This window comes from Aquirufa sp. OSTEICH-129A (genome assembly GCF_054558355.1).
On sequence record NZ_JBPXKC010000002.1, the window covers coordinates 519,044 to 576,714 of the forward strand.

Below are 57,671 nucleotides of genomic sequence, written 5' to 3' on the forward strand. Positions count from 1 at the left end.
TCCTTGCTGTTCGCCAACAATTGATCCTCTTTCAGCCAAAGCTTTTCTTTCTCCTCTCGAAATGCTTGAATTTTGGCATGTAGGGAGTGGTAATCCGTCAATGCCTTTCGATGAATTTTCTCCCATTGCCACCAATAGGAATCATCTAGATGCGAAGATGCTTGAGGGAAATTTTCAACGTCTAAGGTTATTGTTCCAAAATAAAATGGCTTAAATATGGATAAACAGGGAGCCGATGAACCCGTCAGCCAAACGCTAGATTGAGCATCTTTTCTCAATTCAACTACCAAACTACCTGTGGTTTGTGAGGGAGTCAATAATCCTTGGGCATGCAAACAAATGTTGCCCATATCTCCTCGACAAGGCTCAAAATTCTCTCTAATTCGATGACTTCTCAAAATATCAAAGGCATCTTGAAGCTCAAAATCCCTATTTTTAGAAAAAGGTCCTTGCCATTCGCATTGTTGTTTTCTGGAGGCACCGCGACCCATAAAGGTCATAAATGGCTCTGAAAATGCTTGTTGAAAATCAAATGGCACATCTCGTTTTATCCAAGATTTTTGATAAGCATAGGCTTGGGCATCAGGATGAATTTGGTCAAAATCCGTTCCAAGAGTCAACAGATTGGAAATAGCATAAAAGGATTCAATATGCTTAAATGCCCAAAATGGCCCAGCCGTTTCTAAGACATAGGCAGCCTGAGTGTCAGCTATTAGAAAACTATTACTATAATACATGCCTTTATCTTGATATCCACCGCAAGCGTCTTGACCGTATTTTTCTAAGTACTTGATGATAACATCCAGGGCCTCTTTGGCTGTTTTCGACTGTTCCAATGCCAAACGCAATAAATCCATTCCAGTCAAGCCTGTATTCTTTTTTGGCAATTTCATTTTGGTAAAAACTGCCTCATTTCCAATGGCAAGTCCGTGTTCATTAACCCCCATTTCAGCCCCCCACATATGAAAGGGCTTTGATAAAATAACTTCAAAAACCCGTTCTGGACATTCCACCGCAATATAGCTTGCTTGAACCCCTTTTTGAGGTCTAGTATGGGCAGGGAATCGAGCGATTTGCTGAGCTTCATTGGGCTCACGATCTGAATTTTTAGCCAAAATTGGGTTTCCTCCTACATTGAATTGAGAAGGGCTAAAAAAAGTATCGCACATAATTGGAAGGTTTAGAGAGCCAATTTTTTTACAAGTATGGTATTTATTTCATGCATCTCAAAATAAATGGGATGACTTAAAATGAAATAAGATCTCTGAGGGAGATTTCAGTCAAAAACCTTATGTTTGTAAACTATTTAAAGCGATAACGCCATGAAATACTTGATTTTACTTTGCTTGATTTCATTCAGCATTCCGGCTAATAGCAGCACAGCTAAATCTTCAACTGAATTGAGCTATTCCATTTCTAGTCAAAAGAAAATGGCGAAATATCGCAAAAAGAAAGGGTTCCTTTGGGGACTTTTCAAAAAGAAGAAAAAAGGCTGCGATTGTCCCAAATTGTAACCTAAGGCCAATACATCGAAGAGAGTAATTACCTAGCTTAATATAGGATTCAAGGGAGAGGCGGCAGGTTGACCAGGAGCTAAACCTTGTAACCAACGCTGGCGGTCAGCTTCTTGATTGTCATTCAGCGGCTCTATGATTTTAGCGTTCGCATCCATGTAAATGATGGTCATTACTTCGCGCATAGTATTAGAATGATTTCCCGGAGCAGCATGTAAAGTCCAGCCTTTATGAAAAGTTGCATCTCCCGCTTTCATGGTTTTTTGAGCCACAATGGGGTAATTCTTTTCTTTGACAAACTGGCTAATCATTTGTTCCGACTCATCGGAAATATTTACTAAAGGTAAATTGACATTTTGAGTCCCTGAAGCAAAAGTAAGCATACCCATATCCTCGTCTATATCCACTAGGGGCATCCACATGGTGACCGTATTGGTGGTATCTAAAGGCCAGTAATATTGATCTTGATGCCAAGGTGTTAGGCCTCCTCCAGGCTCTTTAAACAAGGCTTGATCATGGTAAAGGCGAACATGCTCCACTCCTAATAATTCCGCTGCTATCTTAGCAAATCGCTTGGCAAATGTGAATTCTTTGATTTTGGCATCCTCTTCCCACAAATTCATCATTTGTAAAAAGGCTTTTCCGTAGGTATCGCGTTCAGCTAAGGATTTTTGCTTAGCGCGAAAATCCTTAGCCCAGCGATTGATTGCCTCCCGATAGGGTTGCAAATCATCTTTACTCAACACGTCTTCTAAAAAGACGTGTCCATTCATATTAAAATAGGTTTTGTCTGTGTTCTTCAGTAAGTAAGCTTGATTAAACATCTAGCTAAATTTTTGATCAAAGGTCTCTAAAAAGAATCTCACATTCTACCATGAAATTTGTAAAAAATAATGCAATTTTACCATAATTTAATAAATACAATCCCAGTTTTGATAATTTTCAAATAAGATGAAAGCTAGTTTGGAGCATTTGGCCAAGAGTACCGAAGATTTATCGTTCGAGATAAAAGAAGTTAAACAAGCTCGATTTGATGCCCCTTATCATTTCCACCCAGAATTGGAGTTAACATTAATTATTGCCGGAGAAGGAAAGCGCTTTATCGGAAATCAGATCAGTGATTTTAGCGCGGGAGATTTGGTGCTGTTGGGCTCCAATTTACCCCATTGCTGGCAAAATCACCGCAAAGATTGGCTAACAGAAGATGTTGATCCAGATGCAGCACAAGCCCTGGTCATTCACTTTTCCGCAGATTTCCTGGGTGAGACCTTTTTGAATAAAAAGGAAAGCATGGCCATCAAATCTTTACTAGAAAGAGCAAAATTGGGCTTTTCCATTCAAGGCAGCACTCAAGAAAAGATTGCTCGAGAAATGCTCTTATTGAAAGAACTAGCTCCTTTTCCACGATTATTAAATTTCTTACAAATACTACATATATTAAGTACCCAAACGGCAGATCTTCAACCCATAGAATCCAGCGAAAGTAATTATACCTTATCGACGGTAGATCTAGAAAGAATTAATCGAGTGTATGCTTATGTAATTGCCAATTATACCCATGAGGTACATTTAGATGAAGTGGCGCATTTAGCCAACATGACTGAAACCGCATTTTGTCGCTATTTCAAAAAAGTAACCCAAAAAACATTTGTTGAATTAGTCACCGAATTCAGAATCAAACATGCTTGTCAATTACTTCGAAGCACCTCAAAACCCATGATTGAGATTTGCTTTGAAAGTGGATTTGGGAATCTATCTCACTTCAACAAACAATTCAAGCATTGGATGAAAATGCCTCCATTACAATATCGAAAATTGACTCTTGAGTGGCACCAGTAAAGGCAAAATTTTTAACGCTGTCAAGGTTTAAAACCTTGCCAGCGTTGGGCAAAAAAAGCCATTTTCCCTCAAATTCCCCACCAAATACCTGATAAAAAACTGATTATTTTTTTTCGGGAAAAAGCATGCTTAACACGATGCTCACAGTCAAAATTCCAATAATCACTCCAAGAGAGGCCAAAGTACCAAAACCGATTTGCTCCAAATAATGATGGGCCAGCATTTTTATTCCAACAAAACTTAATAGTACACCCAAGCCCATGGGTAAAAAGCGGAAAAGTCCCATTAGGTTAGACAGGAAGAAAAACAGTGAACGTAAACCCATCACGGCAAAAACATTGGAAAAGAAAACGATGTATGGGTCTTTGGAGATAGAAAATATAGCTGGAATGGAATCGACAGCAAATAAAATATCTGTAAATGCGATCACTACAACAACCACAAAAATCGGGGTAATATACAATTTGCCCGTTTTCATTCTTACGAAAAAACGACCAATCACATTCCTTTTGTACACATTAAAGTACTTAGACAATATTTTCACCACAGGATGATGTCCAGGCACCATCTCTTCCTCGCTTTCCTTTTTAACTATTATACTTATACCTGTGTACACTAAAAAGGCCCCAAACAAATAAATAATCCAATCAAACTTTTGTAAAAGTGCTGCTCCTAAAAAGATAAAAATGAGTCGTAATACAATCGCTCCTAGCACTCCCCAAACTAAAATCTTTTTATAGTAGCGTTTTTGAACACCGAATGAATTAAATATAAGAATGAAAACAAACACATTATCAGCGGATAATGAATATTCTACCAGGTAACCTGTTATGAATTCCAAGGACATATTTTCCTGAAATACAGCTAGTTGATCCAAATATAACCCTGACCCTAGGTCGATCTGCTTGGCATATAATCCTTGCACTACTTGTAAGCTAGGGATATCATGTATACCATGCACCATCCCACCATTGAACCTCAAAAAAAGATAAAATAATAAAGCTAACGCGACCCATGCACCACTCCAAAATCCTGCCTCCCGAAAAGTCACTTCAGACTGCGGGCCCGTCTTAAAAACACCTAAATCAACCAACATCACGGCCAGGACTCCCAGTGAAAACAGAATAAAAAACAAAGTTTCGCTCATAAATATCTAATTTTGCATCAAAGCCCAAAGTTCGTAAATCTTTGGCACACATTTTATGTACGAAGGGAAAAAGGTAATTGTTGTGATGCCTGCCTATAAAGCCGCACTCACACTCGAAAAAACGTATAACGAAATTCCGCACGATTGGGTGGATGAAGTCATTTTAGTCGATGACCATAGTCCAGACAATACCGTGGAGGTAGCGAAACAAATCGGTATCCAACATGTGATTCGTCATGATAAAAACAAAGGATACGGTGGAAATCAAAAAACCTGCTATACGAAAGCGTTGGAGCTTCAAGGGGACATTGTGATTATGTTACACCCGGATTACCAGTATACTCCCTTGCTGTTGAAAGCCATGATTAGTATCATTGGAAATGGTCTTTACCCCGTAGTTTTTGCTTCTAGAATTTTAGGCAAAGGGGCTTTAAAAGGAGGAATGCCCATTTACAAATACATCGCCAATCGTATTTTAACCCTGTATCAAAATATACTTATCGGCCAAAAACTTTCTGAATACCATACCGGATATCGTGCTTTTTCCAGAGAAGCACTTGAAGCAGTTGCCTTTCATGAATGCGACGATGATTTCATCTTTGACAATCAAATGGTACTTCAATTATTTTGGAAAAACTTTGAAGTTGGAGAAGTTACTTGCCCTACCAAATATTTTGAAGAGGCTTCGTCCATCAATTTCAAACGCAGCTCCATCTATGGATTTGGCGTTTTATGGTATTCCTTACGTTACCGACTAGCCAAAATGGGTTGGACTTGGGAATTAATGGGGAAATAAATTCTTTTAAATTCAAAAAAATCCCCTGTTCAAATCAACAGGGGATTTTTTATTTCATATTTCTACAAGCGAAGGGATAAACCTAGTAAAAAGTTAAATCCCGCCTGAGGATATAGGAAATTTTCAGTAACTACTTTTTGTTCATACACATAGCTATAGGTATAGCCATTGGATGAATACAGGGTGTTGGCGACATTGTTTAACAACAAACTAACTTGTAAATGCTTGGCCCAAGCAGTCTTTATTGGATAAGTTAAGCGAATATCCTGTGTCCAATACGCTTTTAATTTTCTTTGCTCATCTGATGTATTGTCCAAAAATTGCTGACCCACATACTTAGTCAATAAGGTCGTCTCTAGGCCTTTCCAAGTATAAGTCAGTTGACTCCCAGCAATAGTCGAAGGAGAATAAGCAATATCAGTGGTACCATGATTGACCAATTTAACCCCATAGGTATCATAATCAGGAATGCTTTCTACAAAATTCAATACCTTATTCTGACTCAAGGTTAAATTTGCTTGCCAATTAAAATGACGGGATAATCGGTAATTCAAACTTGCTTCAATTCCCATGCGATAACTTTCAGGTACGTTCGTCCTTATGGCCTCTCCTACGCTATTCACCGCACCTGTCAAGACCAATTGATCTCGATATTGCATTCGGTATGCATTTAATTGAAAGGAATAATTCGAGGCCACTCGTTCAAATCCAAGTTCATAATCTGTCAAAAACTCAGAACGAGGGGTTGTTCCCGGATTATCAATAAAATCTTGCCTACTTGGCTCTTTACTTCCCACGGCCATCGACCCATAAATTTTGTTTGATTCAGATAATTGATGAGTCAAACCCAATTTAGGATTAAAGAAATTATAGGTCCAAATTTGAGATATATCTTGCATTTTATCTGCTGTACCCTGCATTTTATACCCTACCGTACGATACTGCAAGTCGAGATAACTTTGCCATTTATCCGCCAAAGCATAATTTATTTTAACAAACATATTCAAATCCGTTTTCTGTGATCGACTTTGATACCATCGATGACCTAGATAAGAACTTGGCAATTTATCTCCAGCAACAACTTCCCCAAAGTGACGACCCAAATAACGGCTCCATGCCCCTCCCAAAGTAATTTTAAAGCCTTGATTGGCATCATAATTTAAAGCAAATGTGCTACCATAAAAATCATTATCCAGCCATTTTCTTCGCACTAAATTGGTACCTGTAAGCAAAACCGAACCCAAATTGATGGGTGCTAAACCATACTTGGATAATTCAGCATCAGCCTTGAATTCCTCATAATATCCTCTACCGTAGGTATAATGTGCATTTAAATCCAAATTCCAATATTTCCCAAGGCTATGGTGCGTCAAGAATTGATAATGATCTTGCGCATAATTATCCGTTTGATTAGGATACATATAGTAATTAAAAGTCCTACCGCTTTCCAACAAATTCTTAGCATCCGCTTCACTCAGCCAATTTCGCTCGATATAAGCTTTCATTCCCAAAACATCGTTATTTACCCGACTATCCGGAGTTCCATACCAAGATTGAAAGGTCTTTTCCTTACCAATAAAATAATTCAATCGGAAAAAGGATTTCTTCCCAAAATAGGCGGCCGACAAATAGGCTGATTGCAAATTGGAAAAAGAGCGATCAATATAACCATCTGAAACCACACGAGATAATCGGCCATCTATGGTCCATTTCCCACCCATTAAACCTGTTCCAAGTTTCAAGGTAGATTTTAAGGTCCCAAAAGATCCACCAGAAACATTCAATTCGGCATAGGGATCTTTTTCAAAGGTATTCGTTTGCATATTCACAGATCCACCAAAGGCTCCTGCACCGTTCGTAGATGTTCCTACACCCCGCTGAATTTGAACAGAAGCTACCGAACTTGCAAAATCTGGCATATTTACCCAATAGGTTCCTTGTGATTCTGAATCGTTGACTGGAATCCCGTTAATGGTCACATTGACACGTGTGGCATCAGAACCACGGATACGAATCCCTGTATAGCCAACTCCAGCCCCAGCATCGGAAGTTGTCACAATGGATGGCGTAAAATTGAGCAAAACTGGCATATCTTGGCCCAAATTTGACTTTGCCAATTCCTTCGCCCCAACATTGGTATAGGCCATGGCTGAATTTTCATCAGCACGTGTAGCCTTGACCACCACTTCATCATTTAAGAAAGATGATTTTTTCAGTTGAATGGATATGGATTTGTCCGAAGATTTCAATTCCTTAATCTGAGTTTCATATCCAACAAAATGAATCGAAATACTGATTGAGGGTTGAGTACTAGTCAACACAAAATGTCCCTTGCGGTCGGTAACTGTACCTCGTTGACTATCCTTTAATTGAATACTAGCCCCCCAAAGTGCCTGTGCATTTTCTTGGTCTACCACCATCCCTTCCCATAGAAAGGTTTTCTGTGCCCAAACAGGCGCAGCCATCAAAGCAATCATTACTATTAAAATAAATGTTGTCGTTATCTTTTTCATTTTTGAAAAGTTTAACAACAGGTAAAGGAGTCAAATCCTGTCTGATTTAACATGCTAACCCTTACATCGATGATTTTTTTGAGTTTTCAGCGCTAAAAACTCTACAAAATCCCTTCGACGGTACTAACCGTATCAGGTTCAATGGGTATAATCTCAGCCCAAATATTTGGGCACCCCTTTTTGTGGATGCACAAAGATACAAAAATTCCTACCTTTGCAAGCCCTAAGAAAAAATTGGCTGCCCTGATTCGGTAGATTATGATTGTAAAAGATTTTATTGCCCACTACCAGCAAGATGGAATTATTCAAACTCTTTCCTCGCAAATCCACTATGCCCCTAAAGGGAGCAAATTTCATATAAAAGGCTTATCAGGCTCATTGGACGCCATCCTGATGGCGGCCTCCAAGCAAGAGAAAAGACCCTATTTGCTGATTTGCGAAGAAAAGGAAGAAGCACATTATTTGCTCAATGACTTACAAGCCTTGATGGCAGATGCTGAAGTCTTGCTATTTCCAATGTCCCACAAAAAGCCCTATGAATGGGAAGAAATAGACAATGCCAATGTTTTGATGCGGGCTGAAGTGCTCAATGTGCTCAGTAATTTATCCCATAAAGACACCTTTATTGTCACCTATCCTGAAGCATTAAGCGAAAAAGTAATTAATCGAAAATCGCTAGTAAAAAATACGCTTTCTATCCGAGTTGGAGACAAAATAGATCCCAATTTTGTGGCGGAAACGCTCAATGAGTACGACTTTGAGCGAACTGATTTCGTTTATGAAGCTGGACAATACTCCGTTCGTGGCGGCATTTTGGATGTGTTTTCTTATGCCACAGAATTCCCATATCGATTGGATTTCTTTGGAAATGAAGTAGATAGTATACGAACCTTTCATCCAGAAACCCAACTTTCCATTCAGTCAGTTTCTGCCATGCATCTCATTCCCGATGTACAAACGAAGCTCATTCAGGAAAGTCGAGAAAGCTTTCTAAGTTTCTTCCCAGAAAATAGCATCATTTGGATGAAAGATCAGGAAATGCTTCTAGAAATTATACAGAACTATTTCCAAAAAACGAATGCTGCTTTCGAAGAACTGAAAAGCAAAGGAAGTGACATTCAAATCATTTCTGACCCAACAGAACGCTGGGAAAACAAAAAAGATTTTATAAAATCCCTTAATCAGTTTACCCAAGTCGAATACGGAAAAAGAAATCATTTAAAAAATGCGGAAACTATCACCTATGCTTCTAAAAACCCGGGAGCTTTTCATAAAGATTTTGAACGCTTAGCGGGAGCATTGCTCGACAATCAAACCCAAGGCTATCAAAACATCATTTGTTCGGAATCATCCCGACAACTAGAACGTTTGGAAGTCATTTTTAATGAATTAAATACCTCCATACAATTCAAAAACCTGCAGATTTCCTTACGTGAAGGATTCATTGACGAACAAACAAAAATTGCATTTTACCCCGACCATCAATTATTTGATCGCTTTCACCGATTTAAAGAGAAAAACAAATTCTCCAAGAATAAGGCCTTAACATTAAAAGAATTAAGAAGCCTTCAAGTGGGTGATTTTGTCACACACATTGATTATGGAATCGGTCGATTTGCCGGATTAAATCTAATAGAAACATCCAATGGAGAGCAAGAGGTGATACGATTGATTTACCGAGATGATGACGTTCTCTCTGTATCCATTCATGCTCTACATAAAATCTCCAAATATTCTGGAAAAGAGGGTGCGCCACCTAGCATGTCCAAACTGGGATCCCCAGATTGGGATAATAAGAAATCCAGAGTTAAAAAACAGGTAAAGGACATTGCCAAAGAGTTGATTTCTCTGTATGCCAAACGTAAATCTGCGCCCGGATTTTCATTTTCGCCAGATACCTATTTACAAGCTGAACTTGAGTCCTCCTTTTTATATGAAGATACACCTGATCAAGCCAAAGCCACACAAGATGTGAAAGCGGATATGGAAAAACCTCATCCGATGGACCGCTTGGTTTGTGGGGACGTAGGATTTGGAAAGACAGAAATAGCCGTTCGGGCTGCATTCAAAGCAGTAGCAGATTCTAAGCAGGTGGCTGTATTAGTGCCTACCACAGTATTAGCTATGCAGCATTTCCGAACCTTCCATGATCGTTTGGCTGCATTTCCTTGTAAAGTTGAATACATCAATCGCTTTAAATCTCCCAAACAAATCAAGGAAACCCTTGAGCGAGTAGCCAAAGGAGAAACCGATATACTTATTGGAACGCATCGTTTGGTCAACAAGGACGTAATTTTCAAGAATTTGGGCTTGATGATCATCGATGAGGAACAAAAATTTGGAGTGAAGGTAAAAGATCGACTGAAAGAAATGCGGGTGGATGTGGATGTGCTGACCTTAACGGCAACACCCATTCCTAGAACCTTGCATTTTTCTTTGATGGGCGCTAGGGACCTATCCATCATTGCAACTCCTCCTCCTAACCGACAACCCGTTGAAACAAAATTGGTTGTATTAAATGATGAACTATTACGAGACGGAATTAGGGAGGAATTGGCAAGAAACGGACAAGTTTTTGTGGTTTATAATCGAATCGGTGAACTTGAGAGCATTGCCAACCGCATTTTACGACTAGTGCCAGATGCCAAAATTGCCGTAGCTCATGGCCAAATGGATGGTGATAAATTGGAAAAAATCATGCTGGGATTCATTGAAGGGCACTATGATGTATTAGTGGCTACCAACATCATTGAATCAGGTTTGGATATCCCCAATGCCAATACCATTTTCATCATCAATGCCAATAATTTTGGCTTGTCGGATTTACATCAAATGAGAGGTCGTGTGGGTAGGTCAAATAAAAAGGCATATTGTTACTTGGTTACTCCTTCATTGGCCAATTTGACAAGCGACGCTCGAAAAAGATTGAGTGCCTTGGAGGAATTTTCAGATTTAGGAGATGGCATCAAAGTGGCCATGCGAGATTTGGATATTCGGGGAGCTGGAAATTTATTAGGGGCCGAACAAAGTGGTTTTATCAATGACTTAGGCTATGATATGTATCACAAAATATTAGATGAAGCAGTTCAAGAGCTCAAGGAAAATGAATTTAAGGCCTTATTTGAAGCTGATTTACAGGAAGTTGCAGAGACATTAAAAGTAGATTGCCAGATTGAAACAGATTTGCGAGTCTTAATTCCAGACACCTATGTTCAAAGCATTTCTGAGCGACTGGCCTTATATACTCGCTTAGATGAGATAGACCACGAGGAAGATCTTCAAAAATTTATCCAAGAAGTTGAAGACCGATTTGGGAAAATGCCGCAAGAAGTAAGTGATATGATTGACTTGGTTAAATGCCGATGGAAAGCTCAGGTTCTGGGAATTGAAAAAATACTGCTAAAAAACAATATCCTTAAACTTCATTTCGTTTCATCTGAGACGCATCAAAAACATGCCAGTTCCATTGTTTTGAAGGTTATCAACTTTGTTAATGCTCGAAAAGGCCAATGTCAGCTGAGGGAAAAAGCGAACAAATTGATTCTTCAGGTGGACCGAATCAGTAGTATTGACGAATTAAATACTATTTTAGTGGATATTTTAGGCTAGTTTTGAGCTTATTAATTGAATTTTATACCTTTGCTTTTCAAATTCTTACGATAAAAGATATCAATGATTGCTAAATTGAAAATTGTAATGGGGATTTGTGCTAGTGTATTTCTCTTGACATCATGTCCAAGCGGAATCAAATCTGGCGTAAAACCTAGCAGTGTAAATATCGGTTCAAAATCCTCTGCTACCGGCATTTCCTATAACCAAAAGGGCGGATTTCAAGTAGATAAAAAATTCAGCGGTCAATTAACTGGCCCGAATTTAGTGTTTATTGAAGGTGGCCGTTTCACCATGGGTTCTTTGGAAGAGGATGTTTTAGGTATGCACGACAACGTAGAAAGAACTGTTTCTGTTCAATCCTTTTACATGGATGAAACGGAAATTGCCAATGTGCATTACCTCGAATACTTATATGCCGTTCAAAAGGATTCTACTCAAGATTTTTACGAATCTGCTCTACCTGATACCACCGTTTGGAAAAACGATTTAGCCTTTAATGATCCCTATGTGGAGCAATATTTACGTTTCCCTGGATTCCGTATGTATCCAGTAGTAGGTATTTCTTGGAAGCAGGTGAATGATTACTGTGTATGGAGAACGGCAGCGGTTAATCAACAATTAGCCGGAGGCGAAAAAATCAAAGAAAAGAAGCCTAAAAAAGGCGCTACAACTGGTACAGCCGCTACGGCAGCAACCACTAGAACCAACACTACAGCTCGCTTAACGATTGAGTCTGGCAGAGTATTACCTTCCTATCGACTTCCAACGGAAGCAGAGTGGGAATATGCCGCCAAGGCTATGATTGGTACTCAGCAAGAAGATGAGAATCAAATCAACCAACGAATTTACCCATGGGATGGCCCATCTTTACGTCAATCTCAAGGAAAGGCGAGAGGAACCATGCTAGCTAACTTTAAACGTGGGCGTGGTGACTATGCAGGTATTGCCGGTAAGTCAAATGACGGTGCCATTATTACTACGGAAGTTTATAAATACCCACCAAATGACTTTGGTTTATACCAAATGGCGGGAAATGTCAATGAATGGGTACAAGATTTGTATCGTCCGCTTTCCTTTCAGGATTTCAATGACTTGAACCCTGTTCGTAGAAACGAAAAATTAGATAAGGCCAGTCGTTACGACAGCAAAAACAATAATTCATTAATTGACAATAAGGTTCGCGTTTACAAAGGTGGATCTTGGTCAGACGTGGCTTATTGGTTGGCTCCTGGAACTCGTCGCTTTTTAGATGAAGATTCCGCAACAGCGACCATCGGTTTCCGTTGTGCCATGATTTCTGCAGGAACAAATAAATAATTCCTTTCTTATTGCAAAGCCGCCAGAGCTAAAAAAGACACTTGTCTAGCTCCGGCGGTTTTTATTTTTTGGCCTAATGCCAACATCGTAGCCCCTGTAGTCAACGTGTCATCTACGATTAGCACATGTTTCCCTTGAATCAATTCTGGATTAGAAACACTAAATACATCCTCCAAAGCATGAAATCGATCTTGCCTGTTTTGATGAATCAAGGTTTGACTATTTTTCACCCTTTCTATCCCATGAGATAAAATGGGAATTTGCGTACTTTTAGATATCCCTTCAGCGATACAATGTGCTTGATTATACCCGCGTAAGCGAGTCCTTTGGGAGTGCATGGGAATAGGAAGGATTAGATCATATTCTTGAGACCAATTGTACTTATTTAATTCTGCACCACACCAAAAGCCAAGAAAACGACCCAATTCTTGGGCACCTTGGTATTTAATTTGGTGCATTAGGTGCTGAACTCGACCTCCTTCTGAAAATAAAAAGAAACAATGAGCATCTTCATATTCCATCCAACCATCAAATTTAAGACTGAGCCAATTGGGCCTAGGAAGGAATAAACCTGGCCTTGGAAGCTCCAATCGACACCTGGTACATAGGAATTCTTCGGAATCCAAGAGGGTATTGGAACACGCAAAACAAACTTCCGGATAAAGCAATTGTAAAATGCGCTTAAACATTTGAAAAAAGTTTTGTATTTAATTAAGATTCAGTAATTTTGCACCCCTAAATAAGAACCTAAAGTTTACATGTTAAAACCATGTAGTTCAAGTTCTTGATAATCTTAGCGAAGAGTAAAAACACTTATATCATAATTAACCTTTAAAAATGGCACGCGATTTAAAATTCACTAGAAACATCGGTATTGCTGCGCACATTGACGCTGGTAAAACCACCACCACGGAACGTATCCTGTATTACGCAGGTGTGAGTCACAAAATTGGTGAGGTACACGATGGTGCGGCAACCATGGACTGGATGGAGCAAGAGCAGGAGCGTGGAATCACGATCACTTCCGCTGCTACGACTGTTAACTGGAAATACCGTAACGAAGATTACCATGTTAACATCATTGATACACCGGGTCACGTTGACTTTACTGTTGAGGTAAACCGTTCACTTCGCGTGTTAGATGGTCTAGTTTTCTTATTTTCTGCAGTAGATGGTGTTGAGCCACAGTCAGAAACTAACTGGCGCTTAGCTAATAACTATAACGTTGCTCGTATTGGTTTCGTTAACAAAATGGACCGTTCTGGAGCTGATTTCTTAAACGTGTGTAAGCAAGTGAAAGAAATGTTGGGTAGTTATGCGGTGCCATTACAATTGCCAATCGGTGCTGAAGAGCATTTCGAAGGAGTGGTTGACTTGGTTAACTTCCGTGGTATCAAGTGGAACGAAGCTGACAAAGGAATGACATTCACTGAGGTACCTATCCCAGATGATATGTTGGAAGAGGCGACTGAATACCGTGAGAAATTATTAGAAGCTGTAGCTGAGTTTGATGAGACTTTGATGGAGAAATACTTCGAAGATCCGAACTCAATTACTGAAGATGAAATTTTAGCTGCCCTACGTGCTGCTACTATTTCCATGAAAATTGTACCAATGCTTTGTGGATCTTCTTTTAAAAACAAAGGAGTTCAAACGATGTTGGATTACGTAATGGCAATCTTGCCTTCTCCAATGGACAAAGAAGGTGTTAAAGGAACAAACCCTGATACAGGTGAAGAAATCCTTAGAAAACCATCTGAGTCGGAGCCATTTGCGGCTTTGGCATTTAAAATTGCTACAGACCCTTACGTTGGTCGCTTATGTTTTATCCGTGCCTATTCAGGTGGATTGGATTCAGGTTCTTATGTATTGAACAACCGTTCAGGAAATAAGGAGCGTATCTCTCGTATCTTCCAAATGCACGCAAACAAGCAAAACTCCATTGAGCGCTTAGGTGCTGGTGATATTGGTGCGGTAGTAGGATTTAAAGACATCAAAACGGGTGATACTTTATCTGATGAAAAACACCCAATCATATTAGAGGCAATGGATTTCCCAGAGCCAGTAATTGGATACGCCATTGAGCCAAAGAAAACAGCTGATGCTGATAACTTCTCAAAAGCTATTACCAAATTAATCGAAGAAGATCCAACTTTACAAGTAGAATCTAACGAAGAGACTGGTCAAACCATCATCAAAGGAATGGGAGAGCTTCACTTAGAAATCATCATCGACCGTATGCGTCGTGAATTCAAAGTAGAAGTAAACCAAGGTGCACCGCAGGTTGCTTACAAGGAGTCTTTAACTAAGACAACTGAGCACCGTGAGGTATACAAAAAACAATCAGGTGGTCGTGGTAAATTTGCTGATATCGTATTTGAAATCGGACCAAGAGAAGACGACAAACCAGGTTTAGAATTTGTGAACAATATTGTGGGTGGTGTAATTCCTCGTGAATTTATTCCAGCAGTTCAAAAAGGATTCGAAGAAGCCATGAAAACAGGTGCTTTAGCAGGATATCCAATGGATTCGATGAAAGTGCGTTTGTTCCACGGATCTTACCATGATGTCGATTCAGATTCATTATCTTTCGAATTAGCCGCTCGTATGGGTTACAAAGAAGCAGCGAAAAGTGCAGGTGCTAAATTAATGGAACCTATCATGGCTGTAGACGTAGTTACTCCAGATGAGTACACAGGACCTATCACAGGTGACTTAAACCGTCGTCGTGGTATTATGAAAGGTATGGATTCTCGTCAAGGTGCTGTTATCCTAAAAGCGGATGTACCTTTGTCAGAATTATTCGGATATGTTACTGATTTACGTACTATGTCTTCAGGACGTGCTACGGCTTCTTTAACTTTCTCTCACTATGAATTCGTTCCGCAAAACATTGCTGACGAAGTAGTTAAGAAAGCGAAAGGATTATAATATCCAAGCAAAATAAGTAGGGAAAGCCTCCGATTTCGGGGGCTTTTTTTTATGGGTCAATCTTAAAACATCCCCAATCAGAATACTTATATTTATTCAAAATTTCATGAATGACAAGTACTAAAACGGAAATCCTTTCATTTAAAACAAGCAAAGCATGGCGTGATTGGCTTGAATTACATCATGCAAGTTCTCCGAGTATATGTCTTCAAATCGCTAAAATTAGCGCACCAGAGCAAACTATTTCTTACAAAGAAGCATTGGATGAAGCCCTATGCTTTGGTTGGATAGACGGACAAAAACTTCCTTTCAAAAATTTCAACGCTGTCAAGGTTTAAAACCTTGCCAGCGTTAGGCAAAAATATCAATTTCCTTCCTTTTTATACACCAACAAACTGATAATCAACCAATGTTTTAAACAAAATATCGCTTAAGTGATTGAATGGGCTTTTCGAAAATATAATAAGAGATAAAACTAACCACAAACAAGGCTATTATTCCATAGATATGAAATGTATCTTGAATAGGGAGGTGAATTCGATTTGCCAACTGATAAAATAAATCAGGTATTACCATGTGATACAAATACAATCCATAACTAATTTTACCGACCTCCCTTAAGGGTTTTACCGATAAAAATTGAGCCAAAATACCTGGCCTCATGGCGCCTAAAATTAACCCAGCAGAAAGAATTGAGGTAAAGGTTCGAAAAAATAATTGTTTACCTAAATCAGCATCAGATAATAGCAATGAGGTCCATAAAAATCCGAAAAAGGCCAATGGAAGTAGCCATTTGGCTAGGGCCCTTACTTGTATTTCTTTCCCTTCTCTCAAATAAAACGCCAATAAAGCACCCCAAGCGAACGTATCAACACAGGTAATCATATAAACCCCGATGCCACTATACTGATGTATTAACATGTACCTTGCGAGTAAACCTATCAAGGTTGTAGCCCAAAGAAGGCCCAATAAACTCCTTTTAGAGGCTATTCCTAAGATTAATACCGGCCAAATGATGTAAAATTGTTCCTCCACAGATAATGACCAATAAGGCGAAAGCATATCTGACCAATTTTGGCTTTGCTCTAACCAATGGTTGTATAAATAGGACCAATAATAAATCGGATGTAGGTAAAAATCACTTACGATTTGAATGCCTACTTTTTTTAAAACAAGCAATGAGGCTAATACGGCGTAATATATAGGAAAAATACGTAATGCTCTACGAGCAACAAAATTACCAAATGCCTTCGCAAATGAATGTTTCTCTCGCTGACTTAATAGTATGGATGTAATCAAATACCCACTCAAAACAAAGAAAAGCGTTACTCCAACCGGCCCATTAGGGATCGTATTAATCCAATGATTCGTGGGAAACCAATGAAAAATTAACACTAATAAGATGGCGATGGCCCTAATGCCATCCAAAGCTGGTATGTATTTCATCACTTTAATCTACGGCTAACAAAGCTAAAACATATTGAGCAATAAACCTCTTATCCTTGCTAGCGCTACTTTATCCACGATGCGTATCTTTTGTAGAAAAGTGAAACTTCTTTCAGGTATTGGATGTATTTTTAAGATATTTTATTCCTGAGATTATGACCAAAATTATTGAAACGAAAAATATTTCCAAACGCTATGTGATGGGAGAAGAGGTAATAGATGCCTTAAAAAACATCAGTATTTCAGTGAATAAAGGCGAATATGTAGCATTTATGGGCCCTTCGGGTTCTGGTAAATCTACCCTAATGAACATCGTTGGCTGCTTAGATACACCAAGTACAGGTAAGTATATTTTAAATGGTCATGATGTAAGCGAAATGTCCGAGAATGAATTAGCCGCTGTTCGTAACAAAGAAATAGGCTTTGTATTTCAAACATTCAACTTATTACCCCGACAGTCGGCTTTAGACAATGTAGCCCTTCCTCTAATCTATGCTGGATATTCCAAAAAAGAAAGGAATGAAATCGCGATGGAAACGCTAAGAGGCGTTGGGCTTGACAATCGAGCTAACCATAAACCGAATGAACTATCAGGTGGTCAAAGGCAACGAGTAGCTGTAGCGAGAGCCCTGGTGAATGAGCCATCCATCTTATTAGCTGATGAACCTACAGGAAACTTAGATACCAAAACTTCTTATGAAATCATGGATCTTTTTGACCAACTTCATAAAAAAGGGAATACCATCGTGATGGTTACCCATGAAGATGATATTGCTCAATATGCTCACCGTATCATACGTTTAAGAGATGGGTTAATAGAATCTGATACCATCAATCAAAATGTACGCAAAGTTATCAAATGATAACTCTCACTATAAGGCCCTGATTAACAATAATATACAGACATCAGGGTCTTATGTTTTTTTCTTCTTTCAGTTTCTTGAGAAAACGCAAGAAATTCAATTTATAGGTAGCTTTCATACATTCAAAATTGCCTATCCTCTAAAGGATTTATATCTTATGCGATATAAATCAATTACTCCTTGAGGATTAAATTACCACCTTTCCTATCGCTTTATTTAATCACAAGAAAATCAAGTCTGATTTATCGGTTATATATGTATTGCATACAGTTCTACTCTCTTATACAAAACTTTAATTTTAAATTTTATGACGCCTTCAACTCTGCTAGAAGCCTACCTAAATTCCTATCAATTAATGCCACCATCTGAAGTAAAAGAAATTACTCGCTACTTTAAATTTGCAACCTTTCAGAAAAACCAAATCCTCTTAGCCGAAGGGGACATTAACAACAAATTTTACTTTCTAGCATCCGGATTATTAAGGGAATATTCTTGGGTCGAACAAATGGAAAAGACAGAGCCCATATCCAGATGGTTTACGCTTCCAGGAAGATTCAGCTTTGCCCCAGATAGTTTTTTCAATGAAAGACCCAGTGAAATTAGTATTGATGCCTTAAAGAAGTCGGAAGTTTTCTATATCGAAAAAGAAGATCTCTTAAGAGCCTACATAGAATTACCTATTTCAAATACCGTTTGCCGAATCATTTTACAAGAAATTCTTATTCAACAAGAACGAATTACCTCTTTCCTACATATCAGAAATACACAAATTCGATATGAAGCTTTTTGTAAATCATTTAAAGAATTGGATGAGCAAGTTCCGGATAAATATAAAGCCTCCTTTCTAAACATGAGCCCTTCTGAACTAAGTCGAATCCGAAGAAAAATCATGGAAAAAGGATCTCTAATTAGCTGATTGTTGCGTTTTATCAATTTTATTTATTGCCTTTTCGCAAGAAAATTTCATGATAAAATTGGCAGTTTTGTAGCATAGAATTTGCTACAACATCTTGGGTGGTTTCAAGATGTTCTATTTTTCAGGTTAAATAGAGTGAAGCATGGCAACCTGTGTTCTATGATAATTTGTAGAAATGAAAGAATGGGTGACTCAATATCTAAGTTTCCCTTTCAATTGCATTTATGCTTTAGTTTCAAAAATTATTTATTACGTGCTCACTCTACTTAACCAAATAATCTCTAAAAATTTCTAGTTTTTGAGGGAAGTATATGACTTCTCTCAAAAACTAGAAATTTATTCTTTTTTCCCTGCATCGAACAAAAGTGAAACTTATTATCAACTAATTATTGGGCAAAAACAAAAGAGCTGCCCTTGCGAGCAGCTCTTTCTATATCAAAGAATTCAAACCTCTTATTTTTTCTTCTCTTTAACACGAGCCGCTTTACCTTGCTTACCTCTCATGTAATATAAACGAGCTCTACGTACTTTACCACGACGTAATACTTCAATTTTGTCAATGTTTGGAGACAAGATTGGGAAAATACGCTCTACTCCAATTCCGTTTGAGATTTTACGAACTGTAAATGACTCACCAGCACCTGAATTCTTGCGCTGAATAACTAATCCTTGGAATACCTGGATACGCTCTTTGTTACCTTCACGAATCTTTACGTGAACATTAATAGTATCTCCTGCTGCAAATTCAGGATGATCTGCTCTACGAGCTGCATTTTCTGCTTCAACTAATTTAATTAAATCACTCATCTTAATAATTTGTTCAAACTTTGGTGATTATCAGTGCTTAGCGGTCCAATCGTACATAAGGCTCACTGATTTGGGTTGCAAAGATAGAAAATTTATTTTTTCTAAAAAACTGTTAGTCAAAAAATTGTGAATTAATTCAAGCCTTTTATACCCCTAACAAAAGCTATAATATCCTCTCTTAATTGACTAGACTTTGCTAGTAATTTCACAAATGCACTTCCTATGATGGCTCCAGAGGCAGATGAGGAAGCCTTTAAAAAGCTTTCTCTGTCAGAAATACCAAATCCGATTAACCTTGGGTTTTTCAAATTCATTTGATTGATTCGATCAAAATACCGTTCCTGCTCTGAACTTATACCCGTTTTGGCTCCTGTAGTGCTGGCCGAGGAAACCATATAAATAAAACCTTGACTTACTGAATCAATCCGACGAATCCTTTCGTCAGTCGTTTGAGGAGTAATCAAGAAAATATTAAACAAGCCGTAACTTTCAAAAATAGCTTGATATTCTGACTCATATTCCGCCATGGGCAAATCCGGCAAAATCAATCCATCTACTCCCACCTCTTGGCATTTTTGACAAAAACGCTCAACCCCGAATTGCAATACCGGATTAATGTAACCCATCAATAAAACGGGCACTTGAATTTTCTCTCTCAACTCCTTCAATTGCTCAAATAAAAGAGCTACCGTCATACCTTGATCCAAGGAAATTTGATTCGATTGCTGTATGGTTTCTCCATCTGCTACAGGATCAGAATAGGGCATTCCAATTTCAATGATATCAGCACCTCCTTCTTGAAGTGCCTCCAAAACAGTCATGGTATCTCCCAATTTAGGAAATCCTGCCGTGGCATATACATTTAAAATAGGCCCATTTGCCGATTCAAAAACTGCTGAAATTCGATTCATCTATAATAAATTTAATCGTTGTTGGTAGGTAGCCAAATCCTTATCTCCTCTTCCTGATAAATTAATGACCACTATTTCCTCAGGCTTGGCCTGTAATTTTGGTAAAACAGCCAAGGCATGAGCTGATTCCAATGCAGGAATAATTCCCTCTAATTGACTTAATTCCAATGCCGAAACTAAGGCTTCATCATCCGTAATATCGTAGAAATGTGCCCTGCCGGTTTTAAATAAATGAGCATGCATCGGGCCAATACCTGGATAATCTAATCCGGCTGAAATAGAATAGGGTTCTATCACCTGACCATCCTCCGTTTGCATCAATAAACTCTTACTTCCGTGTAATACTCCTGCCTTACCTAAAAAAGTCGTAGCAGCAGAATGTCCAGTACTAACTCCTTGACCTGCCGCTTCTGCAGCAACTAACTGCGTTCTAGGTTCATCTAAAAAATGGTAAAAAGCTCCTGCAGCATTTGACCCTCCTCCAACACACGCTAACACATAATCAGGGTAATTTCTCCCAACTTTCTCAGTCAATTGGGCTTTAATTTCTTCTGAAATAACAGATTGAAAACGTGCCACCATATCTGGATATGGATGCGGGCCCACCACTGAACCTATAATGTAATGTGTATCCACCGGATTATTAATCCAATGGCGCATGGCTTCATTGGTTGCGTCTTTCAAGGTCTTCGAACCCGATTGTGCAGCCACCACCGTAGCCCCCAACATTCTCATTCTGGCCACATTAGGCGCCTGACGTTCTATGTCAATAGCTCCCATGTAAACAATACATTCTAGGCCCATCAAGGCACAAACAGTAGCCGTTGCTACTCCATGCTGACCTGCACCCGTTTCCGCCACAATCTTATTTTTCCCTAATTTCTTAGCGACTAAAATTTGACCAATGGTATTGTTTACTTTGTGCGCACCGGTATGGCAAAGATCCTCTCGCTTGAGATAGATCTGCGTTTGGTATTTCTCAGATAATCTTTTAGCCTCAAACAAAGGCGTTGGCCTACCCACAAAATCTTTCAATAAATCATGAAACTCTTGTTGAAAGGATGGATCATAAATTATATCTAAGTAATGCGTTCTTAGTTCTTCCACATTGGGATACAGCATTTCAGGAATAAATGCCCCGCCAAACTCCCCATAATAACCTTTTTCGTCAACTTGATACATAAGTGCCATAGCTCTATTTTTCTGCTAATCGTTTCGAAATTTCTCGTACAACTTGTACATCTTTTAATCCCGCTTTGACTTCAATTTTACTGTTAAAATCTAAGGCATGAATCGGGTATTTTTTACTTAATTCCATCGCTTCTTCCAAATTCTCTTTTGATAAGCCTCCTGCCAAAATAAAGGGCTTATCTAAGGTATAAGCTTCTAAAATATTCCAGTCAAATCGCTGGCCTGTACCTCCTGTTTGCTTTCCTTTCTTGGTATCAAATAAATAAAAATCAGGCAAATCACTCAATCCTTGTAAATCCCACTTATCTGACACTGAAATAGCCTTAATGACTTTTATACCTGCTTTTTGTAAGGCAATTACCTCTTCATCTCCCTCCTCTCCATGTAATTGAACCCATTTAAAGCCTGCTTGTTTTGACAATGCTAGTATACTTGCAACAGACCGGTCAACAAACACCCCCACGGCAATAGTTTCCCCCAAAACTTCTTGAGGAATGATGTAGTCCTCTCCCACATACCTAGGCGAAGCTTCTGCCCATATAAAACCCATAAAATCTGGCTTGGCCTTGGCCACTTCTTGGATATTATCCAAGTCTCGCATACCACAAACCTTCCATTTCATATTAATCCTGGTTTAAAAAATCTGACAATGCCTTTCCTGGAGCATCGGTCTTCATAAAACTTTCTCCAATCAAAAACCCTTTATAACCATATCCCCTCAATTCTTGTATGATGGAGGGCCCTGAAATGCAGCTTTCTGAAACTTTAATGCATGTCGCTGGTATTTTTTCCGCCAATTGCTTGGATGCCTCAACATTTTGCTCCGCAAAATTCTTAAGGTTACGGTTATTAACTCCTACCACCGAAATATAATCGCCTAAACTTCTTTTCAATTCTTCTTCGTCATGTACTTCCAATAAGGTTTCCATCCCCAAAGAACGTGCCAAAGTCCCGAATTGCTTGATTTCCTGTGGACTTAATGCAGCAGCAATTAACAAAATCACATCAGCTCCCATGGCCTTTGCCTCAACAATTTGGTATTCATCCACCATAAAATCCTTACGGAGAATGGGCGTATTTGGATTGGCCCGACGAGCCTTTTCAAAATCATCATCTGTCCCACCAAAAAACGGAGTATCCGTTAATACAGACAAACAAGCAGCTCCAGCAGCAGCATAGGCTTGGGTTACTTCCTCGACGGATAAACGATCGTTAATAATTCCTTTGGAAGGAGATTTACGCTTAAATTCAGCAATAATTCCCGTAGAAGCAGGCTGAGTTAAGGACATGGATAGCGAATGACAATGACGCGCAAAAAATCCTGTTTTTTCCAATTCACGCATAGAAATACGCGACTTTCTCTCTGCAACTTCCTTCCTTTTGGAATCTAAAATAGTAGCTAAAATACTCATCTTAATCCATGATAAATTTCTTGAAAACTTGAAAGGCTCTACCGCTTTCTAGGGATTCTTTGGCCATTAAATAACCATCCGACAAATTACTAACTTTTTCTGCTACCAATAAAGCAGCGGCAGCATTGGCTAATACTACTTGAGTTTGGGCAGGGCTACCTTGTCTTTGTAAAATCTTATACAACATATCTGCTGACTGCTCTACATTGGAGCCTCCGCTCAACTCTTGTGATTGGAAGGTTTCACATCCGAAATCGCCGGGCAAGTATCGAGTTTCGCCTTCTTTCGTTGTCAACAAAAATGAACTGGTTAATGAAATCTCATCATAACCGTCCTCCCCAAAAACAATACCAAATTTCTTAGATCCAGCATCATAAAATTGTACAAATAAATCATACACTTCCTTGGCATAAACTCCAGTTAATTGTTTGGTAACCAAGGCTGGATTCATCAAAGGACCTAATAAATTGAAAAAGGTTTTCATTCCTAACTCCTTGCGGATAGGACCTACGTGACGCATTGCAGGGTGGAATAAGGGAGCATGCAAAAAACAGATGCCTGAAGATTCCATTTTCCGTTTTAAATAACTTGGATCATTACTAAACTTAACACCCAAAAATTCCAACACAGTGGAAGAGCCTACCGCAGAAGAAACACCATGATTTCCATGCTTAGCGATTTTTTGCCCTGCACCAACCACCACAAAAGAAGAAGTTGTACTCACATTAAAAGTATCTTTTCCATCCCCTCCAGTCCCACATACATCCATGGCATCAAATTCTGTCAAATCGATGGTAACCGCCAATTCCATCATGGCAGAAACAAAACCTTTTAATTCTTGAACTTGAATAGGTGTATACCAATAACTGGCTAAAAATGCAGCAATTTGACTAGGATTTATTCCTCCTTGACCCACGCGCAACAAGACCTCTTTGGCTTCTACTTCTGTTAAGGAATACCCTTGAACTCGTTTACTTAATATATCTTTCATGTTTTATTGAATCCAATTTTTAATCATTTGTAATCCATGCTGGGTCAAATAAGCCTCAGGATGAAACTGAACACCTCGAACATCGTATTTCTGATGCGCCTCCGCCATGACAAATCCCTTATCATCCACAGCAGTAATTTTCAAATCTGAAGGCATGGTTTCGGGGATAACGGTCCAAGAATGGTATCGACAAACCTCAAATCGAGATGGAATACCTAGAAATAATTTTTCGGTTGGATCAGTTACCACGCATTCGGTCGTTACTCCATGCAATACCTCGCCCATATTTTGCAATTTCGAGCCAAAAGATTCTGCTATGGCTTGATGACCTAGGCAAACACCTAAAATTCGTTTCGATGGGGCATATTCCTTCAATAAATCAAGCATAATTCCTGCTTCTGAAGGAATTCCAGGACCGGGGGATAGTAAAATATGATCGTATGCCTTTACTTCTTCCAAAGCAATTTTATCATTTCTGAATACATCCACTTCAGCCCCAATCTCTTTCAATAGGTATACCAAATTGTATACAAATGAATCATAATTATCTATTACTAATACTTTCATGGCTTCCTATGATAAATTTTCTGCTACATCTAAGGCCTTTTTGAGTGCCGCTAATTTATTATGTATCTCCTGCATTTCACTGGCCACAACAGATTTAGCAACAACCCCCATTCCAGCTTGATAAAACAAGGTATTCCCTTTACTTAAAAATGTGCGAATGGCTATGGCATGATTGAAGTTGCCTTCAAAATCCATAAATCCTATGGCTCCCCCGTAAATATGACGGTTGGTAGGTTCCAGTCGATTGATGATTGTCATGGCATTGTGTTTGGGAGCGCCACTTAGGGTTCCTGCTGGAAAGGTATCTGCCACCATTTGTAATGGATTCACCCCTTTTTGTAAAGTTCCCGTCACCTTAGATACTAAATGTATCACATGGGAGAAAAACTGCACCTCCTTAAAAGTTTCTACTTTCACGTTGTCTGCACTTCGGCTCAAATCATTTCTAGCTAAATCCACTAGCATAACATGCTCAGCCGATTCTTTGGGGTCTGCAATTAACGCCTGAGCTAATTCCGCATCCCGAGCATCGTCTCCTGTTCGTCGGAATGTTCCGGCAATCGGATGAATTTCTGCCAATTCATGATCAATCTTAATTTGTTTCTCAGGCGAAGCGCCGAAAATACGATATTGCTCGTAATCAAAAAAGAACAAGTAGGGTGAGGGATTCACTGAACGCAAAGCCCGATATACTTGAAAATCATCACCAATAAAGGTTTGACTAAACCTTCGGGAAGGTACTATTTGGAATACATCACCTCTCAAACAATGCTTGATACAAGTATTGACAATTTCTTCTGTTTGTGCTTCCGTTAAATTACTCTGTTCCTCCCCTACGCGCTTGAATGGCTCTAAGGTATAATGAGGCATTTCTAAATGATAGGCAACTGCATCCAGATTTGGCGTTTGACCTTCCAAATAACTATGGGCATACCAGGTCATTTGATTATTGAAATGGTTCAAAGCGACCACATAACGATACACATAATACCGAATGGAAGGAATAGCTGTTTCTGGATTTTTATCTTGGATATGAATATCCTCAAAATAACTAACGGCATCATAGCTAATGTGACCAAAAAGTCCATTGGCCATCGGTGAATCACCAACTTCTTTTTGATAAGAAAATCTTGAAGAAAAATCCTGTAAAACTTTAACAGCATCTTTCGGATTTTCCAAACGGAAAGTCTCTACGCTACCATCGGGGAATTGCTGAGTAACAAGCTGTTGATCTAAAACAAAACTGGCTACGGGATCAAAAGCAATATGAGAAAAACCATGTTCACGACCGTGATAATCAGCACTTTCAAGGATAACAGAATTTTTATAATTTTTTCTGATTTTCAAGAAAATACCAATGGGCGTTAACGTATCAGCTAACAAGGTCTTCCTAGTGGTATGAATGGTAAATTTATTTGAACTGGACATGAGGCTATCGACAAAATTAAAATAAAAAGGCTTACTGGGAACAGCAAGCCTTGAGTAAAACATATCATATACACACAGCAAAACTGTTCAAGGAAGTATTAGCCTTGCCACCAGTTTTTGTTGTGCGTTGTTTTAGTCATTTCTATTATAATTTGATGCAAATGTAATCTGAAATATGGTAAATCAAAATTTCAAACTAAAAAAACTAAGCATTCTTCTCCACTAAATCCCATAAATTACCATACAAATCAGCAAAAACGGCTACTTTACCATATTCCTCTATGCTTGCTTCTCGTACTATTTTAACTTCATTTTTAATTAGACCTTGGTAATCACGGTCAAAATTATCGGTAAGTAAAAATAAGAAAACTCGACCACCTGTTTGATTCCCTATTCGAGACTCCTGCTCTTCATTGGCGGCTTTAGCTAACAATAATTGGCAAGACCCCTCTCCCACTGGCTTCACGATAACCCAGCGTTTAGTAGGACTCATGATGGTGTCTTCTACTAATTCAAAACCTAGCTTTTGTGTATAAAAAGCAATGGCTTCATCATAGTCCTTCACCACCAAAGATAATTGGGCTAAACGTTGATTCATGGTTTTAGTTTTCGTCTCTACCTACAAAATTAAAAGGTGAAATCAATAATAATTCAGCCTTGATCGCCTCAGAAACCTCCAATCCTTGAATGAACTGCTGAAATACACCCTGATCTATCTTTCCATGATGACGAGTTAATTCTTTCAAGGCTTCGTAGGGTTTTGGATATGACTCCCGACGTAAGACGGTTTGAATCGCCTCGGCAATGACTACCCAATTTTCCTCCAAATCTTGGTGAATTTTGGATTCATTTAATTCCAATTTTCCCAAGCCTCTTTGCAAAGAAGATAAGGAAATCAAAATATGAGCTAAAGGGGTTCCAACATTTCTTAATACTGTGGAATCCGTCAAATCTCTTTGTAAACGCGAAATAGGCAATTTGGCAGATAAAAATTCCAATAAAGCATTGGCTATGGCTAAATTACCTTCGGCATTTTCAAAATCGATGGGATTAACTTTATGAGGCATGGCGGAAGAACCAATCTCCCCAGCTTTGATCTTTTGTTTGAAATATCCCATAGAAACATAGGACCATATATCCCGAGCCAAATCTACCAAAATGGTGTTTAGTCGCTTTAAGCCATCAAAATAAGCCGCCAAATTATCATAATGCTCTATTTGGGTCGTGTATTTGCTACGATGAATACCTAATTTATTTTCTAACAAATTAGCGCCAAATGCAGGCCAATTAATTGTTGGAAATGCTACATGGTGGGCATTAAAATTACCTGTGGCACCCCCAAATTTTCCTGTAAATGGTACTTGAGATAATAACTCCAATTGCCTATCTAAACGCTCAACAAATACCTGGATTTCCTTACCTAAACGAGTAGGAGATGCGGGTTGACCATGCGTATGGGCCAACATGGGAATATCTTTCCAATCAGTAGCTAAAGCTGCCAATTGATCTTTAACTTGAATATAAGTAGGTAATAGGACCGCACGATGCGCTTCCAAAATAGAAACAGGGATAGCTGTATTATTGATATCTTGAGAGGTTAATCCAAAGTGAATAAACTCCAAATAGGCTGATAAGTCACCGAATTGCGTAAATCCAGAAATCTTTTCTTTGATAAAGTATTCAACCGCCTTGACGTCGTGATTTGTTTCTTTTTCTTTCTCTTTAATCCAGAGGGCATCTTGCTCGGAAAAATTTTGGTATAATTGACGTAAAGCCGCTATCGCTTCCGATGGAAAGTTTTGTAAGGGAGCCAATGGAATTTCGCACAAAGCAATGAAATATTCAATTTCCACTCGAACACGGTATTGAATTAATCCAAATTCAGAAAAATAAGGAGATAAGACTTCCGTTTGTTTTCGGTAACGACCATCAACGGGAGAGATGGCACTTAAGCGATTTAATTCCATGGTATTTTGTGTAAAGCGCAAAGGTACGAAAATGTGCGTAAAACCTGATTATACTAAAACAATTGGAAAATGATCCCCCAAAAGAAATTTAAATCGTAACTTGAAAACAAAAATTTCAGCATGTTAAGCCCTAGATACCTTTCCCTTTTATTGGCCTTTGTCATTGCTGGGGTATGTACCTCTTTTCTTTCCTTTTTACCCAATACCGACTTTACTATCCTTTTTGTCTGTTTTATTAGCTCTTTCATTTTTGGTAGTGCGGTCATTTATTTTGCCTTGGACAATCTAGTTTTTAAGGAAGTCAATAAATTATACGACCGCATCAAACAGATTAAAAAGAAGAATTTTTCTGTTATTCCACGTAAGCAATTAATCGAGAAAGAGAATCCGATTGTATTATTGAAAGAGGAGTTAAATTCTTATGTAACGACCAAAGAAGACGAGGTTAAGGAGTTGAAGAAAGCGGCCAAATACCGGCAAGAGTTCTTAGCGGATGTCTCTCACGAATTAAAAACTCCGATTTTTGCCGCACAAGGTTTTGTTCACACACTATTGGATAATCCTGAAGAAGATCCAGCAATCAGAAAACGTTTTTTGGAAAAAGCTGCCAAAAGTCTCGATGGATTGGACATCCTGGTGAAAGATTTACTCACGGTTTCTCAAATTGAAACAGGCGCCATCAAAATTGATAAAAGAGCCCTTGATTTAAAGCCATTGGTAATAGAGATTTTTGAACAATTAGAAGCCAAGGCAAAAACTAAAAACATTGAATTAAAACTCATCGGTCATCAAGGCCCCGTTCTAGTAAAAGCTGATTATCAGCGAATTAGCCAAGTATTAGTTAATTTAATTGATAATGGCATTAAATATGGCCATCAAGATGGTAAGGTAACAGTACATTTGGAGGAGAAGAAAAAGGCATTTTTAATCATGGTAAAAGATAATGGGCCTGGAGTTCCTGCAGAACATTTACCTCGTTTATTTGAGAGGTTTTACCGGGTGGATAAAAGTAGGGCCAAGTTAAGTGGTGGCTCAGGATTAGGCTTATCCATTGTGAAACACATCATTCAAGCACATAACAGTAAAATTGCTGTTTTCTCAAAAGTTGACAAAGGAACATCCTTTCAATTCAAATTAGAAAAGGCCTAAAAATCTTAACGCTGTCAAGGTTTAAAACCTTGACAGCGTTGACGTTTTAACAATTTTTAGATTCTTTTTGTTTCTATTTTTTCATCAAGAAATTGATAAAAAAACGGCCATATTCTGAAGAATAAGGCCGTTTCAATACTTTATTTATATTAGCTTACATAGAGCCTTCTTTCAATCGCTCTGCGTTTTCGGCAATACGTAATTGCTCAATAAATTCTGCTATCTCTCCATCCATCACCACGGGTAAATTATATACGGTTAAACCAATACGATGATCCGTTACTCGACCTTGTGGATAATTATAGGTTCTAATCTTATCTGATCGATCTCCCGAACCCACCATGGACTTTCTGTTTCCAGCTATTTCAGCATTTCTTTTTTCTAACTCAATCTCATATAATCTCGAACGCAAAACAGTCATTGCCTTGTCAAAGTTTTTAATTTGAGATCTTTCATCCTGGCATTGAACAACTAAACCCGATGGAATGTGGGTAACACGCACAGCTGAATAAGTGGTATTTACCGACTGCCCTCCTGCTCCTGATGAACAAAAGGTGTCTTTACGAATATCATTCATATTAATCTGAACATCCACTTCATCTGCTTCAGGCATAACTGCTACCGTGGCGGCAGATGTATGAATTCTTCCAGCAGATTCTGTAGCAGGAACTCGCTGAACACGATGTACTCCCGATTCAAACTTCAGTTTAGCATATACATCTTCACCTTGAACAGAAACAATAATCTCTTTAAAACCACCAGCAGTTCCTTCCGTAAAATCCATAATTTGAAAAGTCCACCCCATTTTCTCAGCATATCGCTGGTACATACGGAACAAATCCCCAGCAAAAATGGAAGCTTCGTCACCACCAGTTCCACCACGAATTTCAAGAATACAGTCTTTGGAATCATTCGGATCTTTAGGAATCAACATTTCCTTCAACTCCTCCTGCATTTCTTTTTCTTGTGGAACCAATGTTTCTAATTCCGCTTTTGCCATATCTCTAAAATCCTCATCCTTCTCCGTAGCAATAACATCTTTCGCTTCTTCTATGGATTTTAGTAAATTTTGATAGGCCATGTATTGATCTACTATCTTTTGTAAATCTTTGTATTCTTTACTTAAAGTTTTGAATTTCTTTAAATCAGAAACGATTTCAGGCATGGCAATTTGTTGCTCTACCTCTAAAAATCTTTCCCTAATAGCCTCCAGCTGCTCCAACATACTCGTATAATATTTTTAAAATTCCCCGCAAAGATAACAATTAAATTCATTGCCCTTTCTGCTTGGATAGAATACCTTTGTACAACAAATTTCACCCCATGAAAAAAACACTTCTTTTCTCTTGCCTAGTTTCAAGCATCCTTTCGCTTCAATCTTGTGATTTCTCCAAGCGCATCGATACTACTGCTGCGGTAAAAGAAATGAAAAGTCGACAAGTAAAGCGAATTCTACCACAGGATATTGTTAACAAAGCGGATACTTGGGGCCAAGAAATTCAAAAGCTTATTGAAAGTCCCTCTAATAAATTGGGCCTAGATAGCATTGCCAAGCAATTTCAAATTAGAATCCAATCCGGCAAAGCCCTTGACCTAAAACAACAAAACAAGGACAGAAAAATTCAGGAAGTGTTGGATGCCTTAGATTACAGTTTATCCATAAAACAAGAAATCCCCCCTAGCATTCAAAAAAATACAGCAGGAGATAGCCTTTACTACATCTTCATCGATAAAAAGAAAGATGTTATCCTGTTAGGATTCAGCAAATCGCAAATCGTTTTGAATATAGATAAGCCTTTGATCAAGTAGTCTTAACTATATGTTGAACCATGTTTCGATAAACCTCTTGTAGTTCAACGCTTGACAAAAATCCTTGTTGCTCAAATACCATTCGGCCATCTTGTAGTGCGCTGGCTTCTATTTGGCTAGAAACAGGTAAATTCTTAAAATAAGATTGTACATAGTTTTGGATCAAGCCTTGCAATAAAGAAGTATCCAATTCGATGGAGTGCAATAATTTACTAGCCTCTGCCCAGAGTTGCTGGGTAAAGGTTCCTGCCAAGAGCATGGACAGGTAAATTTTCTTTCTTTCCTCCCCATTCACCAAATACATGGCATCAGTCACATCTCGAGCCAATTGAACTAGGACTTGCTCCGTCTCCTCAACCATCACCTCTAGGCAAATAGGCATGTGACTCAAATTGATTTTCCTTCCGCTTTGCAAATGCTGTACGGGGAAAAATATAGCCAACTGGTTGGTACTTTCTCGGGCTGGATCATACCAAATGGACGCTTCAGATAAAAGAACTGTACCTGAAACCAGTAAAAGAGTCGCGTATTTAGGAAGGATTAATTCCTTTAAAACAGTGGGATATGCTAATTCTGGAACGCAAAAAAAGAATACACTGGATTTTGATTCTGAAAAATCCAAGTGCTCCTGGACTTTGGCATTGTATAAATAACTGACTAAATCTTTCGCTTTAGCAGGGTCTCTACTAAAAACTTCTTGAACACTATGACCTGCATTTTCAAGAGCCTGCGATAAATGCCAGGCCACATGACCAGAACCAATAAAAGAAATATTCATGCTTAAACGATTTGTTCCATTTTAGATCCGACAAATGGAATCCATTGTTGATCCAAAATTCCAGAAAAATTCCGCAAAAACATAACAAAGGAAGGTTTAAATGGTCTTCGCTTTAAAGTCATTCCTGCCTCTTCGGGAGTAAGGTCTCCTTTTTTTGAGTTACAATACTTACATGCCGTGATTAAATTATCCCAAGAAGTACGCCCTTGCCTTGATTTTGGAATAACATGATCTAAGGTCAAATGATCCCTCGAGCCACAATATTGGCACATATTATCATCTCGCTTAAAAATATTTTGCCGACTAAGAACCACTCCCTTGTAAGGAAAATAGACATATCGGTTCAGTCGAATCACAGATGGAAAGGGGAAAGTTTGGGAAATAGAATGAAGTTTTTCGGTCGTCGACTCCGCAACCAATTCCGCCTTATTTAAATAGACCAATAAAAAGGCCTTAGGCATAGAACAGATGGTTAATGCACTATAATCTTGGTTTAAAACTAAAACTTTCCGACTCATAGGACAAAAGATTAAAGGTGAATACTCTCCTACACATCCCTTGTCTTTAAAGTTAAGAAAAAAACTCTTTGAAGCAATATTTTGTAGATTTGTAAAAAATTAAATTTTAATATGTCGAGCCTACTTAAAAAGATACAGGAACTAGCTGAGCAACAGGCCAGTGCTAATATAGCTGCACGCCGTCACTTACACGCCAACCCTGAACTTTCCTTCCATGAATTTGAAACACAAAGTTATGTGGAAAAACAATTGCATGAATTAGGTATCCCGACACAGCGTATAGCCAATACTGGAGTTATTGCCATCATTGAAGGCAAAAACCCAAGTAAAAAAGTGGTGGCATTACGGGCCGACATGGATGCACTACCCATTCAAGAGACAAATGATGTTCCTTATAAATCCCAAAATCCAGGTGTCATGCATGCCTGTGGGCATGATGTACATACGTCTTCATTATTGGGAAGTGCCCGTATTTTGCAATCTGTTAAAGATGAATTTGAAGGAACCATTAAATTGCTTTTTCAACCTGCCGAGGAAAAAGCTCCCGGAGGTGCCAGCATCATGATTCAAGAAGGAGCACTAAGTAATCCGACTCCTTCAGGTATTTTAGGTCAACACGTAGCCACCAATATTCCAGTAGGTAAGGTTGGATTTAGAGAAGGAATGTACATGGCTAGTGCAGATGAATTGTATTTAACTGTCAAAGGTAAAGGTGGGCATGGAGCTATGCCCGACCAATGTATTGACCCCATCGTGATTGCCTCCCATATTATTATTGCCATGCAGCAAATCATTTCCAGAAATAAAAACCCAAGACTCCCTTCGGTGCTAAGTTTTGGAAAATTCATTGCTGAGGGTGCGACGAATGTTATACCGAATGAAGTAAAAATTGAAGGTACATTCCGTGCCATGGACGAAGAATGGAGAGCAGATGGTTTGGCTAAAATGAAAAAATTGGCAGAAGGCATCGCTGAATCCATGGGAGGTTCTTGTGAGTTTTTTGTATTGAAAGGATACCCATTTCTAAAAAATAATCCAGAATTGACTCGTCGAATGAAAGAAGCTGCCATAGAATATATGGGAGCAGAAAATGTCATTGATTTAGATATTTGGATGGCGGCAGAAGATTTTGCCTTTTATACGCATCATGTTGATGCCTGTTTTTATCGATTAGGAACCAGAAATGATGAAAAAGGAATTATAAATGGAGTACATACCCCAAATTTTAACATTGATGAAAAAGCCCTGAATGTAGGTCCAGGACTAATGGCATGGTTGGCCATACAAGAATTAAACTTGGCTTAATTTTCGATCGGAAATGACATGGGATCCGGGTATTGAAATGAATAATTCAATGCCTGGATTATTTTTTGGGAGCTAATCCATTTCATGGGTTCGCTACTTTCTATATAATCTAATGGCATATTCAACTTCCGTCTTTGACACTCTTCCTTGACCAAATCAGCTTTTACTGGATGCAAAGGTGCCACCACATTACATGTATCGGCTAATGAAACCTGAATACATCCATGAATTATTTGTAGAACATCGCTGCGGTGAACATAATTAACCAAGTGATTGGCTGCTGGCACTTGCTTACCCGCGTAATATTTGGCTACATACCGCTCTCCTCCCATTAAACCACCCAAGCGTAGAATTAGTACTGGACTTTTTATTTGGTTGATTAACTGCTCCGCCTGATTCATCAAATTAAATTCTACGGGTGATTCTTCATCGACAGCTTTATTCTCCGATTTATAAATGGATGTGGAAGAAAGAAAAATCACTTGCTGGTATTTTCTTTGATTGACCAAACGAACAAAATCAGTTAAAACATCTAAATAAAATGTATCCCCATGCTGCTTTCTACGTGGAGGAATGGTCCAAATTAAAATTTTAGCCTGTAATATTGGCTCCCAAGCCTGTTGAGAAAGATTGACATCCGCTCTCCATGCCTCAACATGAATAGCTTTATTCTGAATTGATTGAGTTTGAGAGGATTGACTAATTTGCACTAAATAGCCCTTTTGAGCCAAATTTTCAGCCAAAGGAACTCCCACCCAGCCACCACCTAAAATAGAAATATCAAACATATGTGTACATGCGGGAACAAAATATCCCTATTTGCCGTTAAGTCAGCAATTTAAGGAGGATTATCCTGGCTTAAACACCGCTTGTCCAGAATATTTTTGATAATTCCTTGAATTACCTCTATTTGCTATCCTAAATTTAGACATGAATAAATTATTATTTATACCCTTGATGAGTTTGTTGATACTTGCCATTGACTATTATGTCTGGCAAGCATTCAAAACAGGCTTTCAACAGCAAAGTCAATCCACCCAACAAACCATTCGTTGGGTATATTGGTCCATTTCAACCTTAGTCATTCTAGGAATCGTTGGATACAATTTTCTTCCCTTAAGCTATTGGAATAAAACGGTTCGTACTTTTTTTATGGCTAGTGTCATGATAACGGTGGTATCAAAGTTATTCGTAGTTATATTTCTATTTATTGAAGATATTACCCGCATCATTCGCTGGGCCTTTGCCAATAAAAACTTAGATATCATTCCGGGCGAACCTGCACCAGGTCAAATCAGTCGAAGTGAATTTTTATCTAAAACAGCATTGGTGGTAGGGGCCGTACCAGCAGCCACCTTCACCTTTGGCATACTTTCGGGTGCACATGACTACCGAGTTGAAAATATTAGTTTAAAAATCCCAAACCTCCCCAAGTCATTTGATGGCCTGCGCATTGCCCAACTTTCCGACATTCACTCAGGAAGTTTTTACAATAAAAGAGCGGTGCAGGGAGGGGTAGAGATGGTCATGCGGGAGAAGGCCGACTTGCTTTTTTTTACAGGTGATTTAGTGAATAATGAAGCAACAGAAGTGGAAGACTATTTTCAGATGTTTTCCAAATTGAGTGCCCCATTAGGGGTTTATAGTACTTTAGGTAACCACGATTATGGTGATTATGTACGCTGGAAAACTCCTCAAGCTAAAAAGCAAAATCTACAAGATTTAATGAAAGCGCATGAATTGATGGGTTGGAATCTATTGATGGATGAAAATAAAATCATCGAAGAGTCCGGCGAAAAGTTGGCATTGATTGGTGTTCAAAATATTGGAGTTGGTCGTTTTCCTTGGTATGGAAATTTAGCAAAAGCTCACCAAGGGACAGAGGAGGCAAGTACAAAATTATTATTGTCTCATGACCCGACGCATTGGAATGCGGAAGTAACTGAAAAATATCAGGACATTGATGTGGCTTTTGCTGGCCATACCCATGGAACGCAATTTGGAGTAAAGGTGGGTGATTTTAAATGGTCTCCAGCTCAATATGTATACAAACAATGGGCAGGCTTATACCAGGAAGGAAAACAACAATTATATGTGAATCGCGGATTTGGGTATATAGGATATCCTGGACGCGTAGGAATGCCTCCCGAGATTTCTGTATTCACCTTAACTAGGGCATAATAGAAATAGAATGCTCCATCACAGGGACCTTTCTTAAATGAACCAAAGAGTTGAAAAGGAATACACGTGGAAAATTAGCCAATAGCTTCATTTTAGCTGAAAAACTGATTTTTATCTCCTTAACTTCCCCAAACAATTAAAAAACACTTGGCATTTAAACAAAAATGACCTAATTTTGTGTCCCCAAAACGATGGTTTCGTGGCCGAGTGGCTAGGCAGAGGTCTGCAAAACCTTCTACAGCGGTTCGAATCCGCTCGAAACCTCCCAAAAACCTCCCAGTTTGGGAGGTTTTTTTATGCCTAATGGGTTTTATGCAATTAATTGTCAAAATATTCAAATTTCAACTTTGCCTTATTTTGAAAAATTCTAAATAGCAGGCTAAAGCTTAAAAATTACTGAAATTGAATGGCAAATAAATTGTTTCCTAAAAATTCGAATTGTAGTTTTGCGGACTGAATAAATAGGAGATTTTCAAACATGATTCGCAAAAATTTTACGCTCGTTAAGTTCCTTTTCTCATTTCTGTTTTTGTCTGCATCCACATATGCGACTTTAGCGCAAGACGCTGCAGAAGGTGAAACATTGTTTAAAAACAACTGTGCTGCTTGCCATAGCAGTGGAGATGATGTACTAGTTGGTCCAGGTTTAAAAGGCATTGGAGAACGCAGACCGATCGAATGGATCGTGAAATGGGTACATAATCCACAAGCTGTTATTGCTTCTGGAGACAAATATGCCAATGATCTTTACAACAAGTTCAACAAGGCAGCGATGACTCCTTACCCTAACTTTACAGAAGGTCAAATTAAGAGCATCGTAGCCTATATTGATGCTTCTAATGCAGCTCCTGCTGCTCCTGCTGCCGGTGCTGCCCCTGCGGGTGCTGCTGCGCCAGCTGCTGCTGCTAGTTCAGGTGGTATGATGGAAGTATTATTAGTTGGCTTATTAGTAATCATGGTTTTCGTTTTGATTGCTTTACTTTCAATCGTAAGCACGCTAAGTAAATTAGCTGGTGGAGAGGCTGACGCTGAAGCTCCATTGATGAAAAGAATTGCTGAGAATGCTAAGAAATTAGCCGCGAACTCAGCAGTAAAAACTGGAATCATCATTTTTGCCTTATTATTAGGTGGTAAGGCTACCATCGATGCCGCTTATGGAGTGGGTATTCACCAAGGATATGCGCCAGAGCAACCGATTAAATTCTCTCACAAATTGCATGCTGGACAATATCAGATCAACTGTAACTATTGCCATACAGGTGTATACGAAGGTAAAGGCGCTAACGTCCCTTCTGCAAACATTTGTATGAACTGCCATAATGCCATTAAAAGAGAGTCCCCTGAAATTCAAAAAATCTATCAAGCACTTGAGAAAGACGAGCCAATTCAATGGGTTCGTGTACACAACCTTCCAGACTTAGCATATTTCAATCACTCACAACATACCAATGTGGGTAATTTGGAGTGTAAAAACTGTCACGGAGAAATTGAGAAAATGGAAGTAGTAGAGCAACGTTCTACTTTAACCATGGGATGGTGTATTGATTGTCACCGCAATACTGACGTAAATGCAAAAGGCAATGCCTATTACGACAAGTTGGTTGAGGTTCACAATAAGGATAGCAAGACACCCCTTAAAGTTCAAAACATTGGCGGTTTAGAATGTTCTAAGTGCCACTATTAATAGTATACGCGTCATAATAGATTCAATTTTAGTCTGAATAAGAAAGATTATATGGAAAATTCGAACAAGAGGTATTGGAAAGGGATTGAGGAGTTAACCAATGAACCATCGTTTGTAAAAAATATCCACAACGAGTTTGGCAATATGCCATCGGAGAACGATTCTAAAGGGGAAGCCCTGGTGGATGGTTCAGGAACTCATCGTCGTGATTTTCTTAAAATGTTGGGATTCGGTGTAGCAGCAGTTTCATTAGCTGCTTGCGAGGCTCCAGTAAAGAAAACCATTCCTTACTTGAACAAACCAGTAGATGTAGAACCTACCATTGCTAACTGGTATGCTTCTACGTATACAGATGGAGGTGAATACGCTTCCATTCTAGTAAAAACTAGAGAAGGTCGTCCTATCAAAATTGAAGGAAATAAACTTTCTGCTGTTTCGAAAGGTGTTCTTTCTGGTAGAGCTCACGCTTCCGTATTGAGTCTTTATGACAACGAGAAATTAAAGGGTCCACAAATTGGTGCTAAAGCTGCTGATTGGGCTCAATTAGATAAAGAATTCACAGCTAAATTAGCTGCCGTTGCTTCTAAAGGAGGTCAAATTAGAATCGTTTCTAATACCATCCTTTCTCCAACTACTAAAAAGGTGATTGCAGAATTCACAGCTAAATATCCAACTACACAACATGTTGTTTATGATGCTAACCCAGCTTACGGCTTAACACAGGCACATGGTGGAATTCTTCCAAGTATTGATTTCAGTAAAGCTAAAACCATAGTTTCGGTTGGAGCTGATTTCTTAGGTACTTGGGTGGCTCCTACGGAGTTCGCAGCACAATGGGCAGAAACCCGTCGTGTAGGTTCTGCAAAAGATGGCAAAAAAGAGATGTCTCGTCATTATCAGTTTGAGACCATCTTATCCAATACTGGAGCAAATGCCGACTACCGTTCGGCTTACAAACCATCGCAAGAGGGTTTGGTCGTAATTAGCTTATACAATGCTGTTGCCAAATTAACTGGTGCCGCAGCATTAGCAGGAGCTTCCATTAAAATTGATCACCTAGATAAGGCTGCTAAAGATTTAGTTGCTTCTAAAGGTGCTTCAATCGTTGTGGCTGGTTCAAATGATCCTGAAGTACAAAAAGTAGTTGTAGCCATCAATGCCTTAGTAGGTGCTTATGGTACTACTATCAATACAGGTGTAGCTGTTAATTACCGCCAAGGTAATGATATGGCAATGGCTAATTTCATTAAAGAAGCAGGTGCAGGTAAAATTGCTGCTGTCATTTTCTACAATGCCAACCCAGTTTACAACCACCCAATGGGTGCCGCTTTGGCTACTGCACTACCAAAAGTAGAGGTTAGTTTAGCTACCAATGAACGTGCTGATGAAACTGCTTCATTATGCCAATTCATTGCACCTGATTCGCATTACTTAGAGTCTTGGAATGATGCAGAACCAAAAGCAGGTTTCTATTCCTTAACTCAACCAACCATTTCGACTATCTTCAAAACTCGTCAAGCTCAATCAAGTTTCTTAACTTGGGCAGGTTTGAATGGGGATTATGCTTCTTATTTAGAGCGTAACTGGGAATCAACTATTTTAAAAGCTGGTGCTGTACAATGGAAAAATGCTTTGCATGATGGAGTTTTCCAACCAAATGCAGTGAGTATTTCTAGTGCGGTACCTTCTGTAGATGTTAACGCCGCTGCAGCAGCTATTTCAAAAGCTTATACCGCTAATTCTACTGGATTAGAAATTTCAGTATATGAAAAAGTTGGTTTAGGTACAGGATCTCAAGCCAATAACCCTTGGTTACAAGAATTCCCTGAGCCAGTATCTAAAGCATGTTGGGATAATTACGCATCTATTTCGCAACCTACCGCCACTAAATTGAACTTGAAACAAGGCGATGTAGTGAAAGTAGCTGCTAAAGGATATGAAGTTAGTTTACCTGTGTTAGTTCAACCAGGTCAAGCACAAGATACCATTGCTATAGCTATTGGTTATGGTAGAACAAAAGCTGGAAAATCAGCAGATGGTGTGGGTGTAAATGCCTATCCATTTATTTCAGAGATCAATGGTGCTTGCGTAGGTACCTGTACTCAAGGCGTATCGCTAAGCCCAACGGGAGAAACTAAAGACATTGCTCAGACTCAAACTCACCACACGGTGATGGCCCGTCAGGCAGTGATTCAAGAGACTGTTTTAGGAGAATTTGTTAAGAATCCTCAATCAGGACGTTTCAATCCGACTGTTGCTACATCAGAAGGCAAGAAAAATGCTACTGATTTAACACTTTGGAATGGTCACCAATACAATAACCATGCTTGGGGTATGGTGATTGACTTAAATACTTGTACAGGTTGTTCGGCTTGCGTGGTTTCATGTTCGGCAGAAAATAACGTACCGGTAGTAGGTCGTCAAGAGGTTATCAACCGTCGTGAAATGCACTGGATGCGCATTGACCGTTATTATTCTTCTGATGCAGAGGTGGAAGATTTAAAAGGCTTAGAGGTAGCATCAGATAATCCAGAGGTTGTATTCCAACCTATGCTTTGCCAACACTGTAACAATGCTCCTTGTGAGACTGTTTGTCCAGTATTGGCTACGACTCACTCAACAGAGGGTCTAAATCAAATGACATATAACCGTTGTATCGGTACTCGTTACTGTGCTAACAACTGTCCATATAAAGTTCGTCGTTTCAACTGGTTCCGTTATTTCCAAACTGATGATTTTGATTTCCATTTCAATAATGATTTGGGACGTATGGTAATCAATCCTGACGTGACAGTTCGTTCACGTGGAGTAATGGAAAAATGCTCTATGTGTGTTCAACGTATCCAAGAAGGTAAGTTGACAGCGAAGAAAGAAAAAAGAAGACCAATCGATGGAGAGATCCAGGTTGCTTGTGCTCAATCTTGTCCAACCAATGCAATTACCTTTGGTGACATGAACGATCCTGCTTCTGAAATTTCTAAATTATTAGCTATTGAGAAAGAAGGAAGAGCTTACGGAGTTATCGAAGAGATTAACGTGAAGCCAAACATCTCTTACTTAATGAAGGTTCGTAACAAGGACGTTAAAAAAGAAGCATAATTAATCAATCGTATTAAAAAGTAAATAAAAATATGTCGCACGTTGTATCACCCATAAGAGAGAAACTAGTTACTGGTGGCAAATCTTATTCCGATGTTACCCACGATATTTGCAAGCAGGTAGAAGGGGAACCCACCAAAGAATGGAAATGGGCCTTCGGTATATCCTCCCTTGTATTTATCTATGGAGCTTACTGCCTATTCTATACCTGGTGGCAAGGTATTGGTGTTTGGGGTCTAAATAAAACAGTAGGTTGGGCATGGGATATTACCAACTTCGTATGGTGGGTGGGTATTGGTCACGCCGGTACGTTGATTTCTGCCGTATTGTTATTATTCCGTCAAAAATGGAGAACCTCCATTAACCGATCAGCGGAAGCGATGACCATTTTTGCCGTACTTTGTGCTGCCTCATTCATCTTAGCTCACATGGGTCGCCCATGGTTAGCTCATTGGGCATTACCACTTCCCAATGCTTTCGGATCACTTTGGGTTAACTTTAACTCTCCTTTGGTTTGGGACGTATTCGCGATTTCTACATATTTATCTGTTTCCTTATTATTCTGGTACATGGGTTTAGTACCTGACTTAGCATCGATTCGTGACCGTGCAACTACAAAAGGACGTAAGTTTTGGTATGGTTTATTCAGCTTAGGCTGGACAGGCTCATCTAAGACTTGGGCTCGTTATGAGTACATGTCATTAATTTTGGCTGGTATCTCCACTCCTTTGGTACTTTCAGTTCACACCATTGTATCCATGGACTTTGCTACCTCGGTAATCCCGGGATGGCATACGACCATCTTCCCTCCATATTTCGTGGCTGGAGCGATTTTCTCTGGATTTGCCATGGTACAAACTTTATTGTTAATCACTCGTGTAGTTTTCAAATTAGAAGATTATATCACAATAGAGCATATTGAAATGATGAACATCGTTATCACGGTAACGGGTTCTGTGGTTGGTATTGCCTACTTAACTGAGTTTTTCATAGCTTGGTACTCTGGGGTAGAATATGAAAGTTATGCTTTCATTAACCGTGCAACAGGTCCATACTGGTGGGCATATTGGATGATGATGACATGTAACGTTATCTCTCCGCAATTATTCTGGTCAAAAGCCATCCGTACCAACTTAATGGTGAGCTTCTTCTTATCTATCGTTGTAAACGTAGGTATGTGGTTCGAGCGTTTTGTAATTATCGTAACATCCTTGCACAGAGATTACTTGCCTTCATCATGGGCTATGTTCTCTCCTACCATGTATGATATTGGAGATTACATTTTCTCTTTCGGTTTATTCTTTACACTATTCTTCTTATTTGCTAAATATTTACCAGTTGTAAATATGGCTGAGGTAAAATCAGTAATGAAAGGTGTGTCTAGCAATTTTCCAGAAAAGAAAAAAGCAACGAAAAAAACCGAAGAATAAATTATTAGCAATTCGAAATTAAAACGATATGAGTTCGACAACTAACTACATTTTAGGTGTATACGATGATGAAGATGAGGTATTGCACGCAGTTAGCGAGGTAAAATCCAAAGGCATCAAAATTGAAGACGTATTCACTCCATTTCCTATTCACGGACTGGATCGTGCTGTTGGGCATGAGCGTACACGCCTTCCTATTGCAGCCTTCTTATTTGGCGTACTAGGATTAACATGTGCCCTTTCATTGATCAGCTATACAATGGTTTTTGATTGGCCTATGATCATTGGAGGTAAAGACTTTTTTGCCTTACCAAACTGGATTCCAGTAAGCTTTGAAGGTACGGTATTGTTTACCGCATTTGGATTGGTAACAACCTTTTGTATTTCCAATAACCTTTATCCTGGTAACCAACCTGACCTACTTGATCTTAGAATCACGGACGATAAATTTGTTATGGCAATCAATGTTGACAAAAACAAAAAAGTAAGTGCCGACGATATCAAGAAAGCCTTGAAAGATTCAGGTGCGATTGAAGTAAATGTTAAATAATTAACCAAGAACAATTGTTCACGAAGAAGCATAACAAAATGTTGAATCCAAGATACCAATTCGTTTTATTTGCTGGTTTAGCCTTAGGCTTATTGTCCTCTTGTAGTGACGACCACAATGATACAGGAACAGAATTTGCTCCAAACATGTACCATTCCGTTGCTTATGAGCCAATGACTCAAACAGATGGCGATACCAATACAATCAATCCATACGGCATGAATATGCGTCAACCTGTTGCAGGTACGATTGCAAGAAGCAAATTCACCGGAAATGATTCCTTACAAAAAGAATTATTACATCAAGATTTGATTTCAAGAACTATTCCAAACGATAGCATTACCTATTCAGCTGCAGCTTTGAAAAATCCTTTAGCTGCAACACCTGAAAATATTGAGGCAGGTAAATTACAATACGAAAGATATTGCCAGCACTGCCACGGTGAAACAGGTAAAGGAGATGGTTTGGTTGCTAAAATGTACAAAGGAGTACCAGTATACTCAAGCGACGCATTAAAAACCTTGAACGATGGTCATATCTACCACGTGATTACACATGGTAAAGGAAGAATGTGGCCTCATGGCTCACAAATCACCTCAGCCAATCGTTGGAAAATTGTACTTTATGTACATGAATTACAAAAACAATAGTTCAATTATTAAAAATTAAAATACCAGATAAAATGGCGGGACACTCACATTTTTCCCCAGCAAACGTTGAAGAGCATTTTGAATTCACTTCTGAAGGCAAAAAAAGAGTTATTTATGCTTTCATTGCCGGAGTAGTAGCTTTAGTGCTTGGAATATATCTTTTATCCAAAGGTGAGGCTGGTGGCCACGAAGTTGCCAATGCAGGTCATGATGCTGTAAAAGCAGGACATGAAGCTGCCTCAGAACACCTTTCAGGCGGAGCGGTTTCCCACCAACCTGCTGCAGAAGAACATTATGATTGGACCAACCGTATTTGGGCCAACGTATGGTTAAATGCCGTTTTCTTTACTGGTATAGCCGTTATTGGTATGTTCTTCGTTTCATTGCAATACCTAACCAAATCAGGTTGGTCTTCAGTGATGAAACGTGTGCCAGAAGCATTCCCTAAATTTTTATACATCACCCTACCTATTTTATTGGCCGTATTCTTCTTTAAAGGAGACGCTATTTTCCACTGGATGCACCATGGTGTAACAGAAGTAGGAAGTGAAAATTATGATAAAATCATTGCAGGAAAGGCAGGTTACTTGAACAAGACTTTCTTCATCGTTCGTCTAGTTGGATTTTTTGCACTATGGATTGGTTTATGGACAGTACTACGTAAAAAATCTTTAGAAGAAGATTTAATTGGTGGCACAGATCTATTCACCCAATTAGTGCGCATATCTACTGCATTCATAGTAGTATTTGGAGCCTCTAGTTCAATGTTTGCTTGGGATTGGGTAATGTCCATCGATACTCACTGGTTCTCTACCATGTTTGGTTGGTATATGTTCTCATCTTGGCACGTTACAGGATTGGCAGTAATTACTTTAACCATCCTTTTATTAAAAGATAAAGGCTATATGGCTTATGTTAACGAGAATCACTTACATGATTTAGGAAAGTTAATGTTCGCATTTTCTATCTTCTGGACATATGTTTGGTTTGAGCAATTCTTATTGATTTACTATGCCAATATGCCTGAAGAGATCATTTATTTCTTAGAGCGTTGGGAAGGACACAACAAAATTTATAAAACTTCAGAAATTTTGATGGTTTTCTTAAACTTCTTCTTCCCTTTCCTAGTTCTTATGACACGTGACGCAAAAAGAACTCGTATATTCTTAAAAATTGCGGCATTCTTTATCATTGTTGGACATTATATTGATTTCTATCAAATGATTATGCCGGGTGTTTTAGGGGGCCATGCAGGATACGGTTTAGTCGAGTTTGGAATGGTTACTATTTTTGCTTCTGCTTTTATTTACATCATCACTGATGAATTAACAAAAGCTTCATTAATAGCTAAAAACCACCCATTCTTACCAGAAGCAGTTCACCACGATATTTAATATTTTAAGTAAGATCCTAACAAATAAAACATATGAATTACCTAGTTGGTCTTTTATCCGTTGTATTCTTCATCTTAGCGATTACTGTAATCAGCAAAAGTTTGAAGCTAAACAAAAATCTTAGTGGTGAAAATGAGTCAGATTCTGCTCTAGATTCACATAATAATACCAATGCTGTTGGATTCTTATTATTCTGGCTGTTTGGAACTATTGCTGGGGTATGGTCTTTCTTGCATTCACAACCTGATTTCCTTCCAGAAGCAGCTTCTGCTCACGGAGTAAAAACAGACTCCATGTTTTGGATTTCAATGGCAGTAGTAACATTTGCCTTTTTCATAACGAACTCGTTATTGTTCTTTTTTGCGTTCCAGTATCGCAACAATAAAAACAGAAAAGCTACCTTCTATCCAGTTAATCACAAGCTTGAAATCATCTGGACAATCATTCCAGCGATTGTAATGGCCATCTTGGTTTTCACAGGTTGGAGAACTTGGAGAGATATTACTTCTCAAGCGCCAAGCAATGCGGTTGTTATCGAATTAACGGGACATCAATTTGGCTGGTATGTTAGATATGCTGGTAATGATGATAGTCAATTAGGAAACATTAACTATAAATTAATTGACGAAACCAACAGTTTAGGTTTAGATTTTACAGATAAAAATACGTTTGACGATTTTACAGCAAGTGAATTACACCTTCCAAAAGGCGTACCTGTATTGTTAAAAATCAGAGCTCAAGATGTATTACACTCGGTATATCTTCCTTTCCACCGTGTAAAAATGGATGCTGTTCCTGGTATGCCAACGAAGTTCTGGTTTACTCCAACTATTTCTACGGATGAGATGCGTGCTAAATTAGGTAAGAGTGATTTCAACTTTAAATTAAACTGTACAGAAATTTGTGGTCGTGGTCACTTTGGAATGGCTATTACTGTATTCGTAGATGAGCCAGAAGATTATAAAAAATGGGTATCAGAACAAAAACCATTCTTAACCATGAATCCTGCGTACTTATCTAAGGTACCAGAGAATTTAAAAGCGAAGGCAAGTAAATATATTCCAGCAGAACCGATTGCCACGGATAGTACTGCTAGTGAAGCTGTAAGTGTCAAATAATTAGAAAGCAATTAGAAAAAATAATACCTATGTCAACAGCCGTATCAACTACTGAAGAAGTTATCGCTCATGGACACGATCATGGTCATGATCACGAGCATGAACATCATGAACTTGGTTTTATCCGTAAGTACATCTTTTCAGAAGATCATAAGACGATTGCAAAACAATATTTAATTTCTGGTATCCTATGGGCTTTCATCGGGGGAGCATTATCCATCATCTTCCGCTTGCAATTAGGTTTCCCAGATATGAGTTTAGAGTGGTTAAGACCTGTATTAGGTGAGTGGATTGACGAGTCTGGTAAATTAGACAAAGAATTTTATTTAGCCTTAGTAACCATGCACGGTACCATCATGGTATTCTTTGTATTGACTGCTGGTCTTTCAGGAACTTTCTCTAACTTCTTGATTCCTTTACAAATTGGAGCCCGTGATATGGCATCTGGATTTATCAATATGTTATCATATTGGTTCTTTTTCTTGTCATCCGTAATCATGTTCTCTTCTTTGTTCATTGAAACAGGTCCAGCATCGGGTGGATGGGTAATTTATCCACCATTAAGTGCCTTACCTCAAGCCATGCCTGGTTCAGGATTAGGTATGACGCTATGGCTTACTAGTATGGCTCTCTTCATTGTATCTCAATTGATGGGTGGTATTAACTACATCTGTACTATTATTAACTTGAGAACTCGTGGTATGACATTTACTAAAATGCCATTAACCATTTGGTCATTCTTCTTTACAGCGGTGTTAGGTTTATTATCTTTCCCTGTATTATTATCTGCTGCATTATTGTTGATTTTTGACCGTAGCTTTGGAACTTCATTCTACTTATCAGAAATCTATATTCAAGGTCAAGCGCTTCCAAATATGGGAGGTAGCCCAATCTTGTACCAACACTTATTCTGGTTCCTAGGTCACCCTGAGGTATACATCGTATTATTACCTGCATTAGGTATGACTTCAGAAGTTATCGCAACCAATGCTCGTAAGCCTATTTTCGGTTACCGTGCTATGATTGGTTCAATGATGGGTATTACTGTACTAGCCTTCATTGTGTGGGCTCACCATATGTTCGTTACTGGTATGAATCCATTCTTAGGATCGGTATTTATGTTCTTAACCTTAATTATTGCTGTACCATCGGCAGTGAAAGGATTTAACTACATTACCACCCTATGGAAAGGTAATATCGTATTTACACCAGCCATGTTATTCTCTATTGGTCTTGTATCCTTGTTTATTTCAGGTGGTGTAACAGGAATCATTTTAGGAAACTCTGCTTTAGATATCAACTTACACGATACGTATTTTGTCGTGGCTCACTTCCACTTGGTAATGGGTGCTGCATCATTCTTTGGCTTAATGGCTGGGGTATACCACTGGTTCCCTAAAATGTTTGGTCGCATGATGAACAAAACAGCAGGATATATTCACTTCTGGTTCACTTTTGTGGGTGTATACTCTGTATTTTTCCCAATGCACTACACAGGTATTGCTGGTTTCCCAAGACGTTACTATTCATTCACCGCTTTAGGAAATGATAGTCAAGCAGCTTTCACAGATTTAAATGCATTCATATCTTTTGCCGCTATTATTACTTTTACGGCTCAAGCTATTTTCTTTATCAACTTCTTCTATTCTATTTTTAAAGGAAAGCGTGCAACACAAAATCCTTGGAAATCAAATACCTTGGAATGGACTACGCCAATTGTACCTGGACACGGAAACTGGGAAGGAGAAATTCCTGCAGTTTATCGTTGGCCTTACGACTACAGTAAACCAGGTTCTGAGGCGGATTTCATCCCTCAAACGATCCCTCACTCTGCAACTCCAGAATCAAATCTACCTGAAGAGAATGATGAAATTGCAAAAGAAAAGGAAATTGAAAGTTTATTAGCGGCTCAGAACGAGAGTTACAACCGATAAAAACCAATAACCTAAAAGATGCATCGAAATGAATCTCATTTGGATGCATCTTTTTTTTTCTCCCTATAACCATGACATTCCATAAATTTGGCTTTGTTACTTTGCTCTGTATCTACCTACTCATATTAGCAGGAGGAATCGTTCGAAGTACGGGATCTGGCATGGGATGTCCGGATTGGCCAAAATGTTTTGGAAGATTCATTCCTCCAACCAAAGAATCGGAATTACCGCTTCATTACGAAATCACCTACAAAGAAAAATTACACGGTGAAATCTTATTCAATCCAACAAAAACTTGGATAGAATACATCAATCGCCTCATTGGTGCTTTAACAGGTTTATTTGTATTAATAACAACCATATTAGCTTATAAAACAGGAAAGAAAGAATTCATTTTATCTTTCCTAGCTTTATTACTCGTTTTGGGCAACGCTGTTTTGGGGAAATATGTGGTTGATTCATTTCTATTACCTGGTGTAGTGACCTTACACATGTTATTGAGCATAGGAGTACTCTTTTTGCTTTTAAAAGCCTTACAAGTAAAACAAAGCAGAATTGAAGTGAGTCCGACTATCCGTACTTGGATGCTAATCAATTTATTTATCTGTGTAATACAAATTGTATTAGGGACACAGGTTAGAGAGGAGATGGACCATGTAATTGTTCAATGGGGAGAAAATGCTAAATCGGAATGGGTTAGCCACTTAGGCATCATTTACATCATCCATAGAACATTTTCTTGGGTATTAGTAATTGGTCACTTAATACTGTGGTACAAAATAAAAAAATCAAATTTTAGTTCAATAAAAAACTATAGTACCTACTTATTAGTTTTTCTTAGTATATCCTTACTAACAGGAGTTTTAATGGCCTATGTCAGTTTACCTTTAGGTAGTCAAGCTATACATTTAACCATTTCACTCGTCATTTTAGGATTACACATGAACACTTGGATTAAAACGAGTTTAAAAGCATAAAATGTCAAGCATAAAACCATATATAGCTTTACTGAAATCCAGACTATCCATTACGGTAGCTTTCTCTGGTACATTTGGCTATTTATTGGCACCGATTGAACATACAACTTTTCATATCATACTCATTTCATTAGCAGGTTACTTACTCACAGGAGCAGCCAATATTGTAAATCAATTAAAAGAAATTGATTATGATAAATTAATGAAAAGGACCGCAAAAAGACCATTGCCTACCGAAGTCCTACGTCCACAGCAAGCCAAAATTTATGGCATAATTATATTAATCATTTCCTTGGGATTGCTAGGGTATTTATCCTGGAAAGCCGCTGTTATAGGTTTCATATCGTATATTTTATATGGATTTGTATACACTCCTTTAAAGCGAGTTGGGCCTATTTCAGTATTTGTTGGAGCTATTCCTGGAGCCTTTCCTCCGATGATAGGATGGCTTGCAGCCACCAATGAATTTGGTTGGGAACCTGGTATATTATTTGCCATACAATTTTTCTGGCAATTCCCACACTTCTGGGCTATCGCCTGGGTGGCAGATGCAGATTATAAAAAAGCCGGATTCAAAATGCTACCTAATGATGGAAAGAAAGACATGAAAACGGCTTTCACCATCATGATTTATACGATCTTTTTAGTACCTCTGGGCCTTGTGCCTTATTTATTGCACATGACAGGAATTCAATCGGCGATTATTGCGGTAATAGCTGGTTCCTTATTCCTTTGCCAAACTTTTTATTTAATGATGCGTCCTACCGATAAAGCCGCAAAATGGATGATGTTTGGATCTTTTTTCTATTTACTCATAGTACAAATTGCCTTTTTATTTGATAAAATTTAATATCATGAACGCAGAAACCAATTCTATAGAAGTAAAAGCAACACGTTCGGTGAACCCAAAAATATTCACGATGTGGTTGTTTATTGTATCTATTATCATGCTCTTTGCGGCCTTCACGAGTGCTTACCTAGTGCGTAAAGCAGAGGGTAACTGGGTCGAGTTTCAGCTGCCTAATTTATTTTGGATAAGCACAGTCGTATTACTCCTAAGTAGTGCTTCTATGCATTTTGCATTATTGGCAGCAAAAAAAGACCAATTTAATGCGTTAAGAATAAGTATTTCTATTACTTTTGTGCTCGGATTATTGTTTTTAGTATTACAATATTTCGGATGGATACAATTGGTCGAAATGAACGTTTATTTCGTGGGTAATCCATCAGGGTCCTTTGTTTATGTATTATCAGGTCTTCATGGTCTACACTTAATCTCAGGATTAATTGTTTTGATAGTAGCCCTAGTAGCTGCATTCCGAATGAAAATCAATGCCAAGGCCCTAACTCAAATTAAAATTTGTTCCACCTACTGGCACTTTTTAGATGCCTTGTGGATATATTTATTTTTATTTTTAGTGTTTAACAATTAAGCTATTACCTCATGTCAGTTGCACACGCTGCCCCTTCTGTTCCTGAAAATTTAACCTGGACAGGTGGTTCTGAACCTCTTAAAGCTAGTTATGGAAAACTAATGATGTGGTTTTTCCTACTTTCTGACACCTTTACATTCTCGGCACTTTTGGTGACTTATGGAATGATTCGTTTCAGTCAGCCAGCTTGGGAAGGAAGTCCAAGTGATTTCTACTTTTCAACACAACACTGGCCAATCCCAGAAAAAGTGTTTGAAGCAGTACCATTTTTACATGGCATTGCATTACCCTTGGTATTCGTAGGAATCATGACCTTCATTTTGATTGCATCTTCCGTTACTATGGTATTAGCTGTTGAAGCTGGTCATCGTGGAGATCGTAAAGATGTAGAAAAGTGGATGCTTTGGACTATTGTAGGAGGTTTCACCTTCTTAGGTTCTCAAGCTTGGGAGTGGAGTCACTTCATTCATGGCCCAGAGGATTTATCTTTAGCAGCAAAACAACTGGTAGATGGAGTAATGACACCTATAGAAGGAGCTAATCTAGTTCGTAACCCATATGGCCCTCCTGCCTTTGCTGACTTATTCTTTTTCATTACAGGTTTCCACGGAACACACGTATTTTCAGGAGTAATCCTTAACATATTAATTTTCTTTAATGCCGCTACAGGAGTTTATGAGCGTAGAGGTCATTATGAAATGGTTGAAAAAGTAGGTTTATACTGGCACTTTGTAGACCTTGTTTGGGTATTCGTATTTACCTTCTTTTATCTTGTTTAATATTTAATTCACCAATCATATGGCTTCGCACGTTACTGCACACGAAACCTCAGAAAAAGAAATTCCAGCTCCACAAACTGCTGCGATTTGGAAAACTTTTTGGATTCTTTTAATTCTAACAGCAATCGAGTTCGTTATTGCCTTTACATTACCGGCTAATACATTACGTGTAGCCATTTTCTCTGGCATGACCATCGTTAAAGCTTTTTATATAGTAGGTGAGTTTATGCACTTAAAGCATGAAGTTAAAACCCTTATCTGGGCTGTTTTAGTACCTACTATTTTCGTTGTATGGTTACTAATCGCATTGATCTACGAAGGTGGTCATTTGTATTAGTAGATCTTAAACTCTTATTGGCGCATGACTAAAAAGACAGGCATTTTATTAACCATTTTAATAGTGCCTGTCTTAATATATTTAGGCCTGCACGAATTTGGCAATAATCATTTTCAATTACCTAGGTACATTCCAGAAATTGACTCCACCACTGGAGAAGTCAAAATGGAAAAAAGGGTCAATCCTCGTTGGAATGAATCTGACATGGATACTGTATTTTTCCGTATTCCCCCATTTCAGTTAGTAGATCAAAAAGGAGCTCCATTTTCATCTAAAGTTTTGGACAATCAAATTTACGTCGCGAGCTTTTTCTTCACTCGTTGTTCAACTATTTGTCCAAAAATCACCTCACAGGTTAGTAGACTTCAAGATACATTTAGTCAAGATTCTGATATTAAATTATTATCCATTTCGGTGGACCCGAAATATGATACACCAGAAAAATTGGCTGCCTATGCCAAACGATTTGATGCCAAAGCCGGTAAATGGTATTTTTTGACAGGAGATAAGAAAACGATTTATCCCTTAGCACTTAAAGGATTTCATGTACCCCTTGCAGATGCATCTGAATATGACCAGGCAATTAAAAATCCAGATGAAACATTTATCCACTCTGAAAGGTTAATATTAATAGATAAAGAAAAACACATCAGAGGTTTCTACAATGGTACTGATAAAAAAGACGTAGATCGCTTGATGATGGAAATTAAAGTATTAAAAAGTATTTACGAAAGTGAAAAATAATATGGCAGCATATAAGATTGAAAATACACCGAAAAATAACCAAATAGTTAACATCTTATCTTTGGTTATTCCCATAGCAGTAGCTTTATTAAATGCGATTCAAACCAAACTTCCTTTAGGTACTTGGACAAAAATCCTTCCCCATATTAATGGCGTTTTAAATGCCACATGCTCCATCATATTAGTTTTAGGTTTTATTGCTATCAAAAATAAAAATATAGATTTGCACCGTAAATTGATGGGTGTGGCATTCATTCTAGGAAGCCTTTTCTTAGTCTCGTATGTTAGCTATCATATTTCCAATGAGCCTACCAAATTTGGTGGTTCAGGATGGTTAAGACCAACCTATTATATTCTATTATTTTCTCATATTTTACTTTCTATCGGTGTTGTTCGATTGGTATTGAAGGCCATATTTTATGCCTTAACAGATCAAATTGATTCCCATAAGAAATTAGTGAAATGGGCCTATCCTATTTGGTTGTATGTAAGTGTAACAGGTGTTTTGGTTTACTTATTAATTGCCCCTTATTATGTCTAAAAAGTTAATACTTGTATTCTTTTTATTTTTCTTGCTAAGTCAATTCGATGGTTTAGCTCAATGTGCCATGTGCCGTACCACTGTAGAAAGTAGCATTTCAAATGGACGAACTAATATTGCGACAGGTTTAAATACCGGAATTTTATATTTATTATCTGCTCCCTATTTATTAGTAGGTGCTATCGCTTTTTTATGGTTCCGTCAAAGTAAAAAGGAACAACAAGAAAGAATAGCAAAGTGGAGAATCAAACAAAAGGTAAGTCAAATCTTGGGTCAATAATTAATCCCAGATAGGATATTGGGTCAGCTTAATGGCCTCTCCAAAGAATATCTGCGTAGACTTTTCAAAAGAATCCGTGTAATCAGACACAAAAAATTGCCTAGAACCTGTTTCACCTGCTTGAATCGACAAATCTTGTTGATCCAGTATACGTTTAATTTCTTGAGCTACAATTTGAGAAGTATCAATGACTGGAATTCGGCCTTGATAAAATTGGTCAATTTGAGACTTGATTAAGGGGTAATGGGTACAGGCTAAGATTAAACCATCGATGTTTTTTAGCACGTCTTGTTCCAAATATTCCCTAATAATCTGCTCAGAAATGGTATTATTAAAAAAGCCCTCCTCAATCATAGGAGCTAATAATGGAGTCGCAAGTGATTGAATATGGATGTCTTTACCCAAAGCTTCAGCCTTTCGTGCATAAATTCCTGAATTGACAGTTTGCTTCGTACCAATCAGACCAAGAGTTTTACCCGCCCATTGTTGATCCAAATACTGAATAACTGGATCAATTACATTTACCACAATCGCTTTCGTGCCCACATAGGTTTTCACTAAATCATAGGCTGCGGCAGAAGCTGAATTACAAGCGATTAAAATTAATTTGCAGTTTTTTTCTAGCAATAAATTACAAATCTTAACTGAATAGGCTTGGATAGCGGTAGCCGATTTGTCTCCATAAGGTAAGTGGGCGGTATCCCCAAAATAAATAATAGGTTCTTGAGGAATAAGTTCTGTAATGGCATGAGCAAGGGTTAAGCCTCCAATTCCACTATCAAAAATCCCAATGGGTGCTGAGTTTGGCATACATGTTAAATCTGCGTAAAGAAAGGAATTTTGAAAATCTTTTCAAACCCATGCAACCATTTATGTTTAATGCACATCTTTACGTTCAAATAAGTTCTATAATCATTGAGTAAAACTTTACTACCCTTCAAGAGCGAACAAGAGTTAATCCAAGCTTGCCAAAAACAAGATCGGAGAGCTCAGCAAATTGTCTACCAAATCAATGCTGGTAAGATGATGGCCGTGTGTAAGCGCTATCTAGGTGTAGGTCCAGATGCGGAAGATGCATTAATGGAAGGTTTCATGAAGGTCTTTAGTAAAATAGACAACTTCCAGGGCCAAGGAAGTTTTGAGGGTTGGATTCGAAAAATCATGGTGAATGAATCATTGATGAAGATTCGGAAAACGGCTAATCGCTATGATCAGGACATTGATGAAACCTATGATGTGGCACATCCAGAAGATGCACTAATGCATTTAGGAGTGGAGGAAATTCAAAATTTGATTTTAGAATTACCGCCAGGCTACCGGACGATATTTAATTTATATGCCATTGAAGGCTATTCACATGTTGAGATTGGGGACATGTTACAAATATCAGAAGGTACATCCAAGTCGCAGCTCTCAAGAGCCCGACAAATTTTACAGAGTAAATTAAAGGAATTACAAGCATGAAAAAATCGACTGTTGACAATTGGGATTCCATTGAGAAAAACTGGAGAGAAAAACTAGACTCTCATGAAGAGGTAGTGCCAGGTGCTATATGGGAACAAATGAAGAAGAAGCTTGATGAAAAAAACAAAAAGGCATACCCTTTTATCATTCATCGTAGGCAATGGTCATGGGCCGCAGTTCTGTTGATTTCCTTTGGATTAACTTGGTGGCAGTTATCCAATACAGATACACCGGTAGTGGGAGAAAAAGTATCCAGTAAATTGACAAGCAAGATTCAAGTGCCAAGAAATGAGTTAGCTACAACAGGCAATTTGGAAGATAATATTCAAATAGTAACTGTCGAAAATCCAAAGCATGCTACAGCTATAAGTCCAGGTGAAATTCATTCAGCGGTTTCGAAAGAAATACCAGAGGAGTTGAAGTCTAGCCCATTCATTGAAGAAAATAAACCCAATTCAAACCCTATTATTTTAGCCGATAATAGAAGTACAGAAAAAGAAAATCCCGCTTTATTGGCGAAAGAAGAAAGTGTCGAATTACTAATTGACATTCAACCTAGCCAAGCGAACAACCAAGAAAAAGTAAATAGCTATGTTCCGGAGCCTAGCAAAAAAAGAAATTCCTTGTTTGCTCGTGTCGTGAAACAATTAAGACAGGCTATCGATGGAGAACCTGTAGATTGGCAAACGTTAAAACAGGGAGACCCCAAACTAGAAAACAGTATTCACCAAGTGGCGAATACGTATATCAAAACCGAACAAGTAGTACAAAGAACATTTCAATTTTAAGTATATGAAAAATCTATTCATCTTAGGATTTATCCTATTCAGCACAGGCTTATTGGCCAAACCTACGCAAGATTCCTTATTATTAAAGATAGACAAGCGGAATCAAGAAATTATTGGAAATCCAAGTAATTCAAAAAAATCCTTGAAGGAAGAATTGCAAGCAATATTTGCAAAAAATGGAATTGTATTAGAAGATAGTTTGTGGCAAAGTATTCGTAAGGCGGTACAAGCTGACAGTGACAAAGACACATCCATTGTCGTTACCATTGGAGGAAGGAATGTTAATATCAAATTACATCAAAATGGATTTAATGGCACCCAAGAACTAAGCACCACTAAAACCATAAGAGCCAGTTCCCCAGGAAACAACAATAAACAGGTGAACGTGGGGATAAACGGGATACATGTGAAAGAAGGCAACGAGGAGGTGCATGTTGGTTGGAATGGAGTTCAGGTAAAAGAGGGTGATGAAGTTACCCGGGTAATTTGGGGAAAGGATTCCACTAAAATTCAAGCAAAAGATCGAAATTTTTATCAAAGAAAAGGTTTAAATCTTTATTTGGGATTAAATGGAACTTCAGGGAATTTACCCGCAGTCAGTATTGCCCAATTTCCAGCACCACTTTTATCCACGGATTTTGCTTTGAAACCCTTAGGATCTAGGTATGCAGGGATTGAAATTGCTCGAACTATTCGAATGGGTGGTGGCAAAAAATCGAGATTCAACCTAGGTTATGGCTTGCAATTTGATTGGTACAACTTCATGTTTGATCATAATCGAATTATTCAAAAAGGGAATGATGCCATTATTTTTCAACCTATTCTCAATGCCAATGGGGGCGAAACCGTTCTTTCCAAGAACAAAATGACGGTTAGTTATTTGACATTACCAATTATACCACATTGGACCTATTCAAAAGAATCTTCGGTTCAAATGATTGGTTTGGGGGGATATGTTTCATACCGACTAGATAGTTATACGAAAGCTTTGGAAGATAAAACAGACAATTTATATAAATCGACCTCCAATTTATTTGTTAATCAAATTAGATATGGTGTGCGAGCGGAATTTGCTTTGAAACATTTCCCTGATTTATTTTTCTCTTATGATTTAAGTCCGTTATTTGAGAAGGGAAAAGGACCAGATGTGCAGGCATTTAGCTTTGGTTTAAGATTATTATAAAATTAATTTAGAAATTTTTGACCAAGGTGTTTGTGGATACCAAAATTTGAGCTACTTTTGCGAACTATTTCAGTAAAACGTTTCACTGAAATAAGAAAGAGGGGGATATACCAGAGCGGCCAAATGGGGCAGACTGTAAATCTGCTGGCGAATGCCTACGGTGGTTCGAATCCATCTGTCCCCACCATTCGCACACAGAAAAGTACCAAATTTTTGTGTTGAAAGTATCAGCGGGAGTAGCTCATTTGGTAGAGCGATAGCCTTCCAAGCTATAGGTGGCGGGTTCGAGCCCCGTCTCCCGCTCAATAAACATCGTACTGTGAGGAAACTCATAGGCGATTTTTACATTGGTAGGGCCCAGAAGACCTACTATTGGCCCTAGGGTAAAGGCCTTTGTAGCTCAGTGGTAGAGCACTTCCTTGGTAAGGAAGAGGTCGGCAGTTCAATCCTGCTCAAAGGCTCTAAAATACCAAAATTACTCGCAAGAGTAGCTTCGATTAGCACATTTTGAAACTTTTTATAACTAAATTAAGAACTAAATAATCATGGCAAAAGAGAATTTTGACCGAAGTAAACCCCACGTAAACATTGGTACTATTGGCCACGTTGACCACGGTAAAACTACCTTGACTGCTGCTATCACAAAAGTTCTTTCTGAAAAAGGTCTAGCTGAGAAGAAAGATTTCTCTTCCATTGACTCTGCTCCAGAAGAGAAAGAGCGTGGTATCACAATCAACACTGCTCACGTTGAGTATTCAACAGCTAACCGTCACTATGCTCACGTTGACTGTCCAGGTCACGCTGACTACGTGAAAAACATGGTTACAGGTGCTGCCCAAATGGACGGTGCTATCCTAGTAGTAGCTGCTACTGACGGACCAATGCCACAAACTCGTGAGCACATCTTGTTGGCACGCCAAGTTGGTGTACCTCAATTGGTTGTTTTCATGAACAAAGTGGATATGGTGGATGATCCAGAATTATTAGAATTAGTAGAAATGGAGATTCGCGAGCTTCTTTCATTCTATGAATTCGATGGCGATAACATTCCAGTAATCCAAGGTTCTGCTTTGGGTGGTTTGAATGGAGATGCTAAGTGGGTTGCAACTATTGACGCATTAATGGATGCAGTAGATAGCTGGATTCCACTTCCTAAGCGTGACGTAGATAAGCCATTCTTGATGCCAGTTGAAGACGTATTCTCGATCACAGGTCGTGGTACTGTAGCAACAGGTCGTATCGAGACAGGTGTTATCAACTCAGGTGAAGGTGTAGATATCCTAGGTATGGGAGCTGAAAACTTAAAATCAGTTGTAACTGGTGTTGAGATGTTCCGTAAGATTTTGGATCGTGGAGAAGCTGGAGATAACGTAGGTTT

At 38.5% G+C, this 57,671-nt stretch carries 54 protein-coding genes, 4 tRNA genes and 1 riboswitch (2 of these 59 running past the window's edge); of the genes, 37 read left to right on the plus strand and 21 right to left on the minus strand.

The genetic code is table 11. The features are described from left to right. Positions 1-1,169, minus strand: partial view of a carcinine hydrolase/isopenicillin-N N-acyltransferase family protein gene (locus SKC36_RS06180; protein WP_459465231.1) — the 5' portion only. 151 nt of this gene lie to the left of the window's left edge; the window shows 1,169 of its 1,320 coding nt (coding positions 1-1,169); the start codon lies at positions 1,167-1,169; its stop codon lies beyond the left edge, outside the window. 153 nt (positions 1,170-1,322) lie between these two features. Here SKC36_RS06180 and SKC36_RS06185 point away from each other — a divergent pair, with 153 nt between their 5' ends. Beyond that, complete coding sequence (locus tag SKC36_RS06185) at positions 1,323-1,514, plus strand: hypothetical protein (RefSeq protein ID WP_459454064.1); 192 nt, start codon at positions 1,323-1,325, stop codon at positions 1,512-1,514. A 32-nt stretch (positions 1,515-1,546) separates the two neighbouring features. On the opposite strand, the gene SKC36_RS06190 is transcribed toward SKC36_RS06185, so the two are convergent. Continuing rightward, positions 1,547-2,287 (minus strand): phytanoyl-CoA dioxygenase family protein, encoded by a 741-nt coding sequence (locus SKC36_RS06190; RefSeq protein WP_459465233.1) that lies wholly within the window; start codon positions 2,285-2,287, stop codon positions 1,547-1,549. Positions 2,288-2,465: 178 nt separating this feature from the next. Between SKC36_RS06190 and SKC36_RS06195 the strand changes: the two genes are divergently transcribed. Beyond that, the gene (locus SKC36_RS06195; RefSeq protein WP_459454062.1) at positions 2,466-3,353 is read left to right on the plus strand and encodes an AraC family transcriptional regulator; all 888 of its coding nucleotides are present in this window, start codon (positions 2,466-2,468) and stop codon (positions 3,351-3,353) included. Positions 3,354-3,456: 103 nt separating this feature from the next. On the opposite strand, the gene SKC36_RS06200 is transcribed toward SKC36_RS06195, so the two are convergent. Continuing rightward, entirely contained in the window at positions 3,457-4,506 is a 1,050-nt protein-coding gene (locus SKC36_RS06200; protein ID WP_459465271.1) for a TerC/Alx family metal homeostasis membrane protein, read from the minus strand. 49 nt (positions 4,507-4,555) lie between these two features. Between SKC36_RS06200 and SKC36_RS06205 the strand changes: the two genes are divergently transcribed. Next, a complete protein-coding gene (locus SKC36_RS06205) occupies positions 4,556-5,296 on the plus strand; it encodes a glycosyltransferase family 2 protein (protein ID WP_459454061.1) in 741 nt (246 codons plus the stop codon). A gap of 62 nt (positions 5,297-5,358) precedes the next feature. On the opposite strand, the gene SKC36_RS06210 is transcribed toward SKC36_RS06205, so the two are convergent. Then, positions 5,359-7,809, minus strand: coding sequence for a TonB-dependent receptor (locus SKC36_RS06210; RefSeq protein WP_459465235.1), 2,451 nt, complete (start codon positions 7,807-7,809; stop codon positions 5,359-5,361). Between the two features lie 92 nt (positions 7,810-7,901). After that, a riboswitch (TPP riboswitch) is annotated at positions 7,902-7,997 on the minus strand. A 70-nt stretch (positions 7,998-8,067) separates the two neighbouring features. Between SKC36_RS06210 and mfd the strand changes: the two genes are divergently transcribed. Both mfd and gldJ read left to right on the plus strand, forming a co-directional pair. Next, positions 8,068-11,418 carry a transcription-repair coupling factor gene (gene mfd, locus SKC36_RS06215; protein WP_459454059.1) on the plus strand — a complete coding sequence of 1,117 codons (3,351 nt, stop codon included), beginning with the start codon at positions 8,068-8,070 and terminating at the stop codon, positions 11,416-11,418. Between the two features lie 63 nt (positions 11,419-11,481). Next, positions 11,482-12,738 carry a gliding motility lipoprotein GldJ gene (gene gldJ, locus SKC36_RS06220; protein WP_459454058.1) on the plus strand — a complete coding sequence of 419 codons (1,257 nt, stop codon included), beginning with the start codon at positions 11,482-11,484 and terminating at the stop codon, positions 12,736-12,738. Positions 12,739-12,746: 8 nt separating this feature from the next. On the opposite strand, the gene SKC36_RS06225 is transcribed toward gldJ, so the two are convergent. After that, positions 12,747-13,427 carry a ComF family protein gene (locus tag SKC36_RS06225; protein ID WP_459454056.1) on the minus strand — a complete coding sequence of 227 codons (681 nt, stop codon included), beginning with the start codon at positions 13,425-13,427 and terminating at the stop codon, positions 12,747-12,749. A 148-nt stretch (positions 13,428-13,575) separates the two neighbouring features. On the opposite strand from SKC36_RS06225, the gene fusA reads away from it, so the two are divergent. Together fusA and SKC36_RS06235 are read left to right on the plus strand one after the other, a co-directional pair. Next, a complete protein-coding gene (gene fusA, locus SKC36_RS06230) occupies positions 13,576-15,669 on the plus strand; it encodes an elongation factor G (RefSeq protein WP_223142995.1) in 2,094 nt (697 codons plus the stop codon). A 110-nt stretch (positions 15,670-15,779) separates the two neighbouring features. Then, positions 15,780-16,007, plus strand: coding sequence for a YdeI/OmpD-associated family protein (locus tag SKC36_RS06235; RefSeq protein WP_459454055.1), 228 nt, complete (start codon positions 15,780-15,782; stop codon positions 16,005-16,007). A 76-nt stretch (positions 16,008-16,083) separates the two neighbouring features. Here SKC36_RS06235 and SKC36_RS06240 read toward each other — a convergent pair whose 3' ends face one another. Beyond that, positions 16,084-17,115 carry an acyltransferase family protein gene (locus tag SKC36_RS06240; protein WP_459454054.1) on the minus strand — a complete coding sequence of 344 codons (1,032 nt, stop codon included), beginning with the start codon at positions 17,113-17,115 and terminating at the stop codon, positions 16,084-16,086. Between the two features lie 155 nt (positions 17,116-17,270). Here SKC36_RS06240 and SKC36_RS06245 point away from each other — a divergent pair, with 155 nt between their 5' ends. Continuing rightward, positions 17,271-17,978, plus strand: a complete 708-nt coding sequence (locus tag SKC36_RS06245) for an ABC transporter ATP-binding protein (RefSeq protein WP_459454053.1) — start codon at positions 17,271-17,273, stop codon at positions 17,976-17,978. A 307-nt stretch (positions 17,979-18,285) separates the two neighbouring features. Beyond that, the gene (locus SKC36_RS06250) at positions 18,286-18,894 is read left to right on the plus strand and encodes a Crp/Fnr family transcriptional regulator (protein WP_459454052.1); all 609 of its coding nucleotides are present in this window, start codon (positions 18,286-18,288) and stop codon (positions 18,892-18,894) included. Positions 18,895-19,347: 453 nt separating this feature from the next. On the opposite strand, the gene rplS is transcribed toward SKC36_RS06250, so the two are convergent. From rplS to purB, 10 genes are all read right to left on the minus strand, one after another. Continuing rightward, on the minus strand, positions 19,348-19,701 hold the full coding sequence (gene rplS, locus SKC36_RS06255; RefSeq protein WP_109322003.1) for a 50S ribosomal protein L19: 354 nt from the start codon (positions 19,699-19,701) through the stop codon (positions 19,348-19,350). A gap of 131 nt (positions 19,702-19,832) precedes the next feature. After that, complete coding sequence (trpA, locus tag SKC36_RS06260) at positions 19,833-20,612, minus strand: tryptophan synthase subunit alpha (protein WP_459454051.1); 780 nt, start codon at positions 20,610-20,612, stop codon at positions 19,833-19,835. Next, the gene (gene trpB, locus SKC36_RS06265) at positions 20,613-21,803 is read right to left on the minus strand and encodes a tryptophan synthase subunit beta (protein ID WP_459454050.1); all 1,191 of its coding nucleotides are present in this window, start codon (positions 21,801-21,803) and stop codon (positions 20,613-20,615) included. A 4-nt stretch (positions 21,804-21,807) separates the two neighbouring features. After that, positions 21,808-22,425 carry a phosphoribosylanthranilate isomerase gene (locus tag SKC36_RS06270; RefSeq protein WP_459454049.1) on the minus strand — a complete coding sequence of 206 codons (618 nt, stop codon included), beginning with the start codon at positions 22,423-22,425 and terminating at the stop codon, positions 21,808-21,810. A 1-nt stretch (position 22,426) separates the two neighbouring features. After that, the gene (gene trpC, locus SKC36_RS06275) at positions 22,427-23,215 is read right to left on the minus strand and encodes an indole-3-glycerol phosphate synthase TrpC (protein ID WP_459454048.1); all 789 of its coding nucleotides are present in this window, start codon (positions 23,213-23,215) and stop codon (positions 22,427-22,429) included. A gap of 1 nt (position 23,216) precedes the next feature. After that, complete coding sequence (gene trpD, locus SKC36_RS06280; RefSeq protein ID WP_459454047.1) at positions 23,217-24,206, minus strand: anthranilate phosphoribosyltransferase; 990 nt, start codon at positions 24,204-24,206, stop codon at positions 23,217-23,219. A gap of 3 nt (positions 24,207-24,209) precedes the next feature. After that, positions 24,210-24,773, minus strand: a complete 564-nt coding sequence (locus SKC36_RS06285) for an anthranilate synthase component II (protein ID WP_459454046.1) — start codon at positions 24,771-24,773, stop codon at positions 24,210-24,212. 6 nt (positions 24,774-24,779) lie between these two features. Further along, positions 24,780-26,201, minus strand: coding sequence for an anthranilate synthase component I family protein (locus tag SKC36_RS06290; RefSeq protein WP_459454045.1), 1,422 nt, complete (start codon positions 26,199-26,201; stop codon positions 24,780-24,782). A 205-nt stretch (positions 26,202-26,406) separates the two neighbouring features. Continuing rightward, a complete protein-coding gene (locus SKC36_RS06295; RefSeq protein WP_459454044.1) occupies positions 26,407-26,799 on the minus strand; it encodes a VOC family protein in 393 nt (130 codons plus the stop codon). 4 nt (positions 26,800-26,803) lie between these two features. Next, on the minus strand, positions 26,804-28,168 hold the full coding sequence (gene purB / locus SKC36_RS06300; RefSeq protein ID WP_459465237.1) for an adenylosuccinate lyase: 1,365 nt from the start codon (positions 28,166-28,168) through the stop codon (positions 26,804-26,806). 120 nt (positions 28,169-28,288) lie between these two features. On the opposite strand from purB, the gene SKC36_RS06305 reads away from it, so the two are divergent. Beyond that, positions 28,289-29,317 (plus strand): sensor histidine kinase, encoded by a 1,029-nt coding sequence (locus SKC36_RS06305; protein WP_459454042.1) that lies wholly within the window; start codon positions 28,289-28,291, stop codon positions 29,315-29,317. Positions 29,318-29,471: 154 nt separating this feature from the next. Here the strand turns inward: SKC36_RS06305 and prfA are convergent, their stop codons facing one another. Then, a complete protein-coding gene (gene prfA, locus SKC36_RS06310) occupies positions 29,472-30,542 on the minus strand; it encodes a peptide chain release factor 1 (protein ID WP_109321993.1) in 1,071 nt (356 codons plus the stop codon). Between the two features lie 98 nt (positions 30,543-30,640). Here prfA and SKC36_RS06315 point away from each other — a divergent pair, with 98 nt between their 5' ends. Further along, positions 30,641-31,126, plus strand: coding sequence for a hypothetical protein (locus SKC36_RS06315; RefSeq protein WP_459454040.1), 486 nt, complete (start codon positions 30,641-30,643; stop codon positions 31,124-31,126). Here the strand turns inward: SKC36_RS06315 and SKC36_RS06320 are convergent. Continuing rightward, positions 31,119-31,904, minus strand: coding sequence for a DUF2520 domain-containing protein (locus SKC36_RS06320; protein ID WP_459465240.1), 786 nt, complete (start codon positions 31,902-31,904; stop codon positions 31,119-31,121). The genes SKC36_RS06315 and SKC36_RS06320 overlap by 8 nt on opposite strands. Before the next feature lie 2 nt (positions 31,905-31,906). Next, entirely contained in the window at positions 31,907-32,422 is a 516-nt protein-coding gene (locus SKC36_RS06325; protein WP_459465242.1) for an HNH endonuclease, read from the minus strand. Positions 32,423-32,533: 111 nt separating this feature from the next. Here SKC36_RS06325 and SKC36_RS06330 point away from each other — a divergent pair, with 111 nt between their 5' ends. Further along, on the plus strand, positions 32,534-33,727 hold the full coding sequence (locus SKC36_RS06330) for a M20 metallopeptidase family protein (protein ID WP_459454036.1): 1,194 nt from the start codon (positions 32,534-32,536) through the stop codon (positions 33,725-33,727). Here SKC36_RS06330 and SKC36_RS06335 read toward each other — a convergent pair. After that, positions 33,724-34,515, minus strand: a complete 792-nt coding sequence (locus SKC36_RS06335) for a Rossmann-fold NAD(P)-binding domain-containing protein (protein ID WP_459454035.1) — start codon at positions 34,513-34,515, stop codon at positions 33,724-33,726. The genes SKC36_RS06330 and SKC36_RS06335 overlap by 4 nt on opposite strands. A 142-nt stretch (positions 34,516-34,657) precedes the next feature. Here SKC36_RS06335 and SKC36_RS06340 point away from each other — a divergent pair, with 142 nt between their 5' ends. From SKC36_RS06340 to SKC36_RS06425, 18 genes are all read left to right on the plus strand, one after another. Further along, entirely contained in the window at positions 34,658-35,908 is a 1,251-nt protein-coding gene (locus SKC36_RS06340) for a metallophosphoesterase (RefSeq protein WP_459454034.1), read from the plus strand. A 193-nt stretch (positions 35,909-36,101) separates the two neighbouring features. Then, positions 36,102-36,172 (plus strand) — tRNA-Cys (locus tag SKC36_RS06345). A gap of 214 nt (positions 36,173-36,386) precedes the next feature. Then, the gene (locus tag SKC36_RS06350) at positions 36,387-37,592 is read left to right on the plus strand and encodes a cytochrome c3 family protein (protein ID WP_459465244.1); all 1,206 of its coding nucleotides are present in this window, start codon (positions 36,387-36,389) and stop codon (positions 37,590-37,592) included. Positions 37,593-37,643: 51 nt separating this feature from the next. Next, positions 37,644-40,691, plus strand: coding sequence for a TAT-variant-translocated molybdopterin oxidoreductase (locus SKC36_RS06355; protein ID WP_459465246.1), 3,048 nt, complete (start codon positions 37,644-37,646; stop codon positions 40,689-40,691). A gap of 32 nt (positions 40,692-40,723) precedes the next feature. Beyond that, positions 40,724-42,121 (plus strand): NrfD/PsrC family molybdoenzyme membrane anchor subunit, encoded by a 1,398-nt coding sequence (nrfD, locus tag SKC36_RS06360; RefSeq protein WP_459454031.1) that lies wholly within the window; start codon positions 40,724-40,726, stop codon positions 42,119-42,121. A gap of 28 nt (positions 42,122-42,149) precedes the next feature. Next, on the plus strand, positions 42,150-42,671 hold the full coding sequence (locus SKC36_RS06365; RefSeq protein WP_459454030.1) for a DUF3341 domain-containing protein: 522 nt from the start codon (positions 42,150-42,152) through the stop codon (positions 42,669-42,671). A 38-nt stretch (positions 42,672-42,709) separates the two neighbouring features. Beyond that, complete coding sequence (locus SKC36_RS06370) at positions 42,710-43,321, plus strand: c-type cytochrome (RefSeq protein WP_459454029.1); 612 nt, start codon at positions 42,710-42,712, stop codon at positions 43,319-43,321. 32 nt (positions 43,322-43,353) lie between these two features. Then, the gene (locus SKC36_RS06375; RefSeq protein ID WP_459454028.1) at positions 43,354-44,715 is read left to right on the plus strand and encodes a quinol:cytochrome C oxidoreductase; all 1,362 of its coding nucleotides are present in this window, start codon (positions 43,354-43,356) and stop codon (positions 44,713-44,715) included. A gap of 32 nt (positions 44,716-44,747) precedes the next feature. Next, a complete protein-coding gene (locus tag SKC36_RS06380; protein ID WP_459454027.1) occupies positions 44,748-45,833 on the plus strand; it encodes a cytochrome c oxidase subunit II in 1,086 nt (361 codons plus the stop codon). 29 nt (positions 45,834-45,862) lie between these two features. Beyond that, a complete protein-coding gene (locus tag SKC36_RS06385) occupies positions 45,863-47,767 on the plus strand; it encodes a cytochrome c oxidase subunit I (RefSeq protein ID WP_459454026.1) in 1,905 nt (634 codons plus the stop codon). Positions 47,768-47,838: 71 nt separating this feature from the next. Continuing rightward, positions 47,839-48,744: a COX15/CtaA family protein gene (locus SKC36_RS06390; protein WP_459465248.1), complete on the plus strand. Its 906-nt coding sequence runs from the start codon at positions 47,839-47,841 to the stop codon at positions 48,742-48,744. Between the two features lies 1 nt (position 48,745). Further along, positions 48,746-49,594 carry a heme o synthase gene (cyoE, locus tag SKC36_RS06395; RefSeq protein ID WP_459454024.1) on the plus strand — a complete coding sequence of 283 codons (849 nt, stop codon included), beginning with the start codon at positions 48,746-48,748 and terminating at the stop codon, positions 49,592-49,594. A gap of 4 nt (positions 49,595-49,598) precedes the next feature. Next, positions 49,599-50,177, plus strand: coding sequence for a cytochrome c oxidase subunit 3 (locus SKC36_RS06400; protein ID WP_459454023.1), 579 nt, complete (start codon positions 49,599-49,601; stop codon positions 50,175-50,177). Between the two features lie 11 nt (positions 50,178-50,188). Beyond that, complete coding sequence (locus SKC36_RS06405; protein WP_459454022.1) at positions 50,189-50,956, plus strand: cytochrome c oxidase subunit 3; 768 nt, start codon at positions 50,189-50,191, stop codon at positions 50,954-50,956. Between the two features lie 19 nt (positions 50,957-50,975). Further along, a complete protein-coding gene (locus SKC36_RS06410) occupies positions 50,976-51,293 on the plus strand; it encodes a cytochrome C oxidase subunit IV family protein (protein WP_459454021.1) in 318 nt (105 codons plus the stop codon). A 24-nt stretch (positions 51,294-51,317) separates the two neighbouring features. Continuing rightward, the gene (locus tag SKC36_RS06415; RefSeq protein WP_459454020.1) at positions 51,318-52,037 is read left to right on the plus strand and encodes an SCO family protein; all 720 of its coding nucleotides are present in this window, start codon (positions 51,318-51,320) and stop codon (positions 52,035-52,037) included. Position 52,038: 1 nt separating this feature from the next. After that, entirely contained in the window at positions 52,039-52,578 is a 540-nt protein-coding gene (locus tag SKC36_RS06420; protein WP_459454019.1) for a DUF420 domain-containing protein, read from the plus strand. After that, positions 52,571-52,858: a hypothetical protein gene (locus tag SKC36_RS06425; protein ID WP_459454018.1), complete on the plus strand. Its 288-nt coding sequence runs from the start codon at positions 52,571-52,573 to the stop codon at positions 52,856-52,858. Before SKC36_RS06420 ends, SKC36_RS06425 begins: the two co-directional genes overlap by 8 nt. Here SKC36_RS06425 and murI read toward each other — a convergent pair whose 3' ends face one another. Beyond that, on the minus strand, positions 52,859-53,668 hold the full coding sequence (gene murI / locus SKC36_RS06430) for a glutamate racemase (protein WP_459454017.1): 810 nt from the start codon (positions 53,666-53,668) through the stop codon (positions 52,859-52,861). It abuts the gene before it with no gap. 105 nt (positions 53,669-53,773) lie between these two features. Between murI and SKC36_RS06435 the strand changes: the two genes are divergently transcribed. The 7 genes from SKC36_RS06435 to tuf form a co-directional block, all read left to right on the plus strand. Continuing rightward, positions 53,774-54,322, plus strand: coding sequence for an RNA polymerase sigma factor (locus SKC36_RS06435; RefSeq protein ID WP_459454016.1), 549 nt, complete (start codon positions 53,774-53,776; stop codon positions 54,320-54,322). After that, positions 54,319-55,110 carry a hypothetical protein gene (locus tag SKC36_RS06440; protein ID WP_459454015.1) on the plus strand — a complete coding sequence of 264 codons (792 nt, stop codon included), beginning with the start codon at positions 54,319-54,321 and terminating at the stop codon, positions 55,108-55,110. Before SKC36_RS06435 ends, SKC36_RS06440 begins: the two co-directional genes overlap by 4 nt. Positions 55,111-55,114: 4 nt before the next feature. Further along, entirely contained in the window at positions 55,115-56,293 is a 1,179-nt protein-coding gene (locus SKC36_RS06445; protein ID WP_459454014.1) for an outer membrane beta-barrel protein, read from the plus strand. 101 nt (positions 56,294-56,394) lie between these two features. After that, positions 56,395-56,480, plus strand: a tRNA-Tyr gene (locus SKC36_RS06450). Positions 56,481-56,523: 43 nt separating this feature from the next. Next, positions 56,524-56,596, plus strand: a tRNA-Gly gene (locus tag SKC36_RS06455). A gap of 86 nt (positions 56,597-56,682) precedes the next feature. Beyond that, positions 56,683-56,754: transfer RNA gene (locus SKC36_RS06460), tRNA-Thr, on the plus strand. Between the two features lie 84 nt (positions 56,755-56,838). Further along, positions 56,839-57,671, plus strand: the 5' portion of a protein-coding gene (gene tuf / locus SKC36_RS06465; protein WP_109321965.1) for an elongation factor Tu. It continues 355 nt past the right edge of the window; only the first 833 of its 1,188 coding nucleotides appear in the window; it begins with the start codon at positions 56,839-56,841; the stop codon falls past the right edge of the window.

What these genes read in the sequence shown, in the direction of transcription:
- SKC36_RS06185 (WP_459454064.1), top strand. Translation starts at nt 1,323, where the DNA reads ATGAAATACTTGATTTTACTTTGCTTGATTTCATTCAGCATTCCGGCT.
- SKC36_RS06190 (WP_459465233.1), bottom strand. Translation starts at nt 2,287, where the DNA reads ATGAATGGACACGTCTTTTTAGAAGACGTGTTGAGTAAAGATGATTTG.
- SKC36_RS06195 (WP_459454062.1), top strand. Translation starts at nt 2,466, where the DNA reads ATGAAAGCTAGTTTGGAGCATTTGGCCAAGAGTACCGAAGATTTATCG.
- SKC36_RS06205 (WP_459454061.1), top strand. Translation starts at nt 4,556, where the DNA reads ATGTACGAAGGGAAAAAGGTAATTGTTGTGATGCCTGCCTATAAAGCC.
- SKC36_RS06210 (WP_459465235.1), bottom strand. Translation starts at nt 7,809, where the DNA reads ATGAAAAAGATAACGACAACATTTATTTTAATAGTAATGATTGCTTTG.
- mfd (WP_459454059.1), top strand. Translation starts at nt 8,068, where the DNA reads ATGATTGTAAAAGATTTTATTGCCCACTACCAGCAAGATGGAATTATT.
- gldJ (WP_459454058.1), top strand. Translation starts at nt 11,482, where the DNA reads ATGATTGCTAAATTGAAAATTGTAATGGGGATTTGTGCTAGTGTATTT.
- SKC36_RS06225 (WP_459454056.1), bottom strand. Translation starts at nt 13,427, where the DNA reads ATGTTTAAGCGCATTTTACAATTGCTTTATCCGGAAGTTTGTTTTGCG.
- fusA (WP_223142995.1), top strand. Translation starts at nt 13,576, where the DNA reads ATGGCACGCGATTTAAAATTCACTAGAAACATCGGTATTGCTGCGCAC.
- SKC36_RS06235 (WP_459454055.1), top strand. Translation starts at nt 15,780, where the DNA reads ATGACAAGTACTAAAACGGAAATCCTTTCATTTAAAACAAGCAAAGCA.
- SKC36_RS06240 (WP_459454054.1), bottom strand. Translation starts at nt 17,115, where the DNA reads ATGAAATACATACCAGCTTTGGATGGCATTAGGGCCATCGCCATCTTA.
- SKC36_RS06245 (WP_459454053.1), top strand. Translation starts at nt 17,271, where the DNA reads ATGACCAAAATTATTGAAACGAAAAATATTTCCAAACGCTATGTGATG.
- SKC36_RS06250 (WP_459454052.1), top strand. Translation starts at nt 18,286, where the DNA reads ATGACGCCTTCAACTCTGCTAGAAGCCTACCTAAATTCCTATCAATTA.
- rplS (WP_109322003.1), bottom strand. Translation starts at nt 19,701, where the DNA reads ATGAGTGATTTAATTAAATTAGTTGAAGCAGAAAATGCAGCTCGTAGA.
- trpA (WP_459454051.1), bottom strand. Translation starts at nt 20,612, where the DNA reads ATGAATCGAATTTCAGCAGTTTTTGAATCGGCAAATGGGCCTATTTTA.
- trpB (WP_459454050.1), bottom strand. Translation starts at nt 21,803, where the DNA reads ATGGCACTTATGTATCAAGTTGACGAAAAAGGTTATTATGGGGAGTTT.
- SKC36_RS06270 (WP_459454049.1), bottom strand. Translation starts at nt 22,425, where the DNA reads ATGAAATGGAAGGTTTGTGGTATGCGAGACTTGGATAATATCCAAGAA.
- trpC (WP_459454048.1), bottom strand. Translation starts at nt 23,215, where the DNA reads ATGAGTATTTTAGCTACTATTTTAGATTCCAAAAGGAAGGAAGTTGCA.
- trpD (WP_459454047.1), bottom strand. Translation starts at nt 24,206, where the DNA reads ATGAAAGATATATTAAGTAAACGAGTTCAAGGGTATTCCTTAACAGAA.
- SKC36_RS06285 (WP_459454046.1), bottom strand. Translation starts at nt 24,773, where the DNA reads ATGAAAGTATTAGTAATAGATAATTATGATTCATTTGTATACAATTTG.
- SKC36_RS06290 (WP_459454045.1), bottom strand. Translation starts at nt 26,201, where the DNA reads ATGTCCAGTTCAAATAAATTTACCATTCATACCACTAGGAAGACCTTG.
- SKC36_RS06295 (WP_459454044.1), bottom strand. Translation starts at nt 26,799, where the DNA reads ATGAATCAACGTTTAGCCCAATTATCTTTGGTGGTGAAGGACTATGAT.
- purB (WP_459465237.1), bottom strand. Translation starts at nt 28,168, where the DNA reads ATGGAATTAAATCGCTTAAGTGCCATCTCTCCCGTTGATGGTCGTTAC.
- SKC36_RS06305 (WP_459454042.1), top strand. Translation starts at nt 28,289, where the DNA reads ATGTTAAGCCCTAGATACCTTTCCCTTTTATTGGCCTTTGTCATTGCT.
- prfA (WP_109321993.1), bottom strand. Translation starts at nt 30,542, where the DNA reads ATGTTGGAGCAGCTGGAGGCTATTAGGGAAAGATTTTTAGAGGTAGAG.
- SKC36_RS06315 (WP_459454040.1), top strand. Translation starts at nt 30,641, where the DNA reads ATGAAAAAAACACTTCTTTTCTCTTGCCTAGTTTCAAGCATCCTTTCG.
- SKC36_RS06320 (WP_459465240.1), bottom strand. Translation starts at nt 31,904, where the DNA reads ATGAATATTTCTTTTATTGGTTCTGGTCATGTGGCCTGGCATTTATCG.
- SKC36_RS06325 (WP_459465242.1), bottom strand. Translation starts at nt 32,422, where the DNA reads ATGAGTCGGAAAGTTTTAGTTTTAAACCAAGATTATAGTGCATTAACC.
- SKC36_RS06330 (WP_459454036.1), top strand. Translation starts at nt 32,534, where the DNA reads ATGTCGAGCCTACTTAAAAAGATACAGGAACTAGCTGAGCAACAGGCC.
- SKC36_RS06335 (WP_459454035.1), bottom strand. Translation starts at nt 34,515, where the DNA reads ATGTTTGATATTTCTATTTTAGGTGGTGGCTGGGTGGGAGTTCCTTTG.
- SKC36_RS06340 (WP_459454034.1), top strand. Translation starts at nt 34,658, where the DNA reads ATGAATAAATTATTATTTATACCCTTGATGAGTTTGTTGATACTTGCC.
- SKC36_RS06350 (WP_459465244.1), top strand. Translation starts at nt 36,387, where the DNA reads ATGATTCGCAAAAATTTTACGCTCGTTAAGTTCCTTTTCTCATTTCTG.
- SKC36_RS06355 (WP_459465246.1), top strand. Translation starts at nt 37,644, where the DNA reads ATGGAAAATTCGAACAAGAGGTATTGGAAAGGGATTGAGGAGTTAACC.
- nrfD (WP_459454031.1), top strand. Translation starts at nt 40,724, where the DNA reads ATGTCGCACGTTGTATCACCCATAAGAGAGAAACTAGTTACTGGTGGC.
- SKC36_RS06365 (WP_459454030.1), top strand. Translation starts at nt 42,150, where the DNA reads ATGAGTTCGACAACTAACTACATTTTAGGTGTATACGATGATGAAGAT.
- SKC36_RS06370 (WP_459454029.1), top strand. Translation starts at nt 42,710, where the DNA reads ATGTTGAATCCAAGATACCAATTCGTTTTATTTGCTGGTTTAGCCTTA.
- SKC36_RS06375 (WP_459454028.1), top strand. Translation starts at nt 43,354, where the DNA reads ATGGCGGGACACTCACATTTTTCCCCAGCAAACGTTGAAGAGCATTTT.
- SKC36_RS06380 (WP_459454027.1), top strand. Translation starts at nt 44,748, where the DNA reads ATGAATTACCTAGTTGGTCTTTTATCCGTTGTATTCTTCATCTTAGCG.
- SKC36_RS06385 (WP_459454026.1), top strand. Translation starts at nt 45,863, where the DNA reads ATGTCAACAGCCGTATCAACTACTGAAGAAGTTATCGCTCATGGACAC.
- SKC36_RS06390 (WP_459465248.1), top strand. Translation starts at nt 47,839, where the DNA reads ATGACATTCCATAAATTTGGCTTTGTTACTTTGCTCTGTATCTACCTA.
- cyoE (WP_459454024.1), top strand. Translation starts at nt 48,746, where the DNA reads ATGTCAAGCATAAAACCATATATAGCTTTACTGAAATCCAGACTATCC.
- SKC36_RS06400 (WP_459454023.1), top strand. Translation starts at nt 49,599, where the DNA reads ATGAACGCAGAAACCAATTCTATAGAAGTAAAAGCAACACGTTCGGTG.
- SKC36_RS06405 (WP_459454022.1), top strand. Translation starts at nt 50,189, where the DNA reads ATGTCAGTTGCACACGCTGCCCCTTCTGTTCCTGAAAATTTAACCTGG.
- SKC36_RS06410 (WP_459454021.1), top strand. Translation starts at nt 50,976, where the DNA reads ATGGCTTCGCACGTTACTGCACACGAAACCTCAGAAAAAGAAATTCCA.
- SKC36_RS06415 (WP_459454020.1), top strand. Translation starts at nt 51,318, where the DNA reads ATGACTAAAAAGACAGGCATTTTATTAACCATTTTAATAGTGCCTGTC.
- SKC36_RS06420 (WP_459454019.1), top strand. Translation starts at nt 52,039, where the DNA reads ATGGCAGCATATAAGATTGAAAATACACCGAAAAATAACCAAATAGTT.
- SKC36_RS06425 (WP_459454018.1), top strand. Translation starts at nt 52,571, where the DNA reads ATGTCTAAAAAGTTAATACTTGTATTCTTTTTATTTTTCTTGCTAAGT.
- murI (WP_459454017.1), bottom strand. Translation starts at nt 53,668, where the DNA reads ATGCCAAACTCAGCACCCATTGGGATTTTTGATAGTGGAATTGGAGGC.
- SKC36_RS06440 (WP_459454015.1), top strand. Translation starts at nt 54,319, where the DNA reads ATGAAAAAATCGACTGTTGACAATTGGGATTCCATTGAGAAAAACTGG.
- SKC36_RS06445 (WP_459454014.1), top strand. Translation starts at nt 55,115, where the DNA reads ATGAAAAATCTATTCATCTTAGGATTTATCCTATTCAGCACAGGCTTA.